Annotated in this window: 56 protein-coding genes, 2 tRNA genes and 1 riboswitch (2 of these 59 only partly in view); of the genes, 29 read left to right on the forward strand and 29 right to left on the reverse strand. The window is 54.6% G+C overall.

Going from position 1 to position 57,671, the window contains the following annotated elements:
- Positions 1 to 697, forward strand: the 3' portion of a protein-coding gene (locus R1T41_RS13875; protein ID WP_097050808.1) for a DMT family transporter. Its footprint begins 224 nt before the window's first position; the window shows 697 of its 921 coding nt (coding positions 225-921); its start codon lies off the left edge, out of view; the stop codon is at positions 695 to 697.
- Positions 698 to 964: 267 nt separating this feature from the next.
- Positions 965 to 2,398: a methyl-accepting chemotaxis protein gene (locus tag R1T41_RS13880; protein WP_317337561.1), complete on the forward strand. Its 1,434-nt coding sequence runs from the start codon at positions 965 to 967 to the stop codon at positions 2,396 to 2,398.
- Between the two features lie 3 nt (positions 2,399 to 2,401).
- Here the strand turns inward: R1T41_RS13880 and R1T41_RS13885 are convergent, their stop codons facing one another.
- On the reverse strand, positions 2,402 to 3,460 hold the full coding sequence (locus R1T41_RS13885; RefSeq protein ID WP_317337562.1) for an AbrB family transcriptional regulator: 1,059 nt from the start codon (positions 3,458 to 3,460) through the stop codon (positions 2,402 to 2,404).
- A 112-nt stretch (positions 3,461 to 3,572) separates the two neighbouring features.
- Positions 3,573 to 4,154 carry a hydrolase gene (locus R1T41_RS13890; protein WP_317337563.1) on the reverse strand — a complete coding sequence of 194 codons (582 nt, stop codon included), beginning with the start codon at positions 4,152 to 4,154 and terminating at the stop codon, positions 3,573 to 3,575.
- Positions 4,155 to 4,381: 227 nt separating this feature from the next.
- Here R1T41_RS13890 and R1T41_RS13895 point away from each other — a divergent pair, with 227 nt between their 5' ends.
- Entirely contained in the window at positions 4,382 to 5,005 is a 624-nt protein-coding gene (locus R1T41_RS13895) for an alpha/beta family hydrolase (protein WP_317337564.1), read from the forward strand.
- Between the two features lie 35 nt (positions 5,006 to 5,040).
- Here the strand turns inward: R1T41_RS13895 and R1T41_RS13900 are convergent, their stop codons facing one another.
- Together R1T41_RS13900 and R1T41_RS13905 are read right to left on the reverse strand one after the other, a co-directional pair.
- On the reverse strand, positions 5,041 to 5,430 hold the full coding sequence (locus tag R1T41_RS13900; protein WP_317337565.1) for a YybH family protein: 390 nt from the start codon (positions 5,428 to 5,430) through the stop codon (positions 5,041 to 5,043).
- A 235-nt stretch (positions 5,431 to 5,665) separates the two neighbouring features.
- Positions 5,666 to 6,103 carry a VOC family protein gene (locus tag R1T41_RS13905; protein ID WP_062959270.1) on the reverse strand — a complete coding sequence of 146 codons (438 nt, stop codon included), beginning with the start codon at positions 6,101 to 6,103 and terminating at the stop codon, positions 5,666 to 5,668.
- A gap of 125 nt (positions 6,104 to 6,228) precedes the next feature.
- On the opposite strand from R1T41_RS13905, the gene R1T41_RS13910 reads away from it, so the two are divergent.
- From R1T41_RS13910 to R1T41_RS13925, 4 genes are all read left to right on the forward strand, one after another.
- Positions 6,229 to 6,933: a helix-turn-helix transcriptional regulator gene (locus R1T41_RS13910; RefSeq protein WP_007090760.1), complete on the forward strand. Its 705-nt coding sequence runs from the start codon at positions 6,229 to 6,231 to the stop codon at positions 6,931 to 6,933.
- A complete protein-coding gene (locus tag R1T41_RS13915; protein WP_317337568.1) occupies positions 6,917 to 7,300 on the forward strand; it encodes a TfoX/Sxy family protein in 384 nt (127 codons plus the stop codon). The genes R1T41_RS13910 and R1T41_RS13915 overlap by 17 nt, the downstream gene beginning before the upstream one ends.
- Before the next feature lie 128 nt (positions 7,301 to 7,428).
- The gene (locus R1T41_RS13920; RefSeq protein WP_317337570.1) at positions 7,429 to 9,429 is read left to right on the forward strand and encodes a putative bifunctional diguanylate cyclase/phosphodiesterase; all 2,001 of its coding nucleotides are present in this window, start codon (positions 7,429 to 7,431) and stop codon (positions 9,427 to 9,429) included.
- Between the two features lie 291 nt (positions 9,430 to 9,720).
- Positions 9,721 to 10,314 carry a hypothetical protein gene (locus R1T41_RS13925; RefSeq protein ID WP_317337571.1) on the forward strand — a complete coding sequence of 198 codons (594 nt, stop codon included), beginning with the start codon at positions 9,721 to 9,723 and terminating at the stop codon, positions 10,312 to 10,314.
- Here the strand turns inward: R1T41_RS13925 and R1T41_RS13930 are convergent.
- A complete protein-coding gene (locus R1T41_RS13930; protein WP_209221576.1) occupies positions 10,311 to 12,377 on the reverse strand; it encodes a SpoIIE family protein phosphatase in 2,067 nt (688 codons plus the stop codon). The genes R1T41_RS13925 and R1T41_RS13930 overlap by 4 nt on opposite strands.
- Positions 12,378 to 12,379: 2 nt before the next feature.
- Complete coding sequence (locus tag R1T41_RS13935) at positions 12,380 to 12,685, reverse strand: STAS domain-containing protein (protein WP_317337575.1); 306 nt, start codon at positions 12,683 to 12,685, stop codon at positions 12,380 to 12,382.
- Positions 12,686 to 12,855: 170 nt separating this feature from the next.
- On the opposite strand from R1T41_RS13935, the gene R1T41_RS13940 reads away from it, so the two are divergent.
- Positions 12,856 to 14,460, forward strand: coding sequence for a sigma-54 dependent transcriptional regulator (locus R1T41_RS13940; protein WP_317337576.1), 1,605 nt, complete (start codon positions 12,856 to 12,858; stop codon positions 14,458 to 14,460).
- Between the two features lie 5 nt (positions 14,461 to 14,465).
- Here R1T41_RS13940 and cobD read toward each other — a convergent pair whose 3' ends face one another.
- Positions 14,466 to 15,527 carry a threonine-phosphate decarboxylase CobD gene (gene cobD / locus R1T41_RS13945; RefSeq protein WP_317337577.1) on the reverse strand — a complete coding sequence of 354 codons (1,062 nt, stop codon included), beginning with the start codon at positions 15,525 to 15,527 and terminating at the stop codon, positions 14,466 to 14,468.
- A gap of 147 nt (positions 15,528 to 15,674) precedes the next feature.
- Here cobD and R1T41_RS13950 point away from each other — a divergent pair, with 147 nt between their 5' ends.
- Together R1T41_RS13950 and R1T41_RS13955 are read left to right on the forward strand one after the other, a co-directional pair.
- On the forward strand, positions 15,675 to 16,556 hold the full coding sequence (locus tag R1T41_RS13950; RefSeq protein WP_317337580.1) for a phytanoyl-CoA dioxygenase family protein: 882 nt from the start codon (positions 15,675 to 15,677) through the stop codon (positions 16,554 to 16,556).
- A 79-nt stretch (positions 16,557 to 16,635) separates the two neighbouring features.
- Positions 16,636 to 19,071 (forward strand): ATP-binding protein, encoded by a 2,436-nt coding sequence (locus tag R1T41_RS13955; RefSeq protein WP_317337581.1) that lies wholly within the window; start codon positions 16,636 to 16,638, stop codon positions 19,069 to 19,071.
- A 68-nt stretch (positions 19,072 to 19,139) separates the two neighbouring features.
- On the opposite strand, the gene R1T41_RS13960 is transcribed toward R1T41_RS13955, so the two are convergent.
- Entirely contained in the window at positions 19,140 to 20,291 is a 1,152-nt protein-coding gene (locus R1T41_RS13960) for a M24 family metallopeptidase (RefSeq protein WP_062959261.1), read from the reverse strand.
- Positions 20,292 to 20,965: 674 nt separating this feature from the next.
- On the opposite strand from R1T41_RS13960, the gene R1T41_RS13965 reads away from it, so the two are divergent.
- From R1T41_RS13965 to R1T41_RS13975, 3 genes are all read left to right on the forward strand, one after another.
- Positions 20,966 to 21,709, forward strand: coding sequence for a glycerophosphodiester phosphodiesterase (locus R1T41_RS13965; RefSeq protein WP_062952625.1), 744 nt, complete (start codon positions 20,966 to 20,968; stop codon positions 21,707 to 21,709).
- A 132-nt stretch (positions 21,710 to 21,841) separates the two neighbouring features.
- The gene (locus R1T41_RS13970) at positions 21,842 to 22,969 is read left to right on the forward strand and encodes an ABC transporter substrate-binding protein (protein WP_317337582.1); all 1,128 of its coding nucleotides are present in this window, start codon (positions 21,842 to 21,844) and stop codon (positions 22,967 to 22,969) included.
- A 50-nt stretch (positions 22,970 to 23,019) separates the two neighbouring features.
- Entirely contained in the window at positions 23,020 to 24,468 is a 1,449-nt protein-coding gene (locus R1T41_RS13975; RefSeq protein WP_317337584.1) for a diguanylate cyclase, read from the forward strand.
- A gap of 13 nt (positions 24,469 to 24,481) precedes the next feature.
- Here R1T41_RS13975 and rodA read toward each other — a convergent pair whose 3' ends face one another.
- The 7 genes from rodA to R1T41_RS14010 form a co-directional block, all read right to left on the reverse strand.
- Positions 24,482 to 25,645, reverse strand: coding sequence for a rod shape-determining protein RodA (gene rodA / locus R1T41_RS13980; protein WP_317337586.1), 1,164 nt, complete (start codon positions 25,643 to 25,645; stop codon positions 24,482 to 24,484).
- A gap of 4 nt (positions 25,646 to 25,649) precedes the next feature.
- The gene (mrdA, locus tag R1T41_RS13985) at positions 25,650 to 27,539 is read right to left on the reverse strand and encodes a penicillin-binding protein 2 (RefSeq protein ID WP_097050790.1); all 1,890 of its coding nucleotides are present in this window, start codon (positions 27,537 to 27,539) and stop codon (positions 25,650 to 25,652) included.
- A gap of 182 nt (positions 27,540 to 27,721) precedes the next feature.
- Positions 27,722 to 28,237: a rod shape-determining protein MreD gene (gene mreD / locus R1T41_RS13990; RefSeq protein ID WP_062952621.1), complete on the reverse strand. Its 516-nt coding sequence runs from the start codon at positions 28,235 to 28,237 to the stop codon at positions 27,722 to 27,724.
- Positions 28,234 to 29,217, reverse strand: a complete 984-nt coding sequence (gene mreC, locus R1T41_RS13995) for a rod shape-determining protein MreC (RefSeq protein ID WP_062952620.1) — start codon at positions 29,215 to 29,217, stop codon at positions 28,234 to 28,236. Before mreC ends, mreD begins: the two co-directional genes overlap by 4 nt.
- 124 nt (positions 29,218 to 29,341) lie before the next feature.
- Positions 29,342 to 30,382 (reverse strand): rod shape-determining protein, encoded by a 1,041-nt coding sequence (locus R1T41_RS14000; protein ID WP_007090779.1) that lies wholly within the window; start codon positions 30,380 to 30,382, stop codon positions 29,342 to 29,344.
- Between the two features lie 182 nt (positions 30,383 to 30,564).
- Positions 30,565 to 31,470, reverse strand: coding sequence for an alpha/beta hydrolase (locus R1T41_RS14005; RefSeq protein ID WP_317337591.1), 906 nt, complete (start codon positions 31,468 to 31,470; stop codon positions 30,565 to 30,567).
- 113 nt (positions 31,471 to 31,583) lie between these two features.
- Positions 31,584 to 33,134, reverse strand: coding sequence for a 2-isopropylmalate synthase (locus R1T41_RS14010; protein WP_062952619.1), 1,551 nt, complete (start codon positions 33,132 to 33,134; stop codon positions 31,584 to 31,586).
- A gap of 627 nt (positions 33,135 to 33,761) precedes the next feature.
- On the opposite strand from R1T41_RS14010, the gene R1T41_RS14015 reads away from it, so the two are divergent.
- Positions 33,762 to 34,385 (forward strand): LysE family translocator, encoded by a 624-nt coding sequence (locus R1T41_RS14015; protein WP_062952618.1) that lies wholly within the window; start codon positions 33,762 to 33,764, stop codon positions 34,383 to 34,385.
- A gap of 85 nt (positions 34,386 to 34,470) precedes the next feature.
- Complete coding sequence (locus R1T41_RS14020; protein ID WP_062952617.1) at positions 34,471 to 34,788, forward strand: hypothetical protein; 318 nt, start codon at positions 34,471 to 34,473, stop codon at positions 34,786 to 34,788.
- A gap of 83 nt (positions 34,789 to 34,871) precedes the next feature.
- On the opposite strand, the gene R1T41_RS14025 is transcribed toward R1T41_RS14020, so the two are convergent.
- Positions 34,872 to 35,906 carry a hypothetical protein gene (locus tag R1T41_RS14025; RefSeq protein WP_062952616.1) on the reverse strand — a complete coding sequence of 345 codons (1,035 nt, stop codon included), beginning with the start codon at positions 35,904 to 35,906 and terminating at the stop codon, positions 34,872 to 34,874.
- Between the two features lie 175 nt (positions 35,907 to 36,081).
- Positions 36,082 to 37,110 (reverse strand): GGDEF domain-containing protein, encoded by a 1,029-nt coding sequence (locus R1T41_RS14030; RefSeq protein WP_062952615.1) that lies wholly within the window; start codon positions 37,108 to 37,110, stop codon positions 36,082 to 36,084.
- Positions 37,111 to 37,673: 563 nt separating this feature from the next.
- On the opposite strand from R1T41_RS14030, the gene R1T41_RS14035 reads away from it, so the two are divergent.
- From R1T41_RS14035 to R1T41_RS14045, 3 genes are all read left to right on the forward strand, one after another.
- Positions 37,674 to 38,339, forward strand: a complete 666-nt coding sequence (locus R1T41_RS14035; RefSeq protein WP_317337592.1) for a hypothetical protein — start codon at positions 37,674 to 37,676, stop codon at positions 38,337 to 38,339.
- Between the two features lie 682 nt (positions 38,340 to 39,021).
- Positions 39,022 to 39,228: a cold-shock protein gene (locus tag R1T41_RS14040; RefSeq protein ID WP_007090786.1), complete on the forward strand. Its 207-nt coding sequence runs from the start codon at positions 39,022 to 39,024 to the stop codon at positions 39,226 to 39,228.
- A 133-nt stretch (positions 39,229 to 39,361) separates the two neighbouring features.
- On the forward strand, positions 39,362 to 40,036 hold the full coding sequence (locus tag R1T41_RS14045) for a 5-formyltetrahydrofolate cyclo-ligase (protein ID WP_062959252.1): 675 nt from the start codon (positions 39,362 to 39,364) through the stop codon (positions 40,034 to 40,036).
- Positions 40,037 to 40,041: 5 nt separating this feature from the next.
- Here the strand turns inward: R1T41_RS14045 and thpD are convergent, their stop codons facing one another.
- The 3 genes from thpD to R1T41_RS14060 form a co-directional block, all read right to left on the reverse strand.
- Positions 40,042 to 40,953 (reverse strand): ectoine hydroxylase, encoded by a 912-nt coding sequence (gene thpD, locus R1T41_RS14050; protein ID WP_317337593.1) that lies wholly within the window; start codon positions 40,951 to 40,953, stop codon positions 40,042 to 40,044.
- A gap of 229 nt (positions 40,954 to 41,182) precedes the next feature.
- Positions 41,183 to 41,256, reverse strand: a tRNA-Gln gene (locus R1T41_RS14055).
- A gap of 84 nt (positions 41,257 to 41,340) precedes the next feature.
- Positions 41,341 to 41,414 (reverse strand) — tRNA-Gln (locus R1T41_RS14060).
- Between the two features lie 240 nt (positions 41,415 to 41,654).
- Between R1T41_RS14060 and R1T41_RS14065 the strand changes: the two genes are divergently transcribed.
- The 6 genes from R1T41_RS14065 (at position 41,655) to R1T41_RS14090 (ending at position 49,052) form a co-directional block, all read left to right on the forward strand.
- Positions 41,655 to 42,833, forward strand: coding sequence for a Ppx/GppA phosphatase family protein (locus R1T41_RS14065; RefSeq protein ID WP_317337594.1), 1,179 nt, complete (start codon positions 41,655 to 41,657; stop codon positions 42,831 to 42,833).
- 59 nt (positions 42,834 to 42,892) lie between these two features.
- Positions 42,893 to 43,699: an RlmE family RNA methyltransferase gene (locus R1T41_RS14070; protein ID WP_062952610.1), complete on the forward strand. Its 807-nt coding sequence runs from the start codon at positions 42,893 to 42,895 to the stop codon at positions 43,697 to 43,699.
- A gap of 278 nt (positions 43,700 to 43,977) precedes the next feature.
- Entirely contained in the window at positions 43,978 to 44,502 is a 525-nt protein-coding gene (locus R1T41_RS14075; RefSeq protein WP_062952609.1) for a PAS domain-containing protein, read from the forward strand.
- A complete protein-coding gene (locus tag R1T41_RS14080; protein WP_317337595.1) occupies positions 44,477 to 45,805 on the forward strand; it encodes a methyl-accepting chemotaxis protein in 1,329 nt (442 codons plus the stop codon). Before R1T41_RS14075 ends, R1T41_RS14080 begins: the two co-directional genes overlap by 26 nt.
- A gap of 243 nt (positions 45,806 to 46,048) precedes the next feature.
- Positions 46,049 to 47,515, forward strand: coding sequence for an IMP dehydrogenase (guaB, locus tag R1T41_RS14085; RefSeq protein ID WP_062952607.1), 1,467 nt, complete (start codon positions 46,049 to 46,051; stop codon positions 47,513 to 47,515).
- A 199-nt stretch (positions 47,516 to 47,714) separates the two neighbouring features.
- Positions 47,715 to 49,052, forward strand: coding sequence for an RsmB/NOP family class I SAM-dependent RNA methyltransferase (locus R1T41_RS14090; RefSeq protein ID WP_317337596.1), 1,338 nt, complete (start codon positions 47,715 to 47,717; stop codon positions 49,050 to 49,052).
- A 194-nt stretch (positions 49,053 to 49,246) separates the two neighbouring features.
- Here R1T41_RS14090 and R1T41_RS14095 read toward each other — a convergent pair whose 3' ends face one another.
- Positions 49,247 to 49,594 carry a hypothetical protein gene (locus R1T41_RS14095; protein WP_317337597.1) on the reverse strand — a complete coding sequence of 116 codons (348 nt, stop codon included), beginning with the start codon at positions 49,592 to 49,594 and terminating at the stop codon, positions 49,247 to 49,249.
- Positions 49,595 to 49,896: 302 nt separating this feature from the next.
- On the opposite strand from R1T41_RS14095, the gene guaA reads away from it, so the two are divergent.
- Positions 49,897 to 51,450 carry a glutamine-hydrolyzing GMP synthase gene (gene guaA, locus R1T41_RS14100; protein ID WP_114094949.1) on the forward strand — a complete coding sequence of 518 codons (1,554 nt, stop codon included), beginning with the start codon at positions 49,897 to 49,899 and terminating at the stop codon, positions 51,448 to 51,450.
- 66 nt (positions 51,451 to 51,516) lie between these two features.
- Here the strand turns inward: guaA and R1T41_RS14105 are convergent, their stop codons facing one another.
- The 8 genes from R1T41_RS14105 to R1T41_RS14140 all read right to left on the reverse strand — a co-directional run bounded on the left by R1T41_RS14105 (position 51,517) and on the right by R1T41_RS14140 (position 55,283).
- Entirely contained in the window at positions 51,517 to 51,717 is a 201-nt protein-coding gene (locus R1T41_RS14105; protein ID WP_317337598.1) for a hypothetical protein, read from the reverse strand.
- Between the two features lie 58 nt (positions 51,718 to 51,775).
- Complete coding sequence (locus R1T41_RS14110) at positions 51,776 to 52,111, reverse strand: zinc ribbon domain-containing protein YjdM (RefSeq protein WP_317337599.1); 336 nt, start codon at positions 52,109 to 52,111, stop codon at positions 51,776 to 51,778.
- 103 nt (positions 52,112 to 52,214) lie between these two features.
- Positions 52,215 to 52,625, reverse strand: a complete 411-nt coding sequence (locus R1T41_RS14115) for an MAPEG family protein (RefSeq protein WP_317337600.1) — start codon at positions 52,623 to 52,625, stop codon at positions 52,215 to 52,217.
- A gap of 116 nt (positions 52,626 to 52,741) precedes the next feature.
- Positions 52,742 to 53,506 carry an SDR family NAD(P)-dependent oxidoreductase gene (locus R1T41_RS14120; RefSeq protein WP_247793802.1) on the reverse strand — a complete coding sequence of 255 codons (765 nt, stop codon included), beginning with the start codon at positions 53,504 to 53,506 and terminating at the stop codon, positions 52,742 to 52,744.
- A 93-nt stretch (positions 53,507 to 53,599) separates the two neighbouring features.
- Positions 53,600 to 53,812: a helix-turn-helix domain-containing protein gene (locus R1T41_RS14125; protein WP_062952600.1), complete on the reverse strand. Its 213-nt coding sequence runs from the start codon at positions 53,810 to 53,812 to the stop codon at positions 53,600 to 53,602.
- On the reverse strand, positions 53,812 to 54,351 hold the full coding sequence (locus tag R1T41_RS14130) for a DUF2975 domain-containing protein (protein ID WP_062952599.1): 540 nt from the start codon (positions 54,349 to 54,351) through the stop codon (positions 53,812 to 53,814). The genes R1T41_RS14125 and R1T41_RS14130 overlap by 1 nt, the downstream gene beginning before the upstream one ends.
- Before the next feature lie 280 nt (positions 54,352 to 54,631).
- Positions 54,632 to 54,904, reverse strand: coding sequence for a hypothetical protein (locus R1T41_RS14135; protein WP_097050781.1), 273 nt, complete (start codon positions 54,902 to 54,904; stop codon positions 54,632 to 54,634).
- 115 nt (positions 54,905 to 55,019) lie between these two features.
- Positions 55,020 to 55,283, reverse strand: a complete 264-nt coding sequence (locus R1T41_RS14140; protein WP_097050780.1) for a hypothetical protein — start codon at positions 55,281 to 55,283, stop codon at positions 55,020 to 55,022.
- A 133-nt stretch (positions 55,284 to 55,416) separates the two neighbouring features.
- Between R1T41_RS14140 and R1T41_RS14145 the strand changes: the two genes are divergently transcribed.
- The 4 genes from R1T41_RS14145 to R1T41_RS14160 all read left to right on the forward strand — a co-directional run.
- On the forward strand, positions 55,417 to 55,878 hold the full coding sequence (locus R1T41_RS14145; RefSeq protein WP_062952596.1) for an ArsR/SmtB family transcription factor: 462 nt from the start codon (positions 55,417 to 55,419) through the stop codon (positions 55,876 to 55,878).
- A 92-nt stretch (positions 55,879 to 55,970) separates the two neighbouring features.
- A riboswitch (cobalamin riboswitch) is annotated at positions 55,971 to 56,187 on the forward strand.
- A 31-nt stretch (positions 56,188 to 56,218) separates the two neighbouring features.
- Positions 56,219 to 56,392 (forward strand): CbtB domain-containing protein, encoded by a 174-nt coding sequence (locus tag R1T41_RS14150; protein WP_062952595.1) that lies wholly within the window; start codon positions 56,219 to 56,221, stop codon positions 56,390 to 56,392.
- A gap of 3 nt (positions 56,393 to 56,395) precedes the next feature.
- Complete coding sequence (locus R1T41_RS14155; RefSeq protein WP_317337601.1) at positions 56,396 to 57,094, forward strand: CbtA family protein; 699 nt, start codon at positions 56,396 to 56,398, stop codon at positions 57,092 to 57,094.
- A gap of 78 nt (positions 57,095 to 57,172) precedes the next feature.
- A protein-coding gene (locus R1T41_RS14160; protein WP_317337602.1) for a hypothetical protein crosses the window boundary here: on the forward strand, positions 57,173 to 57,671 show its 5' portion. 26 nt of this gene lie beyond the right edge of the window; only the first 499 of its 525 coding nucleotides appear in the window; it begins with the start codon at positions 57,173 to 57,175; its stop codon lies beyond the right edge, outside the window.

Raw genomic sequence — 57,671 nt, forward strand, 5'->3', positions numbered from 1 at the left:
GCTTTCGATTGCCAATGGCCTGATCATGCTAGTGGGATCAGGCGCGTTTTATACGCTTCTGGTCGCCAGTGCCCTGCAATATGTTCCGGCAAGCCATGTGGGCATTTTGCTGCCCGGTGTGATGGCGGTCTGGGCCGTTCTGATTGCGGTTGTGATGTTCGGTGAACGGCCGGGCTGGGTCCGGCTGGCGGGTTATGCCACGGTGATTACCGGTATCGTCCTTCTGGCGGTGCTTAAACCCGGCCATTCGACCGGTGACACGATCCTTTATGGCTATGGTCTTGTGTCGGCCGGGGCATTCATGTGGGCATGCTATACCCACGCAATGCGTCAAAGCGGTCTTGGTGCGCTGGAAGCGGCGGCATTTGTCGGCTTCTGGTCGTTTGTGATCATGGCGGTGGTAGCCCTGTTTACGGGCACGCACATCCCTGATGCGCCCATGGATGACGTGCTGCTGTTGCTCGTCACACAGGGCCTGCTGGCGGGATGCGTTGCGGTGGTGACCTATGGGCTTGCGGTGCGTCATATCGGGTCAACCGGTGCCTCGGCCTTTGGCGCGATGACCCCGGCATTGACCGCGCTCGGCGGTGTGTTCCTGCTTGGCGAGGAAGGCAATCTTGCGCTGGCGATTGCGGTGGCATTGGTGATTTTCGGTGTGATGGTTGCATCGGGCGTTTTCCGCAAGGTTTTGCGTTAGTCCCCTGTTGCCAAAGACATGTTAGAAGGTACCGGTGGCGGGATAATTCAGTCCGCCGCTGGTGCCTTTTTTCTTTGGGATGCGCAGTTCTGCCGATGCGCACAGAAAATTCTTTTCGCAGGTGCAAAATCACGTTAGCATCATATTCGTGATTGCAAAGGCGCAGTCACGAACAATCGGCAGGCAACGAGGCTTGCAAGACAATCGCGCGACCGGACGGCGTTATGCACGGTCGATTTCAGATGTCCCATGCCTCGGAGAAGTTCAATGTTTGCCGGTTTCATGCGTTCCGTTTCCCCCGATGAAGACAGCCGTTCAAAACAGGTCCGCGAGGCCGGGCTTGGCGATATTTTACGCCTGTTGCGCACGGTTGGGACAATTGCCGATGATGCACGACAAAGTGACGTGGCGATTGCCGGCATACTTGATGCGGTTTGCGATTATTGCCACTGGCCTGTCGGTCATGCCTATCTGCTTCGCGAAGACAATACGCTGTCTTCGGCCAAAATCTGGTCGATCGGGCGGGGCGTATCGCCGGGTGATCTGGCAGATTTTCGTGCGCAGTCAGAGGCCACGGTTTTCACCATCGGGCAGGGCCTGATCGGGTCGGTTGCAAAGACGGGGGAACCAGTCTGCATCGAAAACGTTGTTACTAAGGACGGCTTCCTGCGCGCCAGCGGGGCTGCCCGGAACGGGTTGCAGGGCTGTTTCGCGCTGCCGGTCAGAATGGCCGGTAAAGTGGTGGCCGTCATCGAATTTTTCAGCCGTGATATCGCCCGTCTTGATGACGAGATGCTTGAACTGCTTGGCTTTGTTGGCGGGCAGGTCGCACGCGTGCTCGAGCGTGATGCGGCACTGGCCGCGCGCGAAAAACTGGCATCGGATTTTGAAAGCCAGGTGCAGGGCACGGTCGGGATGCTGGGTGCCGCGGTCAGCCAGATGCGCAGTGCGCTTGATGTGCTGGGCGATAGCAACCGGCGGACGGATGCATGTGGCAAGGGGATTGATCAGGCGGCCGATGCCGCCCTTTCCCGGGTTGAAAATGTCGCCGGGCAAATGGATGCGCTTCAGGTGGCGTTGACCACGATTGGCGATGATGCCGGGACGAATGTGGAAACCACCCGTGCATTGGGGGCGCAGGCACGTGAGATGCGCGATGAACTTGCCAAATTGCAGGCGCGTGCAGCCGATGCGGGCAAGATGCTGGCGACGATTTCGGCCATCGCCAGCCAGATCAAATTGCTGGGGCTGAATGCCTCGATCGAGGCGGCACGTGTTGGCGAGGCTGGAAGGGGCTTTGCCATCGTTGCCAAGGAAGTCAAGGCGTTGGCTGGGCAATCCGAAGCCGCAACTGCCGAAATCGCCCAATGGATGGATGGTGTCACCGGGGCGATTTCAAAGGCCGGTGGGGATATCGACCGGATTTCCGATGCGATGGGCTACTTGCAGGCGCGTGCCGAAATCACCGCGGATCAAACTGGTGGGCAGGTTGAAATTTGTCGCACCGTTGCAGGGGATGCGCTTGATGCGTTGAAACAGGCGCGTGTGGTGGGTGCCAGTGTTTCCGATATTGCAGAAGCAATTTCCCATAACGGGCAGGTCGCGGGCGAACTTTCCGATGCAGCGCGGAACCTTGAAACGCAAGGATCGGAACTCAGCCACCGGGTGGAGGGCTTTGTTGGTCAGATCCTTGCGATGTGAGGGTTAGACTATCCTGTCGGGGAATTTCGACGTGCGCTTTGCCACCATGCGTGCCAATGGTGGACCAAACAATAGCACCATGAAAAAGCGCGTTGCCTGTAGCACCAGGATAAAGGACAGGTCGACATTGGTGCTGGCCGCGATGATGGCAACCGAGTCAAGCCCACCGGGGCTGGTGGCCAGATAGGCGGTCAGTGGATCAACATCCATGAAAATCACCAGCAATACCGAAATCCCGGCACAAAAACCGATCAGAACGAAAATCGAAATCAGGATTTTCGGCAGGGCATAGGCTGCGTGACGCAAAACCGAAGGCGTGAATTTCAACCCGATCATCCAACCGATCACGGCATAGGTCAGGCCAAGAAACCATTCAGGCAGGACGATATCGACCATACCGGTGATGCTTAACACCATGACGACGATCATCGGCACCAGAAGCGGCCCCGATGGCAAACGTGACTTTGCCCCGACAATGCACAGGATGACGGCGATTGCCACTGTGATACCAAAATCGCCGATATCAAACGGGCTAAACCATTGATGCGGATGGGCCGCCGCCAATGCCGGATCGACCCAGAAATTGGCAACACTTGATGCCACGGCAACCACAATCACCACCCGGACATATTGCATGAAGGCCACAAGCCTGGCGTCGGCGCCAAAGGCCTCTGCCATGATGACCATGGCGGATGCGGCACCCGGCGATGATCCCCAGATGCCTGCCGTTCCCGGCAGGACCTGCTTGATGCACAATATCCAGCCCAAAAAGCTGCTGGCGATCAATGTCAGTGCCGTAACACCCAGAACCAGCGGCCAGTCATGCATGAAAGATGTGATGATCCCAGCGGTCATTGACCCGCCGACCATGCAGCCAAGCACCGATTGCGCGCCAAGATAGATCGGCTTTGGCATGGCGATGGTGGCGCCATTGGTACCCATGACAATGCCGACAATCATCGGGCCGAGCAAAAGGGCGGCCGGGATATCCGCATCATGCAGGATCACGGACAGCACAAGCGAAACACCAATCAGCAATCCCCATTGCATAAGATGTGGCATTTTGCCGAGCTTTTCCCGATCAGGGGGCGAGTTGGGTTTGGGGGACTTGGGTGCGTGGGGCGCATGGGGCGAGGTATCTGGCACGGGAAAGCCTTTGTTTGGGGCGGCAGGGTTATGGGGTGGTAAAGGTCAGTTCGGCTGATTGGCGGACACGCGCAATGCGCGGCAGGATTTCGGTGATTGAAAACTGGTGCATTTCGACCGATTTGGTGGCGGTGGTATCCTCGGCAATCACGATGTTATAGCCGTGTTCCCACGCCGACCGGGCGGTGGATTCCACGCCGAAATTGGTGACGACACCGCCAAGGACGATGGTTTCAATCCCGCGACGGCGAAGCTGCAGATCAAGATCGGTACCGTAAAACGCGCCCCATTGATGTTTGGTAATGACAATATCGCCGGGTTGTATCAAGTCATCCACAAGGGTGCCCCAATCTTCGGGCGGGCATTTCGCCGGGACGGATGGCAGATCGACCATCTGGTGCGGGGCATCGGCCATGTCAGAAGACCAGTAAACGCGGACCAGAACGATGGGGGTGTTGGCCGAACGGAATTTGGCGATCAGGTTGCGGGCATTTTCAAGCACCACATCACCGCTTCGCGGATGCAGGGACTGGGCCAGAATGCCGTTTTGTAGGTCGATCATGACAAGGGCGGTACGCGCCGGATCCAGCAGGATTTGGTCTTTGGGCATGGGGCACCTGATTGGGGCAAGGTATCGGATCGGGGCGGAAGGTGACGCCGTTTGAGTCTGGCGCACTGCTTTGGGGAAGATCATGATAAACCGAAACATCCTGATATGGCGAGTTTTTCGGATGAATAGCGGGGAAACAGCGGGCAGGCAGGGGATTGGGACTTGGCCCGATCAATCGCGGTGGCTTATGTTTTTGATCGCCACAGGAACAGGGATACCCGATTGCCATGACCATCGATTTTATCTTTGACGGTCCTGATGATGCCAAGCAGACCATTTTGCTGGAGCATGGGGCGGGGGCGGCAATGGATAGCCCGTTCATGAATGAAATGGCGGCCGGTCTGGCGGCATGTGGCTATCGCGTGGCGCGGTTTGAATTTCCCTATATGTCGAAACGCCGGGTGGATGGAAAAAAGCGCGGACCGGATCGGGCCCCGGTTCTGATCGAGACATTTGGGCAGGTTGTGGCACAGCTTGGTACGCCCGAAAAACTTGTGATTGGTGGCAAATCAATGGGCGGGCGGGTCGCCAGTATGGTCGCAGATGACCTTGGCGTGCGTGGTGTCGTCTGCCTTGGTTATCCGTTTCATCCACCGGGGGAGCCTGAAAACCTGCGGACTGCGCATTTACAGACGATGAAAACACCTACCCTGATTTGTCACGGCACGCGCGACCCGTTTGGCAGTCCGGACGAGGTGGCGGGTTATGGTCTGGCCGATACGGTATCCCTTCACTGGGTCTCCGATGGTGATCATGATTTCGACGCGCGCAAGAAGTCCGGTCACACACAGGAAGGCAATATTGCCGAAGCGATCAACGCGATTGATGCCTTTGTCAAAAGCACGGGATGACGTGGTTGGTTACGCCATCCCGCAAAAATCCGGGGTTACTGTGCCAGTAACCCGCCATAGGGATCATCCAAAATGATCCGCCATACATTGCCGTTCGTTCGTTTCAGAACAGAAACCGAAAGGCCGTTATCATTGATTTGCGTTCCGTCCGATGCCGTTCCCTGCATCGTCCATGGTGCAATGTGAAGGGCTGTATCATCGGTGACGAATACCTTGTGCCCGCCATAATCAAATGCCGGGTTGATGTCAAAGAACTGAATGAACTGATCACGGATTTCCATGGCACCGCTTGTGGCAGTACCCGGTGTGAAGGCAATAACAGCATCATGGTCATAATGCGCCAGAACGCCTTCGATATCGCGGTTTTCAAATGCGCGTGTCATCGACAGAACGGTATCAAGAACCTGTTTTTCATCGGTGTTCATTGGGTGCCCTGGTTCGGTTGACTGTGCCGGGGTATTGAACCCCGGCAGCAAAAAGAACATCAGGGTTGGCAGAAATACCTTTTTCCTCATGACACCCCCAGCGGGGCAAGGGGAATGACATGGAAGGTGTTGGTTTTTTCAAAATATGACATTGGGGACGAGATGTGGTCAGGGATCATGTGTTTGGTTCCGCAATCAGGTGATGTAGAGCGCGAACATTGGTGACGCGAAGGGATCAGGCCGGTATGCCTTCGACCGGCATCAGGAAATCCTTGGCATATTCATCACTCATTTCGGCGTCCTGACTGGCGATATCGATCCTTACCCCATTGGGGTCAAGCAGGGTGAAATGACGCTGGCCCCATGGTTCGTCGCGCAGTTCGAGCGCAAATTCGAAACCCTTGGCGCGGAGCTCATCGGCGGCAGTTTTGGCGTCCTCGACGCTGATGCCAAAGATGCTGCCGTCGCCCATGGTGCGGCCATGGAATAGCGGCGGCTGTGTCGGATGGTCGGGCTGCATCAGGCCGATTTGGACTTCCATGCATTCTGGCCAGACAAGGTGGATATACCAGTCCCCGGCAAAGACGGCGACAAAGCCGAGTTCTTCGTAAAAAGTCCTGCTTTCTGTCAGTTTTTCGGTGACGATAATCGGAAAGGCGCTGGTGACTTTCATTGGTTTTCTCCTGACGAATGTTGAAACCCTGTTCCCGATAATTGTCATGTTTGCACATGCCTCCTGACAGGAGCCTGTCAGGAGCGTTATGATAATTTCTCGGTCATGCTGAGAAAGGAGCGAACATGAGAAGGGCCGACCGACTTTTCCGTCTTGTACAGATTTTGCGCCGTCGCAAACTGTGCCGGGCGCGCGAACTTGCCGAGGAACTGGAAGTTTCCGAACGCACGATTTACCGCGATATTCGCGATCTTGCCGCGTCCGGTGTTCCGGTCGAAGGCGAGGCGGGGGTGGGCTATATCCTGCGCGATGGTTATGACCTGCCGCCATTGATGTTTGATGCCGACGAGATCGAGGCACTGGTGGTTGCCGCACGCATGGTGCAAAGCTGGACCGATCCGCAGATGGCGCGGGCCGCGGGCGATGCCCTGACCAAGATCGAGGCGGTCTTGCCGGAAAAAATGCGGGGTCTTATTGGCGGGGTGCCGATTGCGATTGCCGAAATCGCACAGGCCCCGATTGCGATTTCGATGCCCGATTTGCGGCGTGCCATCCGTGAACGGCATCTGATCAATATCGATTACACCGATGCCAAGGGGGATGACACCAACCGGCGGGTCTGGCCGTTGGGGATGCTGTTTTTTGGCACCATCTGGCTGTTGGCAAGCTGGTGCGAACTTCGCCAGGCCTTCCGCGTTTTCCGTGCAGACCGGATCAAGAACATGCAGATCACCGCAGATCATTTCCGGCCGACACCGGGGCGGACATTGCGTGACTACCTGATTTCCGAAGGCGTCGAGGGGGAAATCCTGAATGGCATCGGTCGATAACGAATTTGTCCAGATGGTAAGCGAATTGTTATCCCCACTGGGAAACATCCGCCCGAACCGGATGTTTGGTGCATTCGGGCTTTATTGCGATGGGGTATTTTTTGCGATCATTGATGAAGATGTGCTGTATCTGAAAGGCGATGAACAAACTGCCGGGACCTACGGTGCGCAAGGTATGGCACCCTTTTGTGTGCCATCAGGTCGCCCGATGACACTGTCTTATTTCGAGGTTCCGGGTGACTGGCTGGACGAGCCAGATCAATTGATGGAATTTGCCCATATGGCACTTGGTGCTGCGCATCGTGCGGCAGCGGAAAAGGTGGCCAAAGCCAAGCGCAAAAAATCGAAAACCGGCAGCAATGGGTAAAAGTTTTCAGGGAGATCAGGGGCAAAATCATCCGATTGTTTGAGGTCGCACTGAAAGGGCTGCATTTGCCGCGGATTTTCGTATAAGATTTTCCTGTAGTAAGAAAACCTCGGGGAAAGCGCATCGGTGTGGCGTTAAAGGATTTGTACCGGAGCATTGTCGGGACGTTCCGCGTTCGGGAAGATCAACCCGAACTGGTTCGCGCGCAGGTCAAGGCCCTCTCCCGTCAAATCCCGTTACTTTACATCCTGCTTTTTGCCAACGCGGTCGCGCTGGCTTTCACGCATTACGGAACCGCACCTGACTGGATGACGGTTTATATTCCAGCGGTTCTGGGGATTGTCTGTCTGATCCGTGGGCTTGCATGGATGCGCTTGCGTGATACGGCAAATGATTTTGCCAGTGCGGTGCTGCATTTGCGCCGTATCCGCATTCTGGCCGCAGTCATCAGCGTCGTCTTCACCGCCTGGGCGATCAAGATGTTTGGTTATGGTGATGCCTATCAACAGGGGCATGTCGCCTATTTCATCTCGATCACCGTGGTTGGGTGCATCTTCTGTCTATTGCATTTTCCCCCGGCTGCTCTTTTGGTCGTCATCATCGTTCTTGGGTCTTTCATCCTGCATTTCGGGTCTACGGGGAACGAGGTTTACGTCGCGATTGCGGCCAATATGGCGATGGTATCCTTGATGATTGTCCAGATCATCCGAAGCTACTACGCGGCGTTTTCCGGATTGGTGGAATCGCAGATCGATCTGGAAAAGCAGCACACCAAAACCATCGAGCTTTCCAACCAGAACCGTGAACTGGCTTTTCGTGATGCCTTGACCGGTCTTTCCAACCGCCGCGCATTCTTTTCCCATCTTGACGAAGCGGTAGCACGCGCAAAGGACGGCGGGCGTTTTGCGGTTGCGATGATTGATCTGGACGGATTCAAGCCGGTCAATGACGTGCATGGCCATCCGGCTGGCGATGATGTGCTGGTCAAAGCCAGCGCCCGCTTACGCGACATTCTGGGACCGGATGTCTTGTTGGCGCGACTGGGTGGGGATGAATTCGGTGTGATCCTTGACGATATTACGGATGCCGCGGAACTGATCCGTATCGGACGGGAACTTTGCGGAACGCTTAATGATCCGTTCGAGGTTGGCGGGGGAACGGTGCAGCTTTCCGCATCGCTTGGTTTTGCGACCTACCCGGCGGTGGCGCGTAAACCCAACGCCCTGTTCGAGCGTGCCGATTTCGCGCTTTACTACGCCAAGAAAAACATGCCGGGCCATCCGGTTTTGTTCGCCGCCCATCACGAAACCCTGATCCGCCATGACAGCCAGATCGAACAGGCCCTGCGCAAGGCCGATCTGGAAAGCGAATTGTCGATCCACTATCAACCGGTTTTTGATTTGCATAGCGGCAAACTGCATTCGATCGAGGTGCTTGCCCGGTGGGATAACGACAAAATGGGGCGGGTTTCACCCGAAATGTTTTTCCCGGTGGCCGAAAAAACCGGACAGGTCGGAACTTTGTCGACGATCCTGTTCCAGAAGGCCCTGAAATCCATGATCGCCTGGCCGCAGGATGTACCGCTGTCGTTTAACCTGTCGGCCCGCGATATAGTTCTGCCCGACATGGCGCACTGGCTGATTGATCAGATCAAATTCTTTGGGATTGATCCGGGACGTCTGACATTTGAAGTGACGGAAACGGCTTTGCTGCGCGATTTTGTGTCGGCCCGTGCCAGCATTCGCTATCTGCGCCGCCACGGGGCAAAGGTTGCGCTGGATGATTTCGGGATCGGGTATTCCAGCCTGCGTTATGTTCATGAACTGGAATTCGACTGTCTGAAGATTGATCGCAGTTTTATCGAACCGATTGTAACCAGTGAACGCAGTCAGCGGATTGTCAAAACCGTAATCGACATGTGCGATAATCTGGGCACGGATTGTGTGATTGAGGGGATCGAAACACCCGAACAGCGTGACGAGATTCTGCGTCTTGGCGGGCATCTGGCGCAGGGATATTTCTTTGCCCGGCCATCGGCCACGATTGATTGGGACGCGTTACCCAATGTGGCAGGTCTGGATCGGGCAGATCCACCATCAGCGCCCCGACCGGCAGACGCAAAATCATAACGTTCCCATCATTAGATACGTGATCGCAAATAGGGCAAAATCGGCTGCGCATTTGCCCTATTGATGTCGGTTTCCCGGTTAATCTTCCCGCAACCCAATCAGGGTATTCTTCTGGTCATCCGGCATGGCAGATAGTGGCATATGCCCGCGTCGCGCGCCGGACTGCACCGGATACCGATTTTGCGGCCGATCTAAGCAATTGAAACGACTCGTTGTTTTTATTGGCTATTGCAAGGATTCTGGCGAGTCGTTACGATTCGCCATCTCAGACGGGAACAGGGCTTCGGACAGATGTCAGGCCAGACGCACATTTCATCCCAGATACCGGCGGTCACGATTGATGGCATTGATCTGGCGCCTGAAATTCGCACCCGTCTTCGCAATCTGATTGATACCCTGCCTGATCAACCCGCTCGATTACGGGTAATGGGGCATGTTCTGCTGGATATGGGGCTTGGCAGTCTTGCACTTGATGCGTTTGGACGGGCCCTGTTGCTGGATGATCTTGATCCAGCAACCCATCTGGGACTGACCCGGACCTATTTGCAGAACGGGGCGCGTGATACCGCGCTCGAACATCTTGAAATCGCAATCAGCCTGCGGCCCGATGCCCGTGAATTGCGTGTGGTCGCCGCCGATCTTGTCGGTTGCCGCGACAGGATGCGTGCCTTCAATCAACTGGGCGCGGTGTTATCAGCTGATCCGGATCATGCCGGTGCCCGAAAGGGACTGGCTGCATTGATCCGCTCGGTAATCACCAGCCGCATCCAGGAAGACAAATCTGCGACCTGGAAGGTGGCTGCTGATACTGCGCGCGTCTGGGGTTTGCAGGATCATATGCCTGCACAGGAACTTTCCCCACCACAGCCGTGGTTCCTGAATTAACGGTTTTCCGGGGTTTGTCGGTTGGGTTGCAATGACACCACGGTAAAGTCGTCATGCAGTTTGACCGGTGCCCGATCCATGAACTGGTCGGCAAGGTGGGATGCCAGATCGGGCATGCCGCCTGTTTCCGAAATAATATCCTGCACCAGATGCAGCAGTCGTTCACCTTCAAGCAGCGCGCCATCATCAAGCACCGTTTCAATCAGGGCATCGCTGTATAGCAGCAGGAAGTTATCAATACCAAAGGCGGTTTCACGCGTTTCATATCTGGCATCGCGAATAACACCAAGCGGAACGCCAGAGCCATCAAGAAACGTGGTCGAGCCGGTTTTGACATTGCCAAGAACCGGCGACGTACAAGCCGCACTGGCATAGCGGAATGTTTCGGCAGTACGGTTTATAATGCCATACAGCATGGTCGCATATTGCCCAACCGGCAGCAGCCCCTTGAGGTGGCGGTTAAGGGATTCCAGATACGCGCCCGGATCATCGTCATGTCGGTCATCCGACCAGATCAGGGAGTGAAGGCGAAATGTATTCAGCGCTGCACCAAGACCGTGACCGGCGAAGTCAACGATGTAAACACCAAGCCTGTCGTCATCAATCGGGGCCAGTCCCCACATATCACCGCCAAGTTCGGATGACATCTGGAAGCTGGCGCTGATGGTCATGCCATAATCAAGACCGATACCACGATACTGTTCCGCCTTGGGTATCAGCATTTCCTGCATGTCGCGCGCCATTTCCAGTTCGGATTGCGTGCGTTCCTGATAGGCCTGCAGTTGTTTGACCAGCAGGCGGTTTTCAAGATGGATGCGCGTGCGTGCGATCATTTCCGCCTTGTTCAGCGGTTTCAGAATAAGGTCGGTTGCACCGTCTTCGAAAATACGGGTGCGACCTTCGTTTTCTTCAAGGGCTGTCTGGGCGATGATCGGGGTTTCGGCAAATGAAGGGTCGGCGCGCAAAACCTTGCAGACCTCATAACCATCCATTTTCGGCATGATAATATCAAGGATGATCAGGTCGGGATTATGTTTGTTTGCCTGCTCCAGGGCATCCTCGCCATCCTTGGCAAAAACCAGATTGGTAAAGCCATCCGATCGCAGATAGGACGCGATGATTTCGCGCGAGATCATGGTGTCGTCGGCAATCAGGATCGTGGCATCGCGCGGGTTACGCAGGTCTGCTTCGCCCGATGCACGTTCAGCCGCTTCCAGTCCGGCGGCAAAAGTCGTATTCAACGGTAGGGATGCCGCAGTGTCGGGCGCAAAGGTAAGCCGGATTGTCCGTCCACCGCGATCAAAGCTGACATCGTGGCAAAGGCTTCTGATCAGGGGCAGGCCACGACCAAAGGTGGATTCCGCACCGGGCAGTTTGGGAACTGGCGTTTCATCGGGTGGGACAAAGCCGCTTCCCTGATCATTGATCGAAATTTCGACATTGCCATTACGTCGCTTTTTCGCGGTCAGCATGATCACCCGCCCGCCATAGACCGGTGATGCCAGGCGGCGTGCTGTTTCCTCACCCAGTTCGTTAAAGCGATCCATCGACAGATGGCCGGTCGTATTCATTTCCAGATTGCCGTGGATCATTGAATTGGCGAAGGCTTCCTGAACCGCCATTTCGACCGTCGGTGCGATCGTGTCGTGAATGATACCGCGGTGGCGAAGGGCCGTGACAAATTTGCGTGCCATCGGCAATTGATACGCACTTTGTGTCGACATACAGACCAGAAGGTCCCAGTTGGCGCCTCGTTTGGCCGTTCGCAACGGGCCAAGGTCGACCAAATCAAGCCCGTCATAGCATTCGACAAAGTAATTGCAGTTAAGACGGACCAGTGCGCCCAACCATTCCCGGCCGGTTTCGGACGGAATCAGGCATAACTGATATCGGTTGCTGTGAGGAAAATCTTCGGGGCTTCGGCCAAAGAAAAGTTCCGCATGAGCACCGGCTCCATCCCCGAAGATATGCCGACCATCAAGCACTTGTGCCGCCCGCGCGCGGTCAAGCGGTTCGGCAACGGCAACAAATGGGCGTGGCTGAACCTCGCCGGTTGCAGGCATTGTCAGTCTTCCAGTTTGAACAGAGTGTCGAACCGCGCAACTTCAAGCATGCGTTTGACCTGTCCCTGCGCGCCTTTGAGTATGACCGTGGCACGGGACTTTTCACCTTCGTCACGTGCAAGCAGCAGCATGCCAAGCCCAGCTGAATCGATAAACTCGACCCCGGAAAGGTCAAGAATTTGTATTTCGGCCTCCTGACTGCGGATTTCTTCGATCAGTTTGCGAAAACTGGAATGGTCCCCAAATGTAAATCGGCCATTCAGTTCTACTTTGATCGTGTCGCCGGATTTTTCGGTGGTGTAATTCAAGCCGTGATACTCCCGGATGCGAGCAATGTTACTGAAACTATGCCTTTTTTAACCAAAAGCTGATTTGTATGGGATAACGAATCAGCTGACTACAGGTTAGCAGTTGTGCATGTAATGTCACTATCGGTATGGTTGCCGATAGATGGTTAGATCGGGATGCGAACCACAAAATGCCAGATCAGGCACGCATTGTTGTTGTTGAAGACACCTTGTCGCTCGCGCGGGTGTATCAGGACTATTTGCGTGCGGACGGTCACAAGGTCGAGCATGTCGTCAACGGTCGGGATGCGATCAAAAGGCTGCGCAGTGATCCGCCAGACGTTCTGGTCCTTGACCTGATTCTGCCAGACATGGATGGTCGGGAAGTTCTGCGTGCTGCCCATCAGGCCGCGCCGGAATGCAAAGTGGTTGTGATCACAGCGCACGGTTCGGTCAATATCGCGGTCGAGGCGATGCGTGACGGGGCGTGGGACTTTCTTTTGAAGCCTTTCACCGCTGACAAACTTCGCGTCACGGTCAGTGATGCGCTTGAAGGCCGGGCCGCGGTGAATGATGCCGGAAAAAAAACGGACAGCGAAAATATCACCGACGAGATGTATTTTGACATCATTGGCGGATCGGACACGATGCATGATATTTATCGCATCATTGAAAACGCAGCCCCCAGCCGGGCAACGGTTTTCATTACCGGAGAGTCAGGTACCGGCAAGGAACTTGCCGCCGAAGCAATTCATCGCCGGTCCGAGCGCGTCAACGAACCGTTCATTCCCCTGAACTGTGGTGCGATCCCCAAGGATTTGATGGAAAGCGAGATTTTCGGTCATGTCAAAGGTGCGTTTACAGGTGCCGTAATTGACCGCGAAGGGGCTGCCCACAGGGCCGCTGGTGGAACGCTGTTTCTTGATGAAATTTGCGAAATGGACCTTGATCTGCAGACCAAGCTTCTGCGCTTCATCCAGACCGGGACGTTCCAGAAAGTCGGTGGCAGTTCGATTGAAAGCGTTGATGTAAGGTTTGTGTGCGCAACAAACCGCGATCCGCTTGAAGAAGTACGTGCCGGACGTTTCCGCGAAGATTTGTATTATCGTCTTCACGTGATTCCGCTTCACATGCCACCATTACGTGATCGCGATGATGATATCCTGCAGATCGCCAATTTCTATCTGCAACGCTTCACCCGTGAAGAGGGACGTGATTTTCAACGGTTCAGCCCGGACGTGGCCGCTTTGTTCGCGCGCTATGCCTGGCCGGGCAACATCCGCCAGCTTCAGAACATCATCCGCAACATTGTGGTACTGAATAACGGCACCGAAGTCACCATGTCGATGGTGCCCCGCCCGGTTAACAGCGGCACGGACGAAGAACGTTTTGGGTCGGGATCCATCGAAGCACCACCACCCCATCCGGTTGTGTCAAACGGGTTGGAAGATGCCGGTCGATTTTGGGAAGGTGACCCGGATGCGTTGGCCTTTTTGGCCGGTGCGCGCAACCTGCGCGATGATACAGAAGTACATCATATGGATACGACCTCGGCTCCGGCTCCGGCCATGATTGGCGCGGATGGCCGGTTCGCGATGGCATCGATGCCCGCCGGGTTGCCGATGGACAGCCGTTATGCCGGAATCAAACCGCTCTGGCTGGTGGAAAAGCAGGCGATAGAAGAAGCGATTGCGCGATGCGGCGGGTCAATCCCGCGTGCGGCGGATGCACTTGGCGTCAGTCCGTCGACCATTTATCGCAAAAAGCAGGCCTGGGAAGAAAACGGGGCGAAATAGGCAGTCTAGTTTCTGAAAGCTGCCAGTGCCTGTTCCAATCGTTGCCAATCCTTTTCTGGACCGGGCAGGCCAAAGCGGATGCGGCCCGCATTGTCATCAAATAATCGTACCAGAATACCCTGTGTCCCCAGATGGCCCGCAAGACCTGTGGCGTTTTTGCCGTGATAAAGCCGGAACAGTGACGTTCCACCTAGCAAAGCCAGATCGGAATGTGCGTCAATCAGGACATCAAGGCGTTTTGCATCGTCACACAGCTGATTGCGCATACCGGATTGCCATGCCCGGTCGCCAAATGCTGTGCATGCGATGGCAAGTGCGGGGCCGGCGATTGCCCATGGGCCTATCCGGTCAGTCAAATCCTCTGCCAGATCGGGACGCATGACGGCACATCCCAGCCGCAGACCTGCAAGACCGAAAAACTTACCAAACGAACGCAAAACAATCAGATGGTCGAGTTCATGGCACTTTGGACAGATGCTGTGTTCCGGACTGCAATCCATAAAGGCCTCATCAATCAGAAGCCATTTGTCGTTTTCTGTCGCCATTCGGGCGAGTTCGGTCAGCGTGACTTGGTCAATCAGACCGCCGTCGGGATTGTTCGGATTAACCAGAATGACGATGTCATCGCTGCCGCCCGGTGATCCCAGAATATCTGCAATTGCGGTCTTGCGGTTTTCCGGTGTTGTCATGACGGTTTCGGTCTTGAGCCCGGCGCGTTTCCAGCCCAAGGCATGTTCGGCATATGTCGGGCCAATGATATGGGCTGTTGCGCGTTTGCCCTGATCTGCAAACCAGAAGGGAATGGTCTGGATCAATGCCTGTGTTCCCGGGGCGCAAACAATATGCTTGATATCAGGAATGCCGTAATAGTCGGCGGCGGCCTGCTTCAATGCAGTCAATTCGCTTGCCAGTGGCAGGCGTTGCCAATGGATGGGATCAAAAGACGATATCGGCCATGGGGTGGCATTAATGCCTGTTGACAGATCAAGCCATTCCTGCGGCGCAATACCATATTTTTCGGCTGCCTTGTCGATGGCGCCACCATGTGAAGGGGATTGCAGGGTCATTTATGTGCCTTTGGCCGGAAATGGCTGTGCAGAACAATAAAACAGAATGCTATCTGCGTAACGCGTGACAGGTTCGCGCGCAAGTCGGACTTGCGCGGGGGCAGGTGACTTCGTATCGTCCGCGAAAACCTGCTTTGGATTTCCGCCATGATAACCGCATTTCAAGCCTGCGAACGTGCAAGCTGGCTTTCGATCAATCCGCAATTGACGATTTCCGGCGATGATGCCCGGATCGGGGACGTGCAACCAATCGGGACCGATCAGGGCGGGTTCGATGGTGCACCTCATTCGGAGCGGTTTTGGGAAGATGGGTATTTTCTGATCAGGGACCTTTTGCCCGTTGACAGCCTGACGGATTTGCGGGCCGGGATCGAAAACCTGGTGGCGAATGGCTTGCCGCCTGCGATGATCTATCTTTACGACGAGGCATGGCAGGTTTTCAGACGGCTTCGCCCGTTGCTGAACCATTTCCTGGGGGATCGGGTTAAGCTGCTTCCGCATTTTTGGGCATGGCATGTCAATCCCGGAGAGGACGGGCGTGGATGGCCCCCACATCGCGATTATCAGGGGGAAAGTGCAATCGGCGACGACATGCTGATCAGTCTGTCGCTTTGGGTGCCACTGGGCATTGCAAACCCTGATAACGGCTGTATGTACGTATTGCCGCGTTCATTCGAAAAGTGTTATCATCAGCCGGTTGCTAAACCGGAAGATGTGGCTTTGCAAGACGTTCGGGCATTGCCAGCCGTGCCGGGGACTGTAATGGGGTGGCGACAGGATTTGTATCATTGGGGACGGGCAAGTGCCTTTGCCAGCGAGCCAAGGATCAGTCTGTCGCTTGAGTTCCAGAATGCTGCTTTCGATCCGATGGCGGATCGTTTGCTTGATCTGGAGCAGCCACCGGTCTTTCGTGAACGGCTTGAACTGATTGTGCAGCAATTTGCAAAATACCGGCATATGCAATCTATGGATGACAATACCCTGCGATGGGTCGACGACATTTTTGTCGAACTTTCGGGTCGGGCGTGACTTGGCAGGGATATTGTTCCAATTGCCGTGATGGCACACTAACAACGGTCAAAAGACCAGAACCGGGGTCGATGCCAATATGCCCAAGATGCTGAGCCTTATCGGTATCGCGTTTCTTGCGTTTTGTATCATCAGCCCTGGTTTTCTGTTTTTCACGTCTCTTGACGATGATCTGGTTTCAGCAATTACCATTTCTGTTCTGGTGGTTGTCGAGTTTATTGCACTGTTGTCGATATGCATTGGCTGGATTGTTTTTGACATCACCAAGCGCAAACAGATTTTGTATGTCGCAGCCTCGATGGGACTGCTTCTTTTCAGCGATATTCTGGGTATTCCCAATCTTGTGTATGGTCGCGCCCTGCTGGGGCAGGAGCAGGCACTTGGATCCTTCACCGGTCTTTTGATCCTTGTTCTACGGCTTGGCTCGTTCTCGCTGGTGCTTATGAGTTGGTATATTGCGAACCGCCAGGAAAACAGGCCGGGTAATGATCAGGTATGGGGGCTGGTACCGGGAATGATCGTGGCTGGATGTGCCGTTCTGGCATTCCTGGTTTGGCTCTTGCCCGATGTTTCAAGTGATGTCGGCGGTGCCCTGCAAAATATCAGTACCCTGATCCTGTTTCCGACCATGGTAATGATTTTTGCCTGTGCCGCAGGGTATCTGGTCCGGTGCCATTACCGATTTACCCTTTCCGAAGCCTTGTTTTGTTTCGCGCTTCTGATCGGATGTTTTAATCATCTGGCGTTTTTTGCCTTCGGGCCGGAAAATGCCGATATTGTTGCGCGCTTTATCATTCCGTCCCGCCTGATCAGTTACAGTTGCGCGCTGGCTTTCATGTTGCTGGAACTGCGCAGCCATTATCGCCAGTCGTTTCAGGCAAGCTCTGCCAAAAGCGAATTCCTTGCCACGATGAGTTACGAAATCAGAACACCGTTAAACGGTGTTCTGGGCATGGCGCAACTGTTACAGCAAAGCCAACTTGACGATGCGCAAAAGGAACGGGTCAGCGCGATCCTTTCGTCTGGCCGGGCGCTAATGGCGCTTTTGAATGATATCCTTGATATGAGCAAGATCGAGGCTGGTCGCGTCGAACTGGAAAAACGACCATTTCACCCATCCGATATCACCTATGACCTGTTTCGTGCGATTGCCGATATGGCGCGCGAAAAGAACCTTTCCCTGCATTGCGATGATGTGGCCTTGGCAACGCGAATGTTTATCGGTGACGAGGTCCGGTTTCGTCAGATCCTTTGGAACCTGTTGTCAAACGCGGTCAAATTCACCCGTAAGGGATCTGTGAGACTGGAAGTCACGCACGAGGAAATTGTACCCGAACGTGTTCGACATCTGATTTCGGACGAGGAAGTATACCATTTCGCGGTTATCGATACCGGCATCGGTATCCCGCGGGACCGACAGGAACAGATATTTTCCCCTTTCAGTCAGGCCGATAATTCCACGATGCGTCAATATGGCGGAACGGGGCTTGGGCTTTCGATCGCGCGCAGCCTGACGGAACTGATGGGTGGTTTTATGACGGTCAACAGTTCCGAAGGACAGGGCACGCGGTTTGACCTTTGGCTGCCGTTCGAAGCCCGGGAATTGGAACTGCATGCGCAGGGCGGCAGCCAGATTGCCGAGGGTAATGGTGACAGTGTGCTTTCTGGCCGTCGCATTCTTGTTGCCGAGGATAACGAGATCAATGCCAATGTGATCCGCGGCTTGTTGCAGCGTCACGGACTGATCGTCGATATTGTTCCAAATGGTCGGGAGGCGGTGCATGCCTTCCAGAACAATTCCTATGACGCGATCCTGATGGATGCCCATATGCCGGTTCTGGACGGAGAGGGTGCGACCCGTCATATTCGTGAACTGGAACGTGTCACCAGAGGGGGACGCATTCCAATCATTTGTGTCACTGCCGAAGCATTCAGCGACCGGCATCGCGATTTTCTGGCTGCGGGAATGGATGAAGTCATGACCAAACCCGTTGAGGAACGCAGGCTTTATGGTGTGCTTTTGCGCTTCCTCAGAAGCCGCGGTGTTTCCCGTCCCGCTGTTTTGGATACGCGCGTTCCTGATCTCGCCGAGGCTGTAAATCCTATACCTGATTCGACCTTGGAACAGCCGGCGCCAAATCCGGTTGTCGAAAACATTTCAGCCAAAGAGACCAAGATGAACCTGATAGACAAGATGCGCTTTGATGAAATGAGCAGTGCATTGGGTGCCGATCAGATGGCAAGCCTGATTGATCTGCTACCGGCATCCTATCAGGAAGAACGCGAAAAGATGATGGCTGCGATCACAGATGGTGATCGCGAAAGGCTTCGCCGTGCTGCACATACAATCAAGGGAATGGCGGCAAATCTGGCTGCTGAAAAGCTGTCTGCGAATGCACGCAGGCTCGAACTTTATGACGGCGACTTTGATACGGCAATTCACGACCAGATTGCCGAACTTGACCGTCTTGCCGAGGACACCGCCAATGCCATGCGTAAAGCCTTGCAAGACTGATTCTCGCAAATGAAAAAGACCGCGCTTTATCTGCGCGGCCTTTCTTCCCGGTCGGTCACTGTGGTGATTTAGCGTATGATCAGATCCAGTTGATGGCGTGAGATCGCCTCATTCCCGGTTTCCGTAACAATGACAGAATGTCCCGGACACATGGCGATGCCGCTATCGCTATCCATCAGGATCATGTGCAGGAAATACACCATACCCGGTTCGGCAATCACCGGATTGCCGTGATAGAACATTGGCCAGTCCATCCAGTTCGGCGCAAAGGTCGTGCCCATTGAATAACCGCATGCATTCAGGCGGTGGGCCTTCATGCCGCCTGCATCGCAAACCCGGGCATAGGCATCAAACACATTGCCGATCGGATCACCCGGTTTAAGCGCCTCGCGGCAGGCGGCCATGGCATCGGTTGCGACTTTGTGCATTTCAACATGGCGTGATGTTGCTTTGCCTACCGGAATGGTGCGCATCATCGCGGCATGGTAATGCCGATAGGCACCTGCCCATTCCAGAGTGATCTGATCAGTATCCGCCAGATGCTTGCGGCCCGTAAAATAACGGCACAGCAGGGCATCGCGCCCGGCGCCAATGATGAATTCATTGCCGGGATAATCCCCGCCGCCTTTGAAAATGGCACCTTGCATGGCGGCAAGAATATCGCCTTCGAAGGCACCAGCATGGACGGTTTCAAGGGCGGCATCCCACGCGTCATCGGCAAGGCTGGCGGCGGTGCGGATATAATCCAGTTCGGCCGGGCTTTTTACAACGCGCAGTTCTGATACCAGACGGGATGCATCGGTGAGCGTGCAGAAACCGTCAAGGGCGGCCTCAAGTTTTTTGCCGTTGGCAGCCGTCAGGCCATAGGCGTCGTATTCCACCCCAAGCTTTTTGCCGCCACAGCCAAATTCGGCCAGCATATCACGCAGTTGCAGGGCTGGGTTAATATCCGGACCATCAACCCAGATACGAATGTCATCAATGTCGGATGTGTGCTGCGCCTGACGCAAATCGGGCGCGCGGGTAATCAGGGCCACACGCCCGTCAGCCCCCAGATACAGACACTGGAAAAAGACATAACCGAACGTGTCATATCCCGTCAGATAGAACATGCTTTCCTGACGAAACATCAGCAGGCCGTCCAAGCCGGCAGCTTCGAGGCTGGCAACCGTTTTTGCCCGGCGGGCAGCCAGTTCTGCGCGTTCAAAATGCAATGCCATTGGCATATTCCCTGATTGTGGTTGTTTATTTGCCGATGACGCTAACAAACTCCGTGAACGGGAAATAGTAAAAATTACGATCCGATGATGTTTTATTGATAAATTATATTTATTGCCTCAAGCCCGGTAGGAAATTCCCGTTTCAGATCATGATTTTACCGGGGAAATCAGTAAATTTTATTCGAAAACATAGACATTCTGTCATTTCCCCCCACATCAAATGTAATGGCAGTGTCATAAAGGGCTTTGTAATAGCCCAATGCCAGTTCCGCTTAAGACCATCCCCTCAGGAGGCAAAAGTGGCTAGCTATCAGAAACTTTCTAGAACCACACCAGGAACGTCACCGCGAGACCGACAGTTCGAGCCGGCCTATGAAAAATGGCGTCGAGATGATCTTTATTACCTTGCCAAACAGCATGGAATAGAGAACCGCGCAGACATGTCGACCGATGAACTGGCTCGGGCGTTGCGCGATATAAGATAGGCCTGCGCATGTTTGCCAAGATCAACCAGCATCACGCTTTTGCGGTGATGTGATGTTTTGTTGTGTCCGATGGCATCTCAACATCGCTTTGCAAGGTAACAGTAAGGTTAAATTTGCCCTTCAAGCTTGCCCGTTGCCAGACGTGCGGCATACCTTCCTTGTGGCGAACCGAGCCATATGGAGGGTCCCGTGAAGCCAGTGCAACTTGTTTATCACCGTGGTGACAGTCTCAACGCGCCCGAAAATACCTTTGCCAGCGCCGAAAGCGCGATTATTGCCGGGGCGGATTATATCGAGTTCGATGTGCATCAGTCCGCGGATAATGTTCTTTATGTCATGCATGACGAAACTGTGGACCGAACAACTGACGGTACCGGTGTGATCGCAGAAATGACAAGTGCGGAAATTGACCGTCTGGATGCCGGTTCGTGGTTCAGTCCGGCTTTCGCCGGTGAACCGGTTCCACGACTGGACGACTTTCTGCGTCGCCTGAAGGGGCGTGTTAAAATCTATTGCGAGATCAAGCAGGCGGATGCGGGCCGGGTTGTGGATATGCTGGATGATTTTGCGTTCGGCAATGACGTTTTTGTCAGTTCCTTTTCTGCCGACATCCGCACCGACTTGCGTCGGATTGCCCCGGATTTGAAACGCAATGTCCAGCTTCATGTGGCCGGATCGCTGGAGCACGCCATCCACCATGAACAGGCGCATATCTTCGAGTTTCTGGAAGAAAATGTAACCCGGGAAGCGATCGAGGAGGCCAAGCGGCGCGGTCTTGAGACCATGATCTTCATCGATACGCCGAATGCCGAACTTTTTGCCAATCTTGTTGAATGGCAGATCGACTATGTCAATCTTGACTATGCCGCACTTTTCCGGGCGGTTCAGCAGGAAGTCCTGTTGCGTTTTGATGGGGCGGGGCTGGCATCCTGATCCTTACGTATGGGCTTAGTTGATTTGACCTTGTCGGCAATATTGGTTATTGCGGCGGCACTGAATATAAACGGGCGATCGTCGTGCTAACACGGCGCCAAAGTCCTGTGACCGGTGTCGGGGGAATGATCTTTGAAGCTTGGATGTTGGCTCGCCGTATTGTGCCTGCTTTTTGTTGCTGCGCGCACCGAGGCAAGCGGGGCAAACGATATGGCCGAGCCGCATGTTGCCTTTATCAATCCCGGCTATGGGGATCGCGGTTTCTGGAAAGATGTCCGCGATACCATGCAGGCGGCAGCCGACCAGTTCGGCTTTCAACTGACCGTTTTCGATAGCGACCGTGACTGGGCGATGATGGCCGAAAGTGCCAATCGTGTTTTTGCGATGAATCCGCCCCCCGACTATATTATCGCGGTCAACGAACATCAGCAGGGGACGCGTATCGTGCTTGAGGCGCAGGAACGCGGTATACCGGTTCTGATGTTGCTGAACGACCTGACAAAAGAGCAGAAGCAGCGATATGGTCGGCCAGGGGCGGAATTGACGACATGGATCGCCACACTTGTCCCCGATAACGAACGCGCCGGATTTGAAATTGCCCAATCGTTGATTACGGCGGCACGCGATGCCAATAGGGGCCGGATGCCTGAAAATATCTGTCTGCTGTCACTGACCGGTGACAGCGTTACACCGGCTTCCCTGCTGCGCATTGACGGGCTTGATACCGCACTTGAACGATATCCGGTTTTGCGAGAACAGCGTCGTCTTGTCGCCAACTGGTCTTTCGAGGAAGCTTATCGTCGCACGGCCGACTGGCTTGAGACCGATGGTTGTCTTGACGCGGTTTGGGCGGCAAACGATAACATTGCCCTTGGTGCGATCAAGGCGATAGAAGCAGCTGGAAAAATCCCCGGGCAGGATGTTTTCGTTGGTGGTTTGAACTGGTCGGCCGAAGGGCTTGAGAGCGTTGCTGCGGGCAAAATGACCATGACACATGGCGGGCATTTTCTGGCCGGTGCATGGATCATGGTATTGCTAAAAGACTATCTCGAAGGTGTTGAAAGATTAAGGGACAACCCCGAAGTCTTCTTCAGAATGCAGGCCGTAACGCCAGAAAACCTGCAAGTCTACCAACGTGTACTTGGGGAACGCGACTGGGACAAAATTGATTTTTCCCAGTTCAGTCTTGTCAACAACCCGGAACAAAGAGACTATCAGTTCGGGATCAAGGGGCTAAGCCCGGTAGCGAAACGGGATTGAAACCAGTGGCCTTGCACTGGATAAAATGGCTGGAACAGAAAGGCTCAGGCGTGTCCAAGACAGGAAATGAGAAAGCGCAGGACCTGTCTGCACTGAAGCTTGGCAGTTCGGTGGCTGCAAGGCAGCTTAAATATTCCCTGTTTGCCGCGATATTGCTCGGCCTTATCATTACCGCCTTCCAGATTGTCAGCGATTATCGCTGGATTGGCGATGTTTATCGACAGGCCAATGAACGTGTTCTTGAAAGCAGTGTACCCGTTGCTAACGAGGCGGTGACAAAGAGGGACACCGATCTTGCCGAGGCAATCGTGCGCGGCATGATGGTCCAGCGTTCCGTTTCAAAAGTCACAATCACAAATGAGGACGGTTCGGTTCTGTATCAGCGCAAACGGGCAACGGGGGAAATTCCGGTTTCGAGGTGGGCCGAACAGTTGTTTGGCGGTTTGCAGACACGTGAAATCCTGTTGCCGGGGGATACGGGACCATCCTCCGGCTCGGTCGCGATGATGGTCGTAGAACTTAATCCGCAGGTTTTTGTGACTGTATTCATGTCCCGTTCTGCGTGGTCATTTCTGGCGAACATGGTGTTCGCCGTAGCCATGGCTGTGGTGTTTGCCGCACTCAGTTACTTTGTTTTTTCCCGGCCGTTGATAAAGCTCGCGCATTACATCGTCAAATCGGACCCGACGGATGTTAAGCACCCGTTTGAAATGCCCCCCATGCACCGGCATGACGATGAAGTGCAGTTGCTGGGATCGGTTACGGTTGGTCTTTTTGGTATGATCCGTGGCCAAATCGGCCAATTGCAACGTGCGCGTGACGATTTGCTTGATGCGAATGTAAACCTTGAAGCACGGGTGGAAAGCCGGACGCGTGAACTTAATGATGCTATGGGCAAACTTGAAGTATTGGCCTCGACGGACCCGCTGACAGGTCTTGCCAACCGGCGTGTTTTCATGACGCGCCTGGAAGAAAACCTGTCGATCTGGAAACGTCGCGACACGCCGATGAGCATCCTTTTGCTGGATATCGACAAGTTCAAACTTTTGAACGACACATACGGGCATCAGGCAGGCGACGCGGTTCTGGCATCCCTGTCGAAACTTTTGCAACGCAGCCTGCGCGATATTGACCTTCCCGCCCGCCTGGGTGGCGAAGAGTTTGCTGTTCTGCTTCCGGGGGAAGAGAAGGAAGGGGCTATGATCCTTGCCGAACGCCTTCGTGCTTCACTTGAGCAGGACGCGGTTGCCTTTGGTGGCAAGCATTTGAATTATACGTCAAGTTTCGGGGTGATATCATTGCCGACACAGGCAGCGATTGCAAAGATGGATGTCGAGATTGCCCGCGATGTGGCATTGCTGAAGTCACGCGAAAACTCGGATTTGGCAGATATTCTCTATTCGCTGGCCGATGAGGCACTTTATCGTGCCAAGGAAACCGGACGGAACCGGTGTACGTTTGCCGATTTGTCCCATTTATCAGTGCAGGTAAAAAGCTGAGGACAGACTGGCGTTACTGCCGACCGTCGTCATTACCCTGTCTGGAAATGCGTATATCGCGATGAATTGAAACGCTCATCAGCAAGCCAAAGCTGACGAGAATGGTCATCATCACCGTGCCACCATATGACACGAGCGGCAGCGGCACACCCACCACCGGGATAAGACCCATTACCATCGCGATATTGATGAAGACATACAGGAAGAATGTCGATGTAATCCCGATGGCAACCAGACGACCGAACTGGTTGCGACAACGCAGGGCGATCACATAGCCATACATGATCACCATGGTGTAAAGCAGCAACAATGCCAGCCCGCCAACCAGACCGAATTCTTCACCCAGCATGGTAAAGATAAAGTCCGTCTGTTTTTCGGGAAGAAAGTTCAGGTGGCTTTGCGAACCAAGCATGTATCCCTTGCCAAACAAGCCACCAGACCCCAGAGCGATTTTTGACTGGGTGATGTGATAGCCAGCACCAAGCGGATCATTTTCGGGATTAAGGAAAGTCAGAACACGGTTTTTTTGATAGTCGCGTAAAAACTGCCAGCCAATGGGAATGATCGCCAGAGCCGCACCAAGGATCAGGGCGAATTTCCAGACCCTTACACCGGCCAGCCAGAAGATCACACCACCGCCCGCCATCAGCAAAAGAGCCGTGCCCAGATCAGGTTGGCGTAACACCAGTGCTGCAGGAGCCAGAACCATCAACAAAGGCGGAACCAGAAGCGGGATGCGCCCGGTTTCCTCGACGGTCAGACCATGGAAATAGCGCGCAAGGGCTAGCACCAGAGAGATTTTCATCAGTTCGGAAGGCTGCAACTGGAAGAAGCCAAGATTGATCCAGCGTTGCGCCCCCATGCCGATATCGCCCTTGATTTCGACACCGATCAGCAGGATCAGCGCAACGAAATAGGAGAAATAGGCGAGTTTTAGCCAGACACGAATATCTGTAACCGCAATGACGATCATCAAGGCTGCACCAACGGCAAATCGCATCATCTGGCGTTCTGCCCATGGCTCGAACGATCCGTTGGCGGCAGAATACAACATGGCAAATCCGATCCCGGCAAGGGCCGCGATCAGCATCACCAGCGTCCAGTTCAGCATCAGAAGGCGACGGCCAATTGGCACGTAATCCGGATCTTCGCCGATACGGTATCTGCGCGATGCCATGTTTCTAGCCTTCTTCTTCGTCGCGGTCGCGCAGTGCCGGATGCAGCAATTCTGCGGTCGATGCAATATTGGCCGCCGAAATACCGGGGCGGGCGGATTTCAGTTCCTGCGCCTTGAGCAGGATGTCACGTGCAATCGGGGCGGCAATGCCGGAACCCGATCCGCCGTGATCGACGACAACCGCGCAGGCATAGCGAGGATTATCCACCGGTGCGAAGGCGACAAACAGGGCATGGTCGCGGTATTTCCACGGCAGTTCATCGTTATCAAGAACCCCGGTCGTCTGTCGTTCGCGCATTGTAATGCGGCGCACCTGACTGGTACCGGTTTTACCGGCCATTTCCATGCCCTTGATGTCGATGCGTGACCGATGCGCGGTTCCGCGCAATTCATTGGTTACACCATTCATGCCGTCACGGATGCGCGCCAGATTGGCGCGGTTGACCTGCAGTTCCGGGAATTCTTCATTCTGGCGGCTGGTGATGCCTTCCGGCGTGACATGGTCGCGGGTCAGATGCGGTTTCACGGCCTTCCCGGATGCAATGCGCGCAACCATGGTCGCCAGTTGCAGTGGCGTTGCCAGAACATATCCCTGGCCGATTGATGAAATCAGTGTTTCCCCGCCCTGCCAGCGTTTGCCAAGCTGGATTTCCTTCCAGTCCTTCGTCGGGATCAGGCCGGAACGTTCGTTGGGAAGGTCAATGCCGGTCAATTCGCCAAGACCAAGCTTGTTGGCCATGGCAGCAATGCGGTCGATCCCGATTTTTTGCGAAATTTCGTAATAATAAACGTCGCAGGAATGCTTCATCGAGTCATGCATGTCGACCCAGCCATGCCCGCCACGTTTCCAGCAATGGAACCGCGCATTGCCAAGATCAAGATGACCGGGGCAGAAGAAACGCTGATTGGCGGTAACGACACCTGCTTCAAGTCCGGCAAGGGCAACGCACATCTTGAATGTCGAGCCCGGCGCATAGGTGCCGGTGATTGCCTTGTTGGACAGCGGTGAATATTCGTTATTGACCAGACTGTTCCAAAGCTTGTGCGAGATGCCATTGGTAAAGGCATTCGGGTCGTATGTCGGGTGCGATGCCATTGCGAGCACTTCGCCATTGTGGATGTCCATCACAACTGCGGATGCACTTTCCTTGCGCGACAGGCGCTGATTGGCATAACGCTGCAATTCAAGGTCAAGGGTCATGACAACGGTGCTGCCGCTGTCGCCTTCCTCTCGGTCAAGTTCGCGGATCACACGTCCCAATGCGTTGACTTCTACCTGGCTGGTGCCGGCACTGCCGCGAAGGGCTAGATCATAAATCTTTTCGATACCGTTTTTACCGATCCGGAAACCCGGTAGTTCAAGCAATGGATCACCGGTCAGTTCTTTTTCTGAAACGGCGGCAACATAGCCCAGTGTATGGGCCAGATGTGGTCCTTCGGGGTAATCGCGGGAACGACCGGCGTCGATGATGAGACCGGGCAGGTCCGGGGCATTGACCCCAACGCGGGCGACTTCTTCCCATGTCAGATTGTCGCGGACCGTTACCGGGACAAAAGATCGCCTGCGGGCAACATCGCGTTCAACACGTTCAATCGTATCGGGCCCCAGTTCAATGATTTGGTCAAGGATTTCCAAGGTCCGGCGCACATCCTGCGCCTGTTCGCGAACGATCATGATGTGATAGTTCTGCCGGTTGACGGCGACAGGCGCGCCAAACCGGTCGGTAATCAAACCACGCGGTGGCGGCAGCAGGCGGTGCGATATCCGGTTTTCGTCGGCAAGCACCCTGTAGCGGTCGCTTTCCATCACCTGCAGATAATACATGCGTGCAGCAAGACCGGTCAGCAATACACCCTGTCCCGCGCCGAGCATAAGGGCACGGCGGGTAAACATGCGAAATCTGTCTGAGTCACGGTGCCACATAGGCGTCGTCAAACCTGTTGGTCGGATTGCTCCGCCGGAATTCGGGAAGCTTGTATGCCCGTTTTATCCTGTGCGGTGCTTGTTGAAAACTGTCTTTCCAGCATAGCCGCCAGCTATTGCCAAATTATCAATATTGACCGGCTCGCGCAGTTCTAAATATGGCGCAGGAGCGTATTTTGCGCACGCGCCAAAACCCACGCAACCAGCGGGAAAAGTGCCGCCGTCAATACATAGCTAATCAATGTTGCCTTGATCGGCAACAACGCCCCGATCAGAGCAGAACTCAAAAGCCATTGCACGAGTAGTGCCGGGATCGCCACCAATGCAAAGCCCCACCACATCACGCTGAATGGCTTGTTATGGAAAAAGCGTCCCTGACTGGCAGATCCTGTCTGTACCAGTAACAGGACCAGCGAACTGACACCAAGCGGCAGCCCCGTCAGCAAATCCTGCAAAAGCCCCAGAAAGAATGCCGTTAATGCCGTCAGCAGATCCGGTCGGTTTACTGACCAGTAAAAGACCGCCATTAATGGCAGGGCAGGTGACGCGGTGCTCAGCAATGGTACGCTTACCGGCAATAAATTGAGCAGCAGCAGAATGAAAACGCTGAATGCCGGAAACAAGCCTCGCGCAATGATATCCAGCCTGTGCCAGACACCGGGCTTCACGGAAGTTGGTCCGAAGGTTGTGCTGGGTTTGCCGTCGGCATGTCTGTTGCCGTATCGTTCCCGTCATTGGGCACAATACCAACGCCGTTGGGGATAACGCCGTCACTTTGCATTTCGTTACGACGAATTGCCTGATCACTCAGGATCCCTTGCAGGCCATAGTCGGCAACACGCAGATATTCAAGTTGGTGGCGGCGGAACAATGGCGCAACACGTACGGCATTTTCCGAAACCGACGATACGACCCCAACCGGAATACCCGGCGGGAATGCGCCGCCATGGCCGGATGTCAGAATGCGATCCCCCGGTGCGACGGCGGCATCGGCCGTCAGGAAGGTCAGTAGCGGACGGTCTGTGTTGTCACCCGACAGGAATGCGCGGTCTCGCGAATTTTCAACAATCACCGGCACGCGCGAGTTGATGTCCGTGATCAGCAGAACACGCGATGCCTGATACCCGGCTTCGGCGACACGGCCGACAAGCCCCTCGTCGGACATCACAGCCTGTCCCTTGGATACGCCGTCGCGCGAACCGGCAGATACCATAAGGCTATGTGCATAGGCTCCGCCCATATCGGCAATCACGCGTGTGGTTACAAGGCGCAAGGGGGGCGGGCTGGTGTAGCCGGCAAGGTCGCGCAGGCGCGCATTTTCATGCGACAGATTGCGGGCAACCTGCTGCCATGCCAGCAATTCGCGATTTTCGCGACGCAGGCGTTCATTCTGTTCGTAAAGATTAAACAGGTTAGTGGCTTGTTCGGTCAGCTCGTTGATGCTGGCTGCCGGGCGGGATACGACATTCATGATCGGCGAAACCAGGTCTGCCGAAGCAGCACGTATCCGTTCGATCAAAACCGTATCGGCCTTGCCCAGAAGCATCAGGCCGAATGCAGAAACGATCAGAAGAATGAAGGCGAAGCGGTGAAGCGCCGTACGTAACGGCGAAAAGATACGCTGCTGCGGACCGCCATGCTGAGCCACTATATTCCCCGCATTAGATCAGAAAGTTGTCCCGAAATCCCCGTGGGATATTCAACCTTAACGAAATCACCGAGTCGCGTCCAGTCAGGACATGACCCGGTGAGATGTTTTTTGCCATTTCGCCTTAGTAGGCGGTGTGCAGCACGTTGCGAAGCATCTTCTTTTCTTCGAGTGCGCGACCGGTACCCAGCGCAACGCAGGACAGCGGATCGTCGGCAATCGAAACCGGAAGGCCGGTCGCATGACGCAGGACATAGTCCAGATTGCCAAGCATCGCGCCGCCGCCGGTCAGAACGATACCCTTGTCGACGATGTCGGCTGCCAGTTCCGGCGGGGTCTGTTCGAGGGCGACCTTGACCGCCTCGATAATGGCGGAAACCGGTTCTGCAAGGCTTTCTGCGATCTGGCGTTCGGAAATGATCAGTTCCTTCGGAACGCCATTCATCAGATCACGGCCACGGATTTCAACCGTTGCGCCATCACCATCGTCTGGTGCACAGGCCGAGCCGATTTCTTTTTTGATGCGTTCTGCGGTGCTTTCACCAACCAGCAGGTTATGGGTGCGACGGATATAGGCGATGATCGCCTCATCCATCTTGTCGCCACCAACACGTACCGAACGGGCATAAACGATACCGCCAAGCGACAGAACCGCAACCTCGGTGGTGCCACCACCGATATCGACAACCATCGAGCCGGTCGGCTCGGTCACCGGAAGACCGGCGCCAATGGCGGCGGCCATCGGTTCGTCGATCAGCCAGACCTTGCGTGCGCCGGCACTTTCAGCACTTTCCTGAATGGCACGGCGTTCAACGGCGGTCGAACCAGACGGAACGCAAATGATGACTTCCGGGCTGGCGAAGTTGCGACGGCCATGCACTTTACGGATAAAGTGTTTGATCATCTCTTCGGCGATGTGGAATTCGGCAATCACGCCATCGCGTAGCGGGCGAATGGCCTGAATGTAACCGGGCGTACGCCCGAGCATCTGCTTAGCTTCTTCCCCAACGGCAAGTACCTGTTTCTTGCCCTTTTCGTCGGTGATGGCTACCACGGATGGTTCGTTAAGGACGATGCCACGCCCTTTGACGTAAACCAGTGTGTTGGCGGTGCCCAAATCCACCGCCATGTCGGAGGATAAAACCCCAAGAAGCTTGGAAAACATTCCTGCCCTATGCCCCGGTTAATAGTAAAATCTTGAATACGAATGTACCGGCTTTGATAGCGTAACGCGCCAGTCGATGCACGAATAATCTGCTCAGGGAATTGAGGAATAATTAAGACGCGTCAGAAGTCTTGAAATAAGATGCAAAAAGATGATCCGCCATATGGAGTTGGCGTTTTCATTCAAGGTTTATCACCCCTGAGAATTATTCCAGTTTTACGCAAGAAATCCAGAATCAGGGCTGTTGTGTCCTGCCCTGTTTCTACTTTCAGAAATTTGCGAGTCGCTTGTTTTTCAGGCGTTTCGTCGCTTTGAAGCATTTTAAACATTACTGGTTCGCGGTCCGGACGCAGATCGCGATCCATGCGCCATTGGCACCATGCCGGTGGATTAAGCCGATCCCCCTTCACCGTCACCAGAAGGGCCGGAACGAAATTATCCATTTCCGACATGCATTGGGCACGTAGTCCCACCATCGCAACGAACCGTTGATCAAAACGTTTGGCATGACCGTGCCGATAGATCGCAAATTGGGCGGCCGCCGCTCCATATCCATAACCGAAAATCGCAATCCGGTCCGGATCGATGCCATCTTGAGCCACCAGATAGTCAAGCGCGCTGAGCGCATCAAATGCCCAATAGGTTACGCCATGTTTCGGATTATCAAGCGTGCCTGCCGTACAATAGCTTTGTGACGGGTGGGCCTGTCCGGGTGATATGCGAAGTACTGCAACCCCGGCATCATGCAGGATTGATATCCAGTCTTCAGGAAAGCGATCATCACAATCAGGAACGACAATCACCGCGGCGGTTTTACCGTTTGTATCCGCAGGCGGGTAATAGAGACCCGGAATATCGAATTGCAGACTGGTATCGATCGCGGGAATGTTTTTGCCAGCATCTATCAGCCGCTGACGCAATCCGCTTCGTGGATAGGGCTGAGCCGGAATATCGACTTTCTTTGCGGTATCAATCGACGCCGCACGGGCAGGTGTCACCAGTGTCGCCAAGTTGACGGCGCAAAGGATAAACAGATACAGGGGCACATATCGGCGATGACGCGGATGAACAGGGTTTTGGGTCATCATCTGTCCTCTTCGGATTGACGCCGCATTATATCACGGAATGACAGTATTGGACTGTTCAAACAAAAAGGGGTGGCAAATTGCCACCCCTTGATCTTAAGGCCGGATTACAGCAATCAGGATGCCATGGCATCCGGTGCGGTTTTCTGGCTTTTTTCGATCAGTTTGTTAACCGCTGTAACATAGGCCATGCAGGAAGCAACCACCGTGTCGGTGTCTGAGGCGTTGCCAACCACGGTGCGGTCTTCACCATCAAGCTTGACGGTAACGGTACCTTGTGCATCCGTTCCCTCGGTCACTGCGTGAACCTGATAGAGTTTCAGTTTCCAGTCATGCGGGTAAATCGCCTTGATTGCGTTAAATGTCGCATCAATCGGGCCATCGCCGGTGGTTTTCGCGGTGCGGGTTTCACCGTTTACGTCCAATTCCAGCTCAGCGGTTTGCGGACCTTTGGAGCCGCAGGTGACCGCCAGCGAGACGAACTTGATATGTTCGTTATCGCGCATGCCATCATCAACCAGTGCGACGATATCGTCGTCATAGACTTCTTTCTTTTTGTCGGCCAGTTCCTTGAAGCGGGCAAATGCGTCTTCAATCGCGTTGTCGCCCAGATCGGCAAAGCCCAGTTCCTTGAGCTTTTCCTTGAAGGCATGCCGACCGGAATGCTTGCCCATGACCAGGCTTGATTTGTTCAGGCCGATGCTTTCCGGTTTCATGATTTCATAGGTTTCGGAATTCTTCAGGAAGCCGTCCTGATGGATGCCGCTTTCATGAGCAAAGGCGTTGGCCCCGACAATGGCCTTGTTCGGTTGGACGACAAAGCCCGACACGGCCGAAACCAGACGCGACGCGTTCATGATTTTGGTTGAATCAATTCCGGTTTCATACGGGAAGGCATCGTTGCGCGTTTTCAGCGCCATCACAATTTCTTCGAGTGCCGCATTGCCTGCGCGTTCGCCCAGGCCATTGATCGTGCATTCGATCTGTCGGGCACCGGCATGGACAGCCGCCAGCGAGTTGGCAACGGCCATGCCCAGATCGTTATGGCAGTGAACCGACAGGATTGCCTTGTCGATATTCGGCACACGGTTGAACAGCATGGTCATCAGGTCGGCATATTCCGTTGGCGTGGTATAGCCGACGGTGTCCGGGATGTTGATGGTGGTGGCACCTGCATCAATCGCGGCTTCGACGCAACGGCACAGGAAGTCGTGCTCGGTACGCGACCCGTCTTCCGCTGACCATTCAACATCGTCGGTGAATTTGCGCGCCAGCGTCACACTTTCAATCACCTTCTCCAGAACGCGTTCCGGCTCCATCTGCAATTTGAATTTCATATGCAGGGGGCTTGTGGAAATGAAGGTGTGGATGCGTTTGTTTTCTGCCGGTTCCAGTGCCTCTGCGGCACGTTCAATGTCACCTTTGGCTGCACGTGCCAGGGAACAGATTGTCGGGCCTTTGATTTGTTTGGCGATTTCATTGACGGACCGGAAATCGCCATTCGATGCAATGGCAAAGCCTGCCTCGATGATGTCGACTTTCATTTCTGCCAATGCGTGTGCCACACGCAGTTTTTCATCCAGCGTCATCGACGCACCCGGGGACTGTTCGCCGTCGCGCAGGGTGGTGTCGAAAATGATGACGCGGTTGTCGTTAGCACTAGCCATTACAGTAATTCCTGATCAAGCGGGTCTTTGCCCGAAATTTGAAACTTCAATTTGGAAAGAGTGCGGGCCTTGTGGCGCGACTTGTTCCCCTGAGCTGCGGTAAATGGATCGACTTTTTGGGTGATCCGAACCGTCTTCGTACGCTCAGGGGCGGGTAAGTCGTAGCGACCCGAGCGCTGCGAGACCAAGGAGACCGAGAATTAGGTTTAGAGCAGACAGCACAAAACCTCCCGAAGCATCAGCTTCGAAGCGATCGGCAATTGCAGAAATGTTGCAAATGTCTGCGGTCATCGGTCTTCATCAAATGGTATCGAAGTGCCAGGCTGTGCTGGCGACGCCCCCAATTTCGTAGGACCGCCCGTCTAGGTCAAGTAATTTTTGTATCTTTGATGTGCTTTTAAGGGTGGAAATTAGCGCGATGGGATTTCCACAGACCCGTCCGGGGCCTTGCCTCATGGGATAAAGGGACGTTGATCAGTTCCGCAAATTGCAGGTCTCCCATGCCAAAGATTGCGCTTGAAGTGTTCTAATTCTTGGTTATCTGTTGTGTGATTGATGCGAAATGCCCCAGACAATTTCCGATAACGTTTCGTATCAAGTGCCGCCACCAACTTACGGATATACACGATGGTAAGCCTGTCTTTGATCGGGGCCTTTATCCCGACGGCCTTTTTTGTCTCGATTACGCCAGGGATGTGCATGACCCTTGCGCTGACCATGGGGATGACGATTGGCGTGCGCCGTACCGTCTGGATGATGATGGGCGAACTTGTGGGCGTTGGTATTGTCGTTGTGGCCTCGGCCCTTGGTGTTGCGACAATAATGCTGGAATATCCGGCCGTCTTTGCTGTCTTCAAGTATGTCGGCGGGGCCTATCTGGCGTGGCTTGGTATTCAGATGTGGCGTTCGCGTGGCCGCATGGCATTTAGCGCTGAAGTCGATGCCTCGCGCCCGGCGACCCCTTTCGCGCTTGCTTCTCAGGGGTTTGTGACGGCAATTGCTAATCCGAAGGGCTGGGCGTTTATGGTGGCTTTATTGCCGCCCTTTATCAGCCTTGAACATGCTATAGCGCCGCAGCTTTCAGTGCTGGTGGCAATCATTCTGGTGACAGAACTGATCTGCATGACGCTTTACGCAACTGGCGGACGGTCATTGCGCCACTTCCTCGAAAAAAGCGGCAATGTTCGTGTCCTTAACCGGATCGCCGGGACGCTGATGATCGGCGTCGGGATCTGGCTGGCTTCGAGCTAAGGGGCTATTTGTTTGTAAAACCTCTTTAAAGTCGGATTGTCCTGCCCTATATCGTTGTATAGAATTATTTGCAGGAAGAGCCATCATGCGCGAGTTGCGCTGTATCATTTTCGAGGAAAGCGAACTCATCAAGGCGCTGGTCGGATATCGTCGCCGCACCGGAAAACCTTTGCCGCCCGGTCAGATCGGAAAGCTTGAAATTGAAAAATCGCCTGAAATTGCAGCGCGGCTCAATATCATTGCCGATCATGGTGATCCGATTATCGTCCCGGCAGCGGGGGCCGAACTGGCGGCAGCACTGATTGCCTACTGCATTGATGTCCGCGTGCCCGTGCCGGCATCCTCGAAAAAGTCGATTACAATGATTGATGGCCATGTGGCGCTTAAAATCATGAAGCAATAGGGGCGGGAATACCCAAAAAAAAGCGCAGCATCTGCTGCGCTTTTGTATTTTATGATGCCCACAAGCAAGGACAGCAATGGCTGTTACCACTGCATCATCTTGCCTTTGAGAGCTCCCATGCGTTCGTCTTCATTCTTGAAGCTTTGGCCTGCGGCAATCCCGTCCTGCACCTTGGTCATCATCAGCCATTCCTTGACCTTCATGAAGCGCGGCGCAAGGAACTGGTAGGTATCGCGTACCAGACGTACAGCCGGTGCCCCACGTTCCAGTTCCATGGTTTCCCAGCGTTCAAAAAGCGGCTCCCACGCGCGCAGGCGGCGATAAAGATCGTCGCGCTTGGTGCGGATATATTGCCGTTGCGTTGTGAAGTTACGCAGGACCGACATGATTTCGCCGGTATTGGCGTCAATCTCGTCAAAGCTGCTTTCGAACTTTTTCATCGCGTCGTCAATCAGGCGGATAACCTGTGTAACCGTTTCCAGAACGCCTTTTTCGTGGGCGTAGATGCGACGCAGTTCCTGCAGTTTCCGGTCGATCTTTTTGACGTTGCGATATTTGTCGCGCAGTGTCTCGACATAGGAAAGTTCCTCGGCCACCTGATGAACCAGATTGACGACTTCCTCGCGATTTTCACGGCCGATATTGAGCTTGTCGGCGACTTCATCAAAAGCCTGGTTGATCTTTTTCTTGGTAGCAGGGTCTTCGGCGATCTGCATCAGTTGTTCGGGATCGGTGATAAGTTCCTCGTTCCCGGACATCCATGTGACAAGCTGCATGGTCAGGCGGTTATACGCGATCGCACGGTGGTCTTCGTCGACCTCCCATGATGCTTCGCCTGTCAGGACCTCCAGCGGTAAATCATCGCCGGGGCGCAGAACATTGACGAAATCCAGTGATTTGTCGACAAGGCCGATCAACTCGCCGTCATTTGAGTCTGGATCAATCCCGAATTCCTTGCACACCGCTTTAAGGGGCAGGGATACAACCGATCCTTCGGCCATCTTCAGGACAAAAAGAGCCTCGTCCGAAAGGTCGGACTTTTGGAAATGGCATTCCTCGAACGATTTAAAGACCTTGTGTTCAAGATCCAGTTTCCGTTCGCGCGTCGGTTTGTTCATTTATTTGCTCCGCCCGGATTGGCGCTGCGCGTGTGATTTTTCGTCTGAGTTCCACAATAAAGCACAGACATTCAGTTTATCGCAGCAGGTCCGGGACTGGTAGTGTCCATCTTCTCATACCGGCAAGGTCGTTCGGGAATGGGGCTTCGTTTCCGGTTTCAACCTGACAGATATGTCACTGTATCATAATGCAGGTATTTCTGCCTTCCTGTTTGGCTTGATAAAGGGCGCCATCGGCACGGTCAACAAACTCCAGTATATTCTCGCCAAGCTTATAAGACGTCAAGCCGATTGAAACGGTTAACTTACCGAAATCCTTACCGGTTTTCTTGTTGATAATTCTTTGACCTGAAACATTGTCACGCAACTTGTTGGCAAGTTTGGCGGCATTTTCGGCCGTTGTGTCCGGCAAAATGACAGAAAATTCTTCGCCACCATACCGGGCAACGGTATCGGCCCCCTTTGTCGAATTGACCAGAACGCGTGCCACAGCCTTTAAAACGCCGTCTCCTGCGCGATGTCCGTGACTGTCATTGAAATTTTTGAAGTGATCGATATCGATCATCAAAAGGCTAAGCGGTGCACCGGTTTCCATCGTCGTGGTCACCGCATCGCGAAGCGAGGCATCAAAATTCTTTCTGTTGGCAATGCCGGTCAATGTATCGGTCAGGGCATCCCGTCGTACCAGTTCCAGTTCACTTCTAACCCGGCGAACCTCATTATGATATTCGTCAAGACATCCGTTGAATTCACTATAGCGACCATGTGCATCCCGCGTGGCACTTGAAAGTCCGCGCGTTACGTCGCGGGCAACTTCAAGCGTGACATCATCCGCGTTTAGCTGGTCGGAAGCATTATCCAGATGCTCGCAGAAACCTTCTGTTTCGCGAATAACGTTATGTACGGCTTCCTCGACGCGCTCAACCGCGGCCTGCAATCCTTCAACCCCCAGATTCAGGCGCTGCTGCATGGCATGTGCGCCAAGAAACTTGTGGTAAATCCGGAAAACGGTTTCTTCGTCCAATTCCTGGGTGTTGCGGATCAATACCTTGATAAGTTGGCTTAGCTCTGGAATCTCGTCGGTCAGGTAGCTGTAAAATACGTGGTAAACCTGCGGCGTAGGCTGCAGGTTCAGCTCGGCGACCAGCGTCATGACATTGTGCGCAATGTCGCGTGGATTGGCGATCTTTGTCGTAGCAGTCAATTTATGTTTTCCGATCCGGTCTTCGGCTTAACCTTTTTTACTAACTGCTTGTGTCCCACTAGATCCGGTATTTTCCGGCTTGCTCGTTTTTTGTATATATTGTGGCTGTGTGCTGCGTTTCACACATTTATTTCTATCTTCAACCGAATTGCATCTGCTTGTCACGAGAAACCGCGTCCTCAATCATGACAAAATCGAACATGCGCAATGGGATCAAGGCGTGATGCCGAAAACCCCAACGGCTACAGGCATTTGTTTCAGTTGGTTGAATATCTCAATTTCATCTATCCGCTTTTTGCGGGTAGGTAAAGTCGCGCCAGATTCTGGCAGATGCAATCAACGAAACGCTGTTTTGAGTGCACGTGATTCGTAATTCAGCGGGGAAATGAAATCGAAAGTCCGGTGACGATTTCCCGCCCCTGCACTTTGGCCCGATCTCTTGAATAGGGATACGCACAGCGCCATATCGAAGCAACCATGAACGCATTGGGGTGCTTTGGTTGAAAATGATCTGTCCGCTATTCTCCCGCATCCTCGCCTGTGCCTGTTTTTTTGCGGGATTTGTGCCGACGGTAAGTCTTGCAGACCCTGACAAGTCCCGGCTTGAGATCGGCATTACAATCCGGTTGGCCGAGGAGTGGAAGGCGTCACTGACCACAACGCAACGCCCCTTCTTTCAGGCGATGATAGAGCAGTCCGAATTTCATCTAAATGACGGAATCCCCTACAATCGTCTGATCGAAATGTTTGACAATAAAGAGCTTGATTGTGTGGTTCTGCGTGTCCCGGCCCCTTTGGAGGGGATTATCACTGCGAACGAGCATGTCACGTTTGATCTGATCCTTTATATCCGGCGCGGAGATAATCCAGAAGTTCGTGACAGTCTTCTGATCGGGCATCTTGCCAATTTGCCACCGGTATCGGTTCCCTATGACAGCAGGATCGAATTCTATGGGATGCGCAGTTTGGAGCAGGGGGAAAAACTGCTGCTTGAAGGGCGCATTGATGGGCTCATCGCCCATGATGGGCGTTACAAGGATGAACAGGGTTTGATAGCCGCTCCGATCCCTCCGATTGTTCATGTCAGACTTGGTCTCCTTTGCCATGATACGGATTATGCCAGGTTTCTGCTTGGCCAGTTTGACCAGCGTGTCCAGACAATCCGTTCTGCCGGTGGCCGTGAAGGGGCGATTTCAGAACCCGTTGAAAGTCATCCCCCGGTACTTTGATCATCTTGTCAGGTGTTGGCCGTTGACGGAGAATCGGCACGGTGCTTGCTTTTTACGTGTGCGGAAATGTTTAAAAACAACCTGTATGTGCATTAAATTGTGAAAATGTTCACAGTTGATTTTAGCGCAACGGACGAGCGGCTCGTCGCTTTGTCGGCAGTTGCTGACGGCTTGATCAAGTTGAACGTGCCGGCCTCGTTGAAGAATTTGCTGTGATTAGTGACCGGTACTGATCCTCTGTCTCTGGTATATGCGGCGGATATTGTGTGATCTATCTGAAACCAAGAGGAATCCTTGCTTTCCGGGCTATTCGCTTGTCGGGGATCAGTCTGCCTTCACGCGGCTTGCTGTTACAGGTGCGAATACAATTAAAAATTCGTTTGAAATCAATGGGCCTCCCGGCGCGATCTGGTTGTGCCAAGAGTTGACCGCTGATCAGCAAGCAATATTCGCGAAATACCGGCTAACCATCAGCGTTGAATAAAGAACTTCAAACATGAATTCGTTGCGTGAAGGCCGAAATTCGCGTAATTATTGAAACGATGCAGTGTATCTTCGGGCTGCGTGGTTGCCTTCTGGTTGAGGGCTGCCAGGTGGCATTGAAGGTATAATGCAGGGACGTAACTTAAGCATTTTCCGCGCTTGGGGAATGCGATTACCAAAACTAAGGACGACTACGGATATGGCTACCGGAACGGTTAAGTGGTTCAATGCGACCAAGGGTTATGGCTTCATCACCCCGGACGAAGGCGGCAAGGATGCATTCGTGCACATCACCGCTGTTCAGCGCGCTGGTCTGCAGGGACTTGATGAGGGTCAGAAGGTTCAATTCGAGCTGATTGAAGGTCGTAACGGCCGCATGTCGGCAGAAGAACTCTCCATCATGTAATTTGATTTTGGATTGCAGCTTTTGCTGACAACCGTTAACGCGCCGGTCTCCGGCGCGTTATTCGTTTCAGGACCATTTTTGCGATAGGATTGCTATCGCATCTGTTTCCCAAATCGCCATCAGGTTACGCCCCATGACTCGGATCATTTTGCCTGCCCCACCTGAAAAGCCTGACGATATTGCCATATCCGGGTGGCGAAAGGCGGTGCGCAGGCAACTTCTGGCGTGGCGCAGTCAAATGGATCCGGCGATTTACGCGGAACGATCGGCTGCCGTTTGCGCGGGACTTGCCGATATCCTTGCCGCGCGCCCCAACGCCACAATCGGTTTTTACTGGCCGATACAGAATGAAGTCGACCTGCGTGCTGTGGTTACCGATCATATTGATCGCGGTGGAAAGGCCGCCTTGCCAGTCGTACCGGGCAAGGATCAGCCGATGGTCTTTCATGACTGGACACCGCAAACAGAAATGGCGCCCGGCTTTGCCCGAATTCCTGAACCGGTCGGAACGGCGGTCGTGCCCGTCCATGTCATGATCGCGCCATTGGTCGGGTTTGATGGCCGTGGTTACCGTTTGGGATATGGCGGCGGTTTTTTTGATCGGACACTTGCCGCGATGGCGGTTCGTCCACTTGTCATCGGTGTCGGATTTGAAGCGACGCGCATCGCTGACATCTTTCCGCACGAATATGACATTCCGGTCGATATCATCCTGACCGAGGCGGGTATGCGGCCGATAAGCGAAAAGGCCACTAGCGATATCAACAGGGCGGAAGGATCATCGCCGCCCTGTTTTCTGTCATCCTGATCGGGTTATTCGGCGGCCCGTATTTTGTGCCGGCCGGTCCGTACCGGAACAATATCTTTGCGCGTTGCCAGAAAGTTCGGGCGTGGCTTCGTACCGCCAAATGGCGCAACCAGCCGGTTTGACATCGCATTATAAACGAAAAACAGGTTCGATCGCGGGTAGGGGGTAATGTTGTTGCCTGACCCGTGCAATGTATTGCAGTCGAAGATCAAAACCGAACCGGCCGGGCCGACCGGCGCGACAATCCCGTTCTCGTCGACCATCTGCGACAGGTTATCCTGATCAGGGGTGCCGATTTCCTGTATTTTCAACGAGCTTTTATAGTTCTGGTCGGGCGTTTCCCCGACGCAGGAAATGAACTGCTTATGCGATCCCGGGATCAGCATCAGTGGGCCATTATGGGCCGAGTTATCAGTCAATGTGATTGACATCGAAAAGGCACGCATGCGCGGCATGCCGTCTTCGGTGTGCCAGGTTTCAAAATCCGAATGCCAGAAGAATTCCTTGCCCTTGAAAGCCGGTTTGAAATTGACCCGCGATTGATGAATGTAAACATCGTCATCCAGAAAATGTTCGGCAATCGCGACCAGCCGGTCATCGGATATCAGGCGCGCGAACACGTCACTTTTATCATGGACGCGGAAAACGCTGCGCACTTCGTTGCTGCCGGGCTCTGAAACAACCTCGTCATCGGTCGGATCCGAATTTTCAACCTGATCGGCTTCACGGCGAAGTTGCGCGACCTCTTTTTCGCTGAAAACGTTTTTCAGAAACAGAAAGCCGTTCTTTTCGTAAAATTTCTCATCCTCGGCCGAGATCATCGGGCAATGGTCCTTGTCGGACCAGATTACCGGATCAACACGATCGATGATTGTCGGACGGGAAGAGTGTCGGGATCGGTACATATCGGTAAGCATCTCATGCTCCTTTGTTGCCAAATGTGCATTTGCTGCCTGTGATTTGTCACAGATCGTATGACCACCAACGTAAAACGCGGTGGCTGGTTCCCCTTAAAGGCAAAATATCTCGTCATCCTTTCGGGAATTGTCTGCCGATGCCGGAAAATGACTGTTGTGCCAAAGGCGACAATCAGCGCGCCTTGCCACACGAAAAATCAAAAATCTTGGAGTGAGAGGGGGAGAAAGATGGCTGGGGAACCTGGACTCGAACCAGGACTAGCGGAGTCAGAGTCCGCGGGTCTACCATTAACCTATTCCCCAGCAGGGGTATGTTTGGTGTGATTTTCTGATCGGTCCGAAATGGCTGGGCCGTACATCACCAAAGCTTGCAAGGCAAGCAAAGGCTGGCTGGGGAACCTGGATTCGAACCAGGACTGACGGAGTCAGAGTCCGTAGGTCTACCGTTAACCTATTCCCCAACATAGCCTTGAACGCCGTGTGGCGTGGGCCGCTATTTATAAAACCGGTGGCACTTTGGCAAGACCTTTTTTCCCCGCCATGTGGTCAGACGCACACGCCTATGTGTTAAATGCATACGGGATTTGCCTTGTGCTACATTGTCGGTAAACTCATATGGATGATTCGCAAGACCGTCATATAAATGTCGTCTTGATGTGATCATTGGATTGGCATGTAACAGGCAAGGCAGGTTTACAAAGGTGAAACAGGTATCTCCCCATAGCGACACGCACAGGGCCATCCGTCCTGATGGTGGTGCTGCCATGGTCGGAAGTGCCGTAATGGATGCGCCGTCAGCGGTGGCATCTTCAGGCCTGTCTGGTGACAGTCTGGTTGCCGAACGCCCTGTAACTACCGCGACCAGCCATCCCCCGCTTTATGCCGCCATTGATCTGGGTAGTTCGAACTGCCGTTTGCTGGTGGCTCGTCCGTGCAATGACGGGTTCAAGGTGATTGATGCCTTTTCACGCGTTGTACGCCTTGGCGAAGGTGTCCGCGAAAAGGGATATCTTTGTCAGGCGGCGATGGATCGTGCGATTGACGCGTTAAAGGTCTGCTCAAAGAAACTGCGCAAACATCCCGGTGCAAAGCTGCGTGCGGTGGCGACCGAAGCCTGCCGTACCGCTGAAAACCGTGCCGAATTTGTTCAGAAGGTTTTTGAAGAAACCGGTATCGAACTTAAAATCATCAATCCGGATGAAGAAAGCCGTCTCGCTCTTCAGGCCTGCTCGGCCTTGCTTGATGAACGCCCCTATGCAGTGGTGTTTGACATTGGTGGTGGCAGTACGGAAATCTGCTGGATCAAGGTCGATAATATGGGCCAGACCCAGTGTATCGAAACGCTTTCGATGCCGTGCGGGGTTCTGTGTCTGACCGAACGTTATGCCGGCATCGAACAGCGCCGCGAACGGTTTGAAGCGATGCGCACCGAAATCCGTGAGCGGCTTCGCGATTTCGCCAGCCGCAATTGCTGTTCAGACATTCTTGACGACGGCAAGGTACAGATGGTTGGCACATCGGGCACCGTGACCACATTCTGCGGTATCGCGCTTGGTCTTGAACGGTATGAACGTCACAAGGTCGACGGGTCGGATCTGCGGTTCGATGATGCGGAACGCGTCACCGAATTGCTGCTGCGCATGGAAGCCGACAAGCGCAAAGGCCATCCCTGTATTGGCAATCAGCGGGCTGAACTGATGGATGCGGGGGCGGCGATCTTTGCCGCGATTCGCGATATCTGGCCTTTGGCGACGCTGAAAGTGGCCGATCGTGGCCTGCGCGAGGGAATATTGGTCGATTTGATGCGCGCGGATGGTCATGCTATTGACCCGTGCGACGCGCGACGTCATACAGTGTCCCATATTTCGGCCAATCCATGATCGGCATCATGCCATCGGATCGTACTGGCCTTTAACACGTTTCAGTTCAGGTAAAGAACATGACCGACAATAGCAGCGGAAAAGGCGGGACGCGCCGCCGCAAGGGTTCAGCCATTGCCGCGATCGATACCGGCGCACGGCGCGGGCTTCGGACGCGCGTCAAAAGTGCGAAGGGGCGCAAGATTTCCTCGACCCGCTGGCTCGACCGGCAGTTGAATGATCCTTACGTGCAGGAAGCCAAGCGCCTTGGCTATCGTTCGCGCGCCGCCTTCAAGCTGATTGAAATCAACAACCAGTTTGACCTGCTACGTCCGGGCATGCGCATTGTCGACCTTGGGGCGGCACCGGGCGGCTGGACGCAGGTTGCGGTTGATATGGTAGGATCGAAACAGGGCCGTGGCCAGGTCGTCGGTCTTGATATCCTTGAATGGGAAGGGCTTCCCGGCGCGACCTGTCTGCAGGCGGATTTCCTTGATCCAGCGGCCCCTGACATGATCAAGCAGGCCCTTGACGGGCCGGTTGATGCGGTGATTTCCGATATGTCACCCGAAACCACCGGCCATCGCCAGACCGACCATATCCGTATTATCGACCTGGTCGAACATGCCCTGCTGTTTGCCGAGGAAGTCCTGGCACCGGGAGGCATTTTCATCGCCAAGGTGTTTAAGGGCGGCACGGAAAATGACCTTCTGAACCGTGTTAAAAAGAATTTCCGCGTTTCCAAGCATGCCAAGCCGCCGGCATCGCGCCCGGAAAGCCCGGAAGCCTATCTGATCGCTACCGGATTCCGCGGGCAGAACAATGCCGCTGATGACATTGCCAATGCAGAGTTGCGAAAAGATGACGGCTGGTCACCGGTCGAATAAAATACCCGAACGGTAAAATGCAAAGCGCGCCAGAAGATCGGCGCGCTTTTTTATTTGCAAAAATTCATATCCGTACCGTCGGGGTTGTGTCGGCTGCGAAATATTCATGAACCCGATTGCGCTAAGTCAAGAAGTACCCCGCGGGCATAATCTATACATTGGTCTAGCAAATGGTCTCCGCACCGGATGAAACTGACGCAAAACTGCGCGCCCCGGGCGGGGTTTCGCTATGTCAGGATCGGTTGTGGGACCATTGATCCTTAAACGGGGTGCAATTCATGAAACAGGATCAGCTTTTTCTGACCGGTGTTGAGCGTCATTTTGGCGATAATGAAATTATCGTCAGCAAGACCGACACCAAGGGTCGTATTACCTACGCAAATGACGTCTTTCTGCGGGTCGCAGGATATCGTGAAAAGGATATTCTGGGGCAACCGCACAGCATTATCCGTCATCCGGATATGCCGCGCTGCGTGTTCGCCTTGTTGTGGGACACGATTTCCAAGGGGCGCGAGATTTTCGCCTATGTGATCAACCGGTCGGCAAATGGTGATCATTACTGGGTTCTGGCCAATGTCACGCCGACTTTCGGGCCAAACGGTAACATCATTGGCTATCATTCAAACCGTCGGGTGCCGCGCCGCGAAGCAGTCGAACAGGTTATTCCGCTTTATGCCGATCTTCGTGCCGAAGAAGAACGCGAACGCAATCGCAAGGACGGTATGGCACGCAGTGCACAAAAACTTGGCAACCTCCTGGGGCAGGCAGGCATCGACTATGATCAGTTTGTTTTCACTCTCTAATCTGCGACGGATTTTGATTTCTGGCCTGATTCTGGCCTTTGGGCTGATCGCTACCCTTCTGTTGGCACCAACCCATGCACCGCTTGTTTCCGTGATTGCGATTATCGGCCTTCTCGTACTGGCTTTGATTGGCACTGTTGCCATTACCCGCCACAAGCGGATCATTGATGAACTGCACGATATCGTCCATGACGCTGCCGATGGGAAAATGGGTGTCAGGGTCAATAATCGTCAAACGCAGGGATATCTTGCGCCCCTGCAAAATGCGGTGAACCAGCTGCTTGACCTGACCGAGGCGTTCGCCAAGGAAGCTGCAGGGGCCATGGGCCACGCGTCGCGCGGATCCTATTATCGCAAAATCCTGCCCAAGGGATTGCGTGGTGATCTGATCGGCTATGCCGGAACGGTCAATGCGGCCCTTGATGCCATGTCTGAAAAGACCAGAAGCTTTACCTATAGTGCGGGGCGAATTGGCGAAGATATCCAGTCAGTCGTCGGTTCGGTATCAAGCAGCGCAAAACAGCTTAGCGACAGTTCTGATTTCCTGTCCCGGCAGGTCAGCCGCATTGCCGAACAGGCCAATGATATGCGTCTTGCTGCCGACGACAGCACCGAGGCCCTGAACGGCATCGCGGTTGCCACCGAACAATTCAGTGCATCTATCCGTCAGATCGGGGCACAGATCAATGGTTCTGCCGAACTGGCCGAGGCGGCGGTCAGCCGGGCCCGCGTTGCAGATGATCACATCACGCGCCTTGATGACATGGCACTTCGTGTGACCAAGGTGGTTGAACTGATCACCGATGTTGCCGATCAGACCAATCTTCTGGCGCTGAACGCCACGATTGAGGCCGCCCGTGCGGGTGAGGCCGGCAAGGGATTTGCCGTGGTCGCGACCGAAGTCAAAAATCTGGCGTCCCAGACATCGCGTGCCGCCGAACAGGTGATTGGTGAAATCGGCGAAATGCAATCCATGACCCGCGAGGCGGTTTCATCGGTGCGCGAGATCAATGAAAAGATCAGCGAGATTGATAGTGGTGCCCGTCTGGTTGCCGAGGCCGCCCGCGAACAGACCGAAGTTGTCGGTGCCATCAGTGACCGGATCGATCAGGCGGTTCGACGGATGCAAACCATTGCGGCGATCCTCGCCGACGTCGCCAGCGGCACGACCGAGTCCGGCTCTGTCGTTCTGCAGCTTCATAGCGAGGCGACAAATCTTCTGGGGCAGGCCAATTCACTGGATGGCGATGTGCGTCGGTTCATCGACAAGGTGCTGAAGGTTCCGGATGCTGCGCCCGCGTAAAACAGGGGCAGGGCGGCTTTCGCGATTGCGGCAAAAGCTTGCTATGCCTTGCAAAACAGCGGCATGATCCGGGCATGAAAAAGGGGCTGCGCCAGATAGCAGCCCCATCTACCAGTTTCTAACGGAACTGCCCGGATAATGCAGCAATAAAATAACAGGGCTGCTATGGGCGCAGAAAACTTGGCATAAAGGCCATAACGTGTATAAGTTCCGCGCCAACTCAGATTAACGAGGTGGCCCCATATGACCCGCATTGCAGAAGCCCTGACGTTTGACGACGTTTTGATCAAACCCGCCGCCAGCGAAGTGCTGCCGGCACAGGTGCAGACCAACACCCGCATTACCAAAAATATCGACCTGCGCATTCCGCTTCTGTCGTCCGCAATGGACACGGTGACCGAAAGCCCGATGGCGATTGTTATGGCGCAACATGGTGGTATGGGGGTCATTCACAAGAACCTCGATATCGCACAGCAGGCCGAAGAAGTTCGCCGCGTAAAGAAATTTGAATCCGGTATGGTCGTCAACCCGATCACCATCCACCCGGATCAGACGCTCGCCGATGCGCTGGACCTGATGGACATCAACCACATTTCCGGTATTCCGGTTGTCGAACGCGCCAGCAATAAGCTGGTCGGCATTCTGACCAACCGTGATGTGCGCTTTGCATCCAACCGTTCGCAACCGGTTTCCGAACTGATGACCCACGAAAATCTGGTCACGGTGACGGAAAACGTCGACACCGAAGAAGCCAAGAAACTTCTCCACCAGCACCGTATTGAAAAGCTTCTGGTGGTTGACGAAGCCTATCGCTGCACCGGCCTGATCACGGTCAAGGATATCGAAAAAGCCAAACTGCACCCGAATGCCTGCAAGGACGAAAGCGGTCGCCTGCGTGTTGCCGCGGCAACTGGTGTCGGCGAAAGCGGCTTTGAACGCGCAATGGCGCTGGTCGAGGCCGGTGTTGACGTGCTGGTCATCGATACCGCACATGGCCATTCGGCCGGTGTGATCAAGGCAGTCGAATATATTAAATCAAAGATCGGTAATACCCAGATCATCGCCGGTAACGTTGCCACCCCCGAAGCCGTCAAGGCACTGGCCGAAGCCGGTGCGGATGCGGTCAAGGTCGGCATCGGTCCGGGTTCGATCTGTACCACTCGTATTGTTGCCGGTGTCGGTGTCCCGCAATTGACGGCAATCCTTGAATGCGCGGAAATTGGTCACAAGCTTGACGTTCCGATCATCGCCGATGGCGGTATCAAGTTTTCGGGCGACATTGCCAAGGCAATGGCTGCGGGTGCCAGCACCTGCATGGTTGGCTCGCTTCTGGCCGGTACCGACGAAGCCCCGGGTGAGGTCATTCTGTATCAGGGCCGTTCGTACAAATCCTATCGCGGGATGGGCTCGGTCGGTGCCATGGCACGCGGGTCGGCAGACCGTTACTTCCAGCAGGACGTTCAGGATAACCTGAAACTTGTTCCCGAAGGCATCGAAGGCCGTGTTCCTTACAAGGGCCCGGCTGGTCAGATCATCCATCAGATGGTTGGCGGTCTTAAGGCATCAATGGGCTATACCGGTTCGGCAACGCTTGCCGATTTCCGCGAACGGGCTCAGTTTGTCCGCATTACCAATGCGGGCCTTCGCGAAAGCCATGCCCATGACGTGACCATCACCCGCGAAGCTCCGAACTATCGGCCGGGTAACTGATCGCGGGCGCGCTGATCAATTGGCTGGGCTGCCTTGCGTGTGTCGCTGTTGGCGAATGGCCCAACCCGTGATATCAGCGGGCACAAATTTCAGATGACGGCAGGCAATCCTGCCGTCATCGCCTTTTTTATCGTATGGTGTTCGGGCAATTCCCATATCGGGACAGGAACATCACACTCAGACAGGTTGGACATTCGTTTTGAAACCCGGTGCACGTATCGCGGCAGTCATTGAACTTTATGATGGCTGGACCCAGACCAGAGACGACGCAGACCGCGTCATTTCCGGCTATTTTGGCAATCGCCGTTATATCGGTGGTGGCGATCGTCGCGAGATCAGCGAACGTTTCTATAACCTGGTCCGTCATCAGGCGCGTCTGGGCTGGTGGCTTGCCGAATGCGGATACGAATTCCAGGACGGTCGTGCGCGCATGATTGCCGAACTGGTTTTGCAGGATAACCGCAGTGCCGATGACATTTCCGACATGTTCAGCGGTGAACAGTTCTGCCCGAACCCGCTGCATCCGGCGGAAAAACATCTGATCAACAAGCTGACCGGTAAAACCCTTGACCATGACGGGCAGCCGGGCGCAGTCAAAACCGAATTGCCGAAATGGCTTTATGCCGAGCTGCTAAAGCTCCATCACGAAAACCTTCCGGCGGAAATGGCGGCCTATAATCAGCCCGCCAAGCTTGATCTGCGCGTCAACCGCCTGCGTGGCACGGTCGAGGACGCGATCAAATCGCTTCAGGCCGATGGCATCCACAATATCGAAAAGCTTCCTTATGCGCCCAATGGCCTGCGGTTGCCGCTTGGCGTCAATATGCTGGTCACGGCGGCCTATAAGGACGGTCTGATCGAAATCCAGGACGAAGCATCGCAGATTTGCGTGCGTCTGGTCGATGCCAGGCCGGGCATGCATATCCTTGATATGTGTGCGGGCGGTGGCGGCAAGACGCTTGGTATGGCATCCGACATGCGCGGCAAGGGCCGTATCCTTGCCTGCGATACCCATGGCGGTCGTCTGGATAATTCGCGCAAGCGTGCCAAACGTGCCGGTGCCGGGGACTGCATCCAGCAGCGCATCATTTCCGATGAGCGTGATAGCTGGCTTCGCAATAAATCCGGTTTCTTTGATCGTGTTCTGCTTGATGTTCCCTGTTCGGGGCTTGGCACCCTGCGCCGCAACCCGGCGCTGCGCTGGCGCATCGGGCAGCGCGATATTCGCACGCTGATGGCAAACCAAAGCAAGATTTTGAAGGCCGGTGCGGCAAAGGTCACCAAGGGCGGGCGTCTGATTTACGCGACCTGTTCGATCATGCCCGAAGAAAACGAACGCCTGATCGAAACCTTCATGCGTGATCGCAAGGATTTCCGGCCGGTCCCGATCAGTGAAATCTGGCCCGACGCCCCGAAATCCGTTCCGGTCCCCGGTGGCAAGGACAAGCCGTGGCTTCGCCTGTCGCCGAACGAGCATGGCACGGACGGTTTCTTTGTTGCCGTGTTTGAACGCACAGCCAAAGGCAAGGTGAAATAATGACAATGGCGGCCATGGTCATCGCAAACAACCCGATGTCCGATGCCGCCCTTGGTCTGCTTGCAAACTGTAAAATTGCGGCAAGAAAAATGGCCCTGTCCCGAATGGGGACAGGGCCAGTTCTTTTCACAAGTGCATTTTACCGTGAACGCTATGTGAAGATTGGATCTTCCACAGTTTACCCGGCCGGTTTTTTATTCCGTCTTGGGGGCAGCTTCGCCACCGGTGGTGCCGCCATCATCCTGCGGCATCAGTTCCAGCGGGCTGCTATCTTCGCCTGCATTGCCATCAAGACCCTTCATGCCCGGGACTTCCTGATTGTTGTCCGGCAGGACGGTGTTCGGCGCTTCGCCGGTTTCGGCTGCCGGGGCATCAGGTGCCGGGGTCATGGTATCGCTGTTCTCGGTACCTGTTTCATTGCCAAACAGCGACGCCGGGTTATTGCTCTCGGACTGGGTCATCGCAATGGCCGTTGCCGCACCAGCGACCAGAAGAAGGCCAGCGACGGCAAGCGCGATTTTACTGCCTTTGTTCTGTGTCATTTGTCTGTGTCCCTTTGCATGGTCAAACTTGATTTGCTCATGATTTCTAATTCTGTCGGACGCGGTTATCTCCGTGCTCCGTTGGAAACCAAGTTACAGACGCATTGCGCAGGAAAAAGGGACCAATTGTGCTCTTTTCGGGGGCGTTCCGGCAGGAAAAGGCCGCAATTGTCCCCAAATACCGGAATTCGGCATCAGAATTTCATGAATGCATCCCAAGGTAACCGTTTGCGCCGGGTTGCCGAGACGGATGGTTTGGCGTATGTACGGCGCAACCCCATACTCGACGGAGATACGGCCCGATGACAGATCGCGTGCTGATTATTGATTTTGGATCGCAGGTCACCCAGCTGATTGCACGCCGCGTGCGCGAAAGCGGTGTCTATAGCGAAATCCACCCCTTCAACAATGTCTCGGATGCTTTCCTTGACGAATACGCGCCCAAGGCCGTGATCCTGTCTGGTGGCCCGGCATCGGTCCATTGGGACAAGGCACCCTCGGCTCCGGCAAAGGTCTTTGAACTTGGCGTGCCGGTGCTTGGCATCTGTTATGGTCAGCAGACCATGGTCAACCAGCTTGGCGGCAAGGTTGCGACGTCCGATCACCGCGAATTCGGTCGTGCCTTTGTTGATGTGATCGAAGATTGCGCGCTGTTCACCGGCATCTGGGCCGAAGGTGCACGCGAACAGGTCTGGATGAGCCACGGCGACCGCGTCGATGCCCTTCCTGACGGGTTCCGCGTTGTTGGCAAATCCGAAGGCGCACCGTTTGCCGCCATCGCCAATGACGACAAGAAATTCTATGCCGTGCAGTTCCACCCCGAAGTGGTCCACACCCCGCATGGCGCGCAGCTGCTTAAGAACTTCACGCATGGTGTTGCCGGTTGCTCTGGCGACTGGACAATGAACGCCTATAAAGACGACGCCATTGCCAAAATCCGCAAACAGGTCGGCGATGGCAAAGTCATTTGTGGTCTTTCAGGCGGTGTTGACAGCTCCGTCACCGCGGTTCTGATCCACGAAGCGATTGGCGATCAGCTGACCTGCGTGTTCGTTGATCATGGTTTCATGCGCTCGGGCGAAGCCGACCAGGTCGTCACCCTGTTCCGCGACCATTACAACATTCCGCTGGTCCATGTTGATGCCTCCGAAACCTTCATCGGTGCGATCGAAGGCGAAATCGATCCGGAAACCAAACGCAAAACCATTGGTCGCCTGTTCATCGAAGTGTTCGAAGAAGAGGCCAAGAAAATCGGGGGTGCTGATTTCCTTGCACAGGGGACCCTTTACCCGGACGTCATCGAAAGCGTGTCTTTCACCGGCGGCCCGTCGGTCACCATCAAGTCACACCACAACGTCGGTGGCCTTCCGGAACGCATGAACATGCAATTGGTCGAGCCACTGCGTGAGCTGTTCAAGGACGAAGTCCGTGACCTTGGCCGTGAACTGGGCCTGCCCGACAGCTTTGTTGGTCGTCATCCGTTCCCTGGCCCGGGCCTTGCCATTCGTATCCCCGGCCAGCCGATCACGCGCGAAAAGCTCGATATCCTGCGCAAGGCCGATGCGATCTATCTCGAAGAAATCCGTAATGCCGGTCTCTATGACGCCATCTGGCAGGCCTTCGCAGTGCTGCTGCCGGTCCGTACCGTTGGCGTGATGGGCGATGGTCGTACCTATGACTATGCCTGCGCTTTGCGCGCGGTCACTTCGACCGACGGCATGACCGCCGACTTCTTCGCCTTCCCGCCGGAACTGCTTGGCCGCATCGCCAATCGGATCATCAACGAGGTCAACGGTATCAACCGCGTTACCTACGACTACACCTCGAAACCACCGGGAACGATTGAGTGGGAATAAGTTTTCCGATCACCGGAAACAACAAACGGCGCGCCCAATGGACGCGCCGTTTTGTTTTGGGCTGTTCTAATAGCTCGGCCCATCCGAGCCGCAATCCCCTGTCGAATTGCATGCATTCGATAAAACCTGCTGAACACTGCGCTGCCAGTTAAAGGTCAGGCAGGAAGATAGCGACAGGGTCGCGACTATTACGGCGATAAGGGCAAGGTGGCGCATTCTGGCCCCCGTTTCCTTTGGATGGTTCAGGCCGGTATCAGACGACGACATTATACCAGAACCCGGTCGCAATGTCGTCGGCGCATGGTTTGCGCGGCGAGGCCCGCAATCAGATCTTTTTGACGAATTCGGATTTAAGCTTCATCGGGCCAAATCCGTCGATCTTGCAATCGATATTGTGGTCGCCTTCGACAAGGCGGATATTCTTGACCTTGGTGCCGACCTTAAGCGGTTGAGACGCACCCTTGACCTTCAGGTCCTTGATGATCGAAACCGTATCGCCATCGGCAAGGATATTGCCATTGGCATCCCTGTATTCGGTTTCGTCTCCGCCCGTTGCGGTTTGCTGCGACCATTCATGGGCGCATTCCGGGCAAATCAGCAATTCACCATCTTCGTAGGTATAGGGCGACTGGCATTTCGGGCAGGGGGGCAGCGTGCTCACGGCAAATCCTTGGGTAAAAGCTTGATAAAGACCCACCCGTTCCGGTTTGGCCGTCTATCTCGTAACGCCCGAATTCCCGATTGTCGAGAGGTTGCGCCGATATTTAAGTCCCAAATAATTGCGCGGCAAAGATCAGCATCGCAAACAGGCTGACAAAATAGGCAATGGATCGCACGCCATTGATGCCCGGAAGGCGCGTGATCCCGGCAAAATAAAACCCGGCATGGGCAAGGCGGGCGATGGTAAAGACAACCGCACAGGCCAGGGTGACAGTGTTTGAGATACCGATTGCGTGCGCGACCAGAACGATGATCGCAAACGGCACCAGATTTTCCAGATGGTTCTGATGGGCACGCAGGCCGCGCGCGGCCAGGCCCTGCCGTTCGGGCAGGTTGTCGCGATTGCCCATCAGGCGTTTGCCGCCGACCTGTCTGCCATAGGACCAGTTGTAAACCCAAGGAAACGCAAGGCAGAAAAGGGCATTGAGGACGAGAAGGGCAAGTTCGGTTGGCAAGGAAATACCTTTGAGTGATGGTGTTTCCCTGCCATACGCAGGAAGAAGGGAAAGCGATCACACTTTTGCGCAACGGAGTTTGCGCATTCAGCCAAAGGTGATCGCACTTAAAGTGATTATTCTTCGGCCGCCTTGCGAAGGGCCGGGAGCCCGACACCAGCCGTTTCAAACCCGCCATCGGCGGCGATCACCTGACCGGTAACGTAGCTCGCCTTGTCGGAGCACAGAAACGCAATCACTTCGGCGATCTCGCGTTCGCTGCCATACCGGCCAAGGGGCATGGCATCAAGATAGGCCGATATGATTTCCGGCGAATGCACGGCCATGGCAAGCTTGGTTTTCACCGGGCCAGGGCAGACGCAATTGGCCCGGACACCAAAATCACCAAGCTCGATCGCCTGCTGTTTGGTCATGTGAATGACGGCCGCCTTCGATGTGCCATAGGCCACCCGAAGGGTCGACGCCCGAAGCCCGGAAATCGAGCCGATATTGACAATTGCACCCTTGGTCTGCTTGAGCGCCGGAATGGCCGCCTGCGAAACAAGAAAGGTCCCGTCAAGGTTGGTTTCCATGATCCGGCGCCACGCGCTGAAATCGGTTTCATGGATCGGCAGGAAATCGGCAACCCCGGCATTGTTGACAACCGCATCGATCTGTCCGAACTCGGTCAGGACCTCGTCGATCATCAGATCGACCTGTTCAGGGATCGATACGTCATATTCAAATGCCTTGGCATTCGCGATATCGCGACATGCGTTGCGAAGTTCCGCGCTGTCGCGATCAATCATCGCAACCTGCCAGCCCAGTTCAATAAAAAGATGGGTTGTTGCAAGTCCGATGCCGCGTGCGGCACCTGTTACGAGGGCAACCTTGTTTTCCATTCACGTCTTCCCTGATAACAGCCGTTAAACAGGCTGCTTTGTTTCTTATGAAGGACGGCCCCGTTTTAACCGGGCCGTCATGATCACAGGAGCTTACAGGTCGTCGGCAACGAATTCCAGAAGATCACCGGGTTGGCAATCAAGTTCCCGGCAAATTGCGGCAAGTGTTTCAAACCGCACACCGCGCACCTTGCCTGATTTCAGAAGCGACAGGTTCTGTTCGCTTACCCCGATCCGGCTGGCAAGGTCCTTGGACTTCATCTTTCGCAGGGCAAGCATCACGTCAAGCCGGACAATGATCGCCATCAGACGAAGCTCCTGTTCTCGTCCTCGATCCGGGTGGCTTCTCCCAATACCCACGCAATCACCAAAAGCAACCCGCCCAGAAACAGAGTGCTGGCCTCGGCATCGCTGAGCCCGATAGACAGCATCCTTTCGCCTTCGGGACGCGTTATGGTTGCCAGTACGGATGTCAGTGCACCTGAAAGCGGCTTGATCAGGGTTTGCGCCATAAGGGCCACGGAAAATGCTTTCAGATGGGCAATCGGGGCAGGCTGGAAAATATGGTTTTCGGCAAAGGACAGGAACATCTTGCGCAACCGCCAAAGCCCATAGGCCATAACAAGTGTCGGCAGCATCATCGATGCCATCACGGCATATTTCTGCCAGCCGGAAAGGGCGCGCAGTTCTTCAAGGCTGATGGTCATCTGGCTGGCGCTGGTATCAATCCAGCCATCCACATGCCAGATCAGCGGCACGAGGCAGATTTCAAAAACAACAGCGATAAGGCATACCCAGCCAAGAATGCGGCTGACAGTGCGGACATTTTTCAGGGTGTCGGACATGATGGGGCTCCATCCGGAAGCATTCGGGTGACGTTTAAATAACGAATCGAATTTATTAATTAAAATAAAACATGAATTTTTTATCGAAATGAGTCAATCCGGATTTTTGCCGGTAATCGGGATCTGGGCGGCAGGCGGGCGATGCCCGGCCAAAATCCAGACAAAAAAACAGCCGGGGCGGTTGAAACACCCGGCTGTAGAAGGATGGCGGGGAGGGGAGGAAAACCCGCCAGGGAAGAGAGGGAGACGAAAAAGTCTGGCTGCTTCCAGCGCGGCGTCGTTAATGCCGTTCGGAAGAGATCATTGCATCCCAAGCTTCCTGCAAACGTTGCTTTGCTTCACGGAAACGCTGCAGGGATTCTTGCGGGATATCACCGCTATGATCTTTTATCTCGCTCCAGGCGGCATCCATGTCATCCCACGCCTGAACAACCTCACTTGGAAGTTTTTCAAGGCCGCTTTCGGATTCCCTGCAATGTGCAGCAAGACCGAACTCCCAATCCTTGAATTCCTGATGGAGCTTGGCGTGCTCCGGAATGGGGCGGGCTGTCATGGGAGCCTCCTTTTGCTTTTCCAGACAGGTTCAATCTGGCGTGTAATCGTGTCATCGATTTGCAATGAAAAGGCGATTTTGGGGCATTTTAACCACAAGGCATAAAATCCCGGGCTTACTTGCCCGTCATGTCGTTCCACGCCTTTTCAAGCTTTGCGGTTGCCTTGTGGAACTGCTCTGCAGTGGTATTGCTTGCCGCATCACCTTCGGCCTTAAGCTTTTCCCATGCCTCGTTCATCTCGTTATATGGGCCGGTAATCTCTTTGGGCAGATTTCCGACCTGCATGTCGTTTTTCGCGCAGTAACCGGCCACATTCCGTTCCCAACTGTCACGGGACTGGCGCAGATTGAAAATGTCGAGTGCTGTTTGCTCTTGCATCGGTGCGTCTCCTTGCTCTGGTTGGCACTTTCGATGGTGGGTCATACCTGTAACGTTCCCTGCGGGGCGGAGTTCCATGCGCGCAAACATCAAGTCCCCTTGCCAAGTGAAGCTGGGCATGGAAAATAGGGGGATGTCACAAAGCAAAACCAAATCCCGCAAGGTCGAAATTGCCTCGGCGCGTCCCGTGATCGCCGGGGCTGAAAACGGCAACGACTGTCAGGAATGCGATACCGCCGCACGTCTTGGCCTTTCCACCGAACAGGGCGAAGCCGTAACGCGTGATGCGTCGCGTGCGACCGGGCATAACCTGTCGCTGCCCGATATCGAGGCGGCGGCAAAAATCTTTGCGCTTCTGGGGGATGCCGGGCGGCTGCAGCTTGTTCTGCGTTGCATGGAAAAACCGCAAACCGTCGGCGAACTGGCCGAGGCATCGGGCATGTCGCAATCCCTGACCAGCCATCACCTGCGTCAGTTGCGCGATCAGCGCATTTTGGCATCGGAACGAAACGGGCGTCATATCTTCTATCAGATTGATGACGAACATATTTCCCGTGTTGTTCGTGATGTCTTTGCCCATGTGACCCACGACTGAAATACGTCTTTTGCGTTGTCGTGAAATTGCCACATTCGACGAATGAACCCGCGTCGCGTCCGGTTTTCACATTGCGCTTGCGGGGAATTACCGTCATAAACGAACTGCTTGGTTTTTACCTGTCTGCTCGGGGCAGGTAAACGAAGAGGGAATTTGGAAGACCGTTTATTTTGGGCGGTCAAAGCCAAAGCCGCCCCCGCGACTGTATGCGGAAAGTGCCCGCCATCACGCCACTTGCGAAAGCAGGGAAGGTCGGCGACGCATGATGACCCGCAAGCCAGGAGACCTGCCAGGCATGGACCCGAACCGACTGTCGGGTGTGACAGCATAGGAGAAGTTTATGACCACGCAGACCGCGGCATTTGCCGCTTCAAAAAAATCGGTTCTTCTGCCGATCATCGTTTGTGCCGTTTTTGGCCTCGCGATCATCTTTGTGACCGGCCATGTTCAGGCTGAATTGTTGCACGATGCGGCACATGATGTGCGCCATGCAACCGGCTTTCCGTGTCACTGAGCCATGATGTCACGCATTTTCACCAGCGCATTGTTCGCTGGTGCTGCAGCAGGTCTTATTGCGGCCCTGCTTCAGCTTTATTTTGTGCAACCGGTTCTGTTGCATGCGGAGCTTTATGAAACCGGCGAGCTGGTTCATTTCGGTGGTGCTGCGGTTAGTGCACATCAGGATGTCGGCGGCATTGATCATGTCCGCGACGGGTTAAGCGTCCTGTTCACCATGCTGGTCTATACCGGATATGCGCTTATTCTGGTTGCGGCCATGGCGCTGGCTGAAAGCCGCGGTCACGAGGTCGCTGGTCGTCAGGGTATTATCTGGGGCATTGCCGGGTTCTTTATCGTTCATTTTGCACCGGGCTTTACCCTTGCACCTGAAGTACCCGGTGTTGCAGCCGCAGACGTTTATGCACGGCAAGTCTGGTGGTTTGCCACCGTCGGGACGGCGGCAATTGCCGTCTGGCTGATTGCATTTGGTCGCAATTGGGTTTCATGGGGGATTGCCGCAGTTCTGCTGCTTGCCCCCCACGTCATCGGCGCGCCGGAGCCTGATACCTTTACCGGACCGGTACCGACTGAAATCGGGGCGCTTTTTGCTGCCCGTGCATTTGGTGTCGGTCTTGCTGCCTGGGTGCTGGTTGGCCTGTTTGCCGGATATTTCTGGCAACGCGAAGGACAACGGGCCGCACAGGCGCAGACCGCCTGATCGCGGTCAAAGTACGATCCTTTTCGGGCGTGCCAGGGGCGCGCCCGATTTATTTTCAGGGTTTTCACGAGGAATAAAATGTCACGTTCACTTGCCCTTTTCGGGATTGGGCTGGTTTTCGGCGGGGGGATCGGTTTTCTGGTGGCGGCTGGTAACGGCATCACCCTTGACGGGCACGATCACGGTGATCCGATGGCGCATGGCGTTGCCGGACATGGTACCGCACACGGTGAAATGAAGATGGGGGCGGCACATGCCAGTCACGACGCCATTATTTCATTACCTGCGGGCACTGATGCACCACGTCTTGATGTCGCGATGATACCGGACCCGGTCAGTGGCTGGAACCTGCATCTAATGGTGCAGAATTTCCGGTTTGCCCCCGAACATGCCAGCAGCACGCATGTCCTGGGAGAAGGCCATGCCCATGTCTATGTTAACGGCACCAAGATTGCCCGCCTGTATGGCCCGTGGTTCCATATCACAGAGCTTCCGGCGGGCGATAACGAGGTCACGGTAACGCTGACGGCCAATGATCACAGCCAGCTTGCCGTCGGCGATAAGCCGCTGCGTCAGA

The sequence above is a fragment of the Thalassospira lucentensis genome (assembly GCF_032921865.1).
In the GTDB taxonomy this organism is placed as follows: domain Bacteria; phylum Pseudomonadota; class Alphaproteobacteria; order Rhodospirillales; family Thalassospiraceae; genus Thalassospira; species Thalassospira lucentensis_A.

Coding starts and splice junctions, on each gene's coding strand:
- R1T41_RS13880 (WP_317337561.1), top strand. CDS start 965: ATGTTTGCCGGTTTCATGCGTTCCGTTTCCCCCGATGAAGACAGCCGT.
- R1T41_RS13885 (WP_317337562.1), bottom strand. CDS start 3,460: ATGCCACATCTTATGCAATGGGGATTGCTGATTGGTGTTTCGCTTGTG.
- R1T41_RS13890 (WP_317337563.1), bottom strand. CDS start 4,154: ATGCCCAAAGACCAAATCCTGCTGGATCCGGCGCGTACCGCCCTTGTC.
- R1T41_RS13895 (WP_317337564.1), top strand. CDS start 4,382: ATGACCATCGATTTTATCTTTGACGGTCCTGATGATGCCAAGCAGACC.
- R1T41_RS13900 (WP_317337565.1), bottom strand. CDS start 5,430: ATGAACACCGATGAAAAACAGGTTCTTGATACCGTTCTGTCGATGACA.
- R1T41_RS13905 (WP_062959270.1), bottom strand. CDS start 6,103: ATGAAAGTCACCAGCGCCTTTCCGATTATCGTCACCGAAAAACTGACA.
- R1T41_RS13910 (WP_007090760.1), top strand. CDS start 6,229: ATGAGAAGGGCCGACCGACTTTTCCGTCTTGTACAGATTTTGCGCCGT.
- R1T41_RS13915 (WP_317337568.1), top strand. CDS start 6,917: ATGGCATCGGTCGATAACGAATTTGTCCAGATGGTAAGCGAATTGTTA.
- R1T41_RS13925 (WP_317337571.1), top strand. CDS start 9,721: ATGTCAGGCCAGACGCACATTTCATCCCAGATACCGGCGGTCACGATT.
- R1T41_RS13930 (WP_209221576.1), bottom strand. CDS start 12,377: ATGCCTGCAACCGGCGAGGTTCAGCCACGCCCATTTGTTGCCGTTGCC.
- R1T41_RS13940 (WP_317337576.1), top strand. CDS start 12,856: ATGCCAGATCAGGCACGCATTGTTGTTGTTGAAGACACCTTGTCGCTC.
- cobD (WP_317337577.1), bottom strand. CDS start 15,527: ATGACCCTGCAATCCCCTTCACATGGTGGCGCCATCGACAAGGCAGCC.
- R1T41_RS13950 (WP_317337580.1), top strand. CDS start 15,675: ATGATAACCGCATTTCAAGCCTGCGAACGTGCAAGCTGGCTTTCGATC.
- R1T41_RS13955 (WP_317337581.1), top strand. CDS start 16,636: ATGCCCAAGATGCTGAGCCTTATCGGTATCGCGTTTCTTGCGTTTTGT.
- R1T41_RS13960 (WP_062959261.1), bottom strand. CDS start 20,291: ATGGCATTGCATTTTGAACGCGCAGAACTGGCTGCCCGCCGGGCAAAA.
- rodA (WP_317337586.1), bottom strand. CDS start 25,645: ATGGCATCGCGCAGATACCGTATCGGCGAAGATCCGGATTACGTGCCA.
- mrdA (WP_097050790.1), bottom strand. CDS start 27,539: ATGTTTACCCGCCGTGCCCTTATGCTCGGCGCGGGACAGGGTGTATTG.
- R1T41_RS14000 (WP_007090779.1), bottom strand. CDS start 30,382: ATGTTTTCCAAGCTTCTTGGGGTTTTATCCTCCGACATGGCGGTGGAT.
- R1T41_RS14005 (WP_317337591.1), bottom strand. CDS start 31,470: ATGATGACCCAAAACCCTGTTCATCCGCGTCATCGCCGATATGTGCCC.
- R1T41_RS14010 (WP_062952619.1), bottom strand. CDS start 33,134: ATGGCTAGTGCTAACGACAACCGCGTCATCATTTTCGACACCACCCTG.
- R1T41_RS14015 (WP_062952618.1), top strand. CDS start 33,762: ATGGTAAGCCTGTCTTTGATCGGGGCCTTTATCCCGACGGCCTTTTTT.
- R1T41_RS14020 (WP_062952617.1), top strand. CDS start 34,471: ATGCGCGAGTTGCGCTGTATCATTTTCGAGGAAAGCGAACTCATCAAG.
- R1T41_RS14025 (WP_062952616.1), bottom strand. CDS start 35,906: ATGAACAAACCGACGCGCGAACGGAAACTGGATCTTGAACACAAGGTC.
- R1T41_RS14040 (WP_007090786.1), top strand. CDS start 39,022: ATGGCTACCGGAACGGTTAAGTGGTTCAATGCGACCAAGGGTTATGGC.
- R1T41_RS14045 (WP_062959252.1), top strand. CDS start 39,362: ATGACTCGGATCATTTTGCCTGCCCCACCTGAAAAGCCTGACGATATT.
- thpD (WP_317337593.1), bottom strand. CDS start 40,953: ATGCTTACCGATATGTACCGATCCCGACACTCTTCCCGTCCGACAATC.
- R1T41_RS14070 (WP_062952610.1), top strand. CDS start 42,893: ATGACCGACAATAGCAGCGGAAAAGGCGGGACGCGCCGCCGCAAGGGT.
- R1T41_RS14075 (WP_062952609.1), top strand. CDS start 43,978: ATGAAACAGGATCAGCTTTTTCTGACCGGTGTTGAGCGTCATTTTGGC.
- R1T41_RS14080 (WP_317337595.1), top strand. CDS start 44,477: ATGATCAGTTTGTTTTCACTCTCTAATCTGCGACGGATTTTGATTTCT.
- guaB (WP_062952607.1), top strand. CDS start 46,049: ATGACCCGCATTGCAGAAGCCCTGACGTTTGACGACGTTTTGATCAAA.
- R1T41_RS14095 (WP_317337597.1), bottom strand. CDS start 49,594: ATGACACAGAACAAAGGCAGTAAAATCGCGCTTGCCGTCGCTGGCCTT.
- guaA (WP_114094949.1), top strand. CDS start 49,897: ATGACAGATCGCGTGCTGATTATTGATTTTGGATCGCAGGTCACCCAG.
- R1T41_RS14105 (WP_317337598.1), bottom strand. CDS start 51,717: ATGTCGTCGTCTGATACCGGCCTGAACCATCCAAAGGAAACGGGGGCC.
- R1T41_RS14120 (WP_247793802.1), bottom strand. CDS start 53,506: ATGGAAAACAAGGTTGCCCTCGTAACAGGTGCCGCACGCGGCATCGGA.
- R1T41_RS14125 (WP_062952600.1), bottom strand. CDS start 53,812: ATGGCGATCATTGTCCGGCTTGACGTGATGCTTGCCCTGCGAAAGATG.
- R1T41_RS14130 (WP_062952599.1), bottom strand. CDS start 54,351: ATGTCCGACACCCTGAAAAATGTCCGCACTGTCAGCCGCATTCTTGGC.
- R1T41_RS14135 (WP_097050781.1), bottom strand. CDS start 54,904: ATGACAGCCCGCCCCATTCCGGAGCACGCCAAGCTCCATCAGGAATTC.
- R1T41_RS14140 (WP_097050780.1), bottom strand. CDS start 55,283: ATGCAAGAGCAAACAGCACTCGACATTTTCAATCTGCGCCAGTCCCGT.
- R1T41_RS14145 (WP_062952596.1), top strand. CDS start 55,417: ATGTCACAAAGCAAAACCAAATCCCGCAAGGTCGAAATTGCCTCGGCG.
- R1T41_RS14150 (WP_062952595.1), top strand. CDS start 56,219: ATGACCACGCAGACCGCGGCATTTGCCGCTTCAAAAAAATCGGTTCTT.
- R1T41_RS14155 (WP_317337601.1), top strand. CDS start 56,396: ATGATGTCACGCATTTTCACCAGCGCATTGTTCGCTGGTGCTGCAGCA.